Origin of the sequence: Lacisediminihabitans sp. (assembly GCF_043726815.1) — a bacterium.
In the GTDB taxonomy this organism is placed as follows: Bacteria; Actinomycetota; Actinomycetes; order Actinomycetales; family Microbacteriaceae; genus Lacisediminihabitans.
Window position 1 is genome coordinate 1 of the sequence record NZ_JAYSJZ010000105.1, and the last position, 53525, is coordinate 53525.

Here is a 53525-nt window from a genome sequence, read left to right on the forward strand (position 1 = left end):
ACGCGATCGACCAGCCGCGCAACCCGGTTCCGGTATTCATCGCGATGGCGCTATATGCCGGCGCGAGCATTCTCAGCCTGCTGCCGGGGCGACAACCCATGCCGATGTGGATGGCAGCATTGAACTTCGCTGTCGTCGTGTTGATCACTCTGTTGGTTGCTGCCCAACTCACTTTCGACCGGCCGGGCGGAACCGGCTACGCGAGTTGGTACGTCGCGGCGAGTGGAACACTGCTCACCATCACGTCGACGCGCGGTCGTCATATTTTTGCGTGGCTGGGGATCGCATTCCTGGTCGCACACACGATCACGGTCGTGGGTCCGGTAGGGCCGGCGGGGTTGCTGAGCTTGGGCATCGTGGGTAGCGCATCCTGGGTGGCGGTTTCGCATATTCTGAGCATTGCCCTCGCCAAGGCGGGCTGTGATGCGAGACGCTTCGCGCGGGCCGAACGCGAAGCCACCGACTGGCAGGCTGCGCAGGATGCGCACCTTCATGAGCGACAGGCCAGACTCGCGCAGACGAGCACGATGGCGCTGGGGATGCTCCGCCAGATTCTCTCCAGCGGCGGAAACCTCACGGACGAGCAGCGTGAGGAGTGCCTGCATCTCGAGAGCGCGATCCGTGACGAGATCCGCGGACGCCGGCTGCTCAACGAAGCCGTGCGCGATGAGGTGATGCTCGCGCGCCGCCGCGGAGCCACGGTTACCCTTCTCGACGAGGGCAGCCTTGATGACCTGACGGATGCCGAGCTCGAGCGCGTATTGTCTCGCCTTGCGGTCGCGATCCATAAAACCGACGCGGACAAGATAATTGTCCGCACAGTGCCGGAAGGGTCGGATGTCGCGGTGACCGTGGTGGGCCTGCACAGCGTGGCAGACCATGAGTCCGTGGCACTCGGACGCGATTCTCTCATCGAGGACGAGGTGGACCTGTGGCTCGAAATTCCCCGTGCACCGCACGGGGTTGAACCCGGGTCAGGGCGATAACCCGAATATCGCCCTGACCCGCCCCCAAATCATTAGCCCGCTTACCCTAGTTGGCTAATGAATGGTGGTGTAACTCGAATGAGAGACACCTAGCACTGTCAATACTGCAACGCACAGACCGTACGGCAAAGTCGTCACTTAGGGGGACTTGCGGGGGACAATTTTGTACCCTGTCACCCGTTCGAGGGCCGAAAATACCGGGAATTTCGGGGCCACGAGTGCGGATACCGGGGTACGTTTGGCCAAAGAGGGAACTTTTCCTCCGTCACGTGTCTCATTACCGTCGGGATCCGCAGCAGATATCTGCGGAATTCGTCAAATCAACGCTCCCGGGCTCTGGAAACCGCAGAAATGGCACTCGTTCGGGGGTGTTTACGCCGGAAACTAGCCGGCGAAGCCGCGCCAGGCGCCGTATCCGGGCACGAGCGTGCCGCGCAGCTGTCGCTGGCTCCGCTGCCAGGCGCTCTGTCCGCCGCGGGCGACGCGTGAGTCGTCATCGTCCTGGGCCTCGTCCAGCATCGCCGTGATGACGGCGGTGACCGCCGCCAGCTCGAGCGGGGTCGGATCACCGCTGAGCACGGTGATCGCCTCCGCGGCCTCCTGCGGCTCGCTGCCGCTCACAGGGGGATGTTCCCGTGCTTCTTGGGCGGGAGGCTCGCACGCTTGGTCCTGAGGGCCCTCAGCGCCTTCGTCACCACGACCCGGGTCGCGGCCGGCTCGATCACGCCGTCGAGTTCGCCCCGCTCGGCCGCCAGGAACGGGCTCGCGACGTTGTAGGTGTATTCGTTGGCGAGCTTCGTGCGCACGGCAGCGACATCCTCTCCGGCGGTCTCCGCGGCCTTGATCTCGCTGCGGTAGAGGATCTGCACGGCACCCTGCCCGCCCATCACCGCGATCTCCGCGGTGGGCCAGGCGTAGTTGAGGTCGGCTCCGAGCTGCTTCGACCCCATCACGATGTACGCGCCGCCGTAGGCCTTGCGCACGATGACCGTGACGAGCGGCACCGTCGCCTCGGCGTAGGCGTAGAGAAGTTTCGCGCCGCGGCGGATGACGCCGGTCCACTCCTGATCGGTCCCCGGCAGGTACCCGGGGGTGTCGACCAGGGTGAGGATCGGAATCGAGAACGCGTCGCAGAACCGCACGAACCTCGCGGCCTTCTCCCCGGCGTCGATGTTCAGCGTGCCGGCCATGGTCGACGGCTGGTTGGCGATGATGCCGACCGATCTTCCCTCGACGCGGCCGAATCCGATCACGATGTTGGGCGCGAACAGCGGCTGCACCTCGAGGAAGTCTGCATTGTCCACGATGTGCTCGATCACGGTGACGACGTCGTACGGCTGATTGGGGCTGTCCGGGATGAGCACGTTGAGGCGGCGGTCCTCGTCGGTCGTCTCGAGTTCGACGCTGCTCTCGTACACCGGATGCTCGGCCAGATTGTTGTCCGGCAGGAAGCCCAGCAGGCTGCGCGCATAGTCGAGCGCGTCATCCTCGTCGGCGGCGAGCCAGTGGGCGACGCCGGAGACCTTGTTGTGGGTGAGTGCCCCGCCGAGCTCCTCCATGCCCACGTCCTCGCCCGTGACGGTCTTGATCACGTCGGGACCGGTGACGAACATCTGGCTGGTCTTGTCGACCATGATCACGAAGTCGGTGAGGGCGGGGGAGTAGACGGCGCCGCCGGCGGCCGGACCCATGATGATCGAGATCTGCGGGACGACGCCGGACGCGGCAGTGTTTCGGCGGAAGATCTCGCCGTACTTGCCGAGGGCGACGACGCCCTCCTGGATGCGGGCGCCGCCCGAGTCGAGCATTCCGATGATCGGCACGCCCGTCTTGAGGGCGAGATCCATGACCTTGATGATCTTCTCGCCGGCCACCTCGCCGAGCGAGCCGCCGAAGATGGTGAAGTCCTGGCTGTAGACGGCGACCTGACGGCCGTGGATGGTACCGGTGCCGGTGACGACCGCGTCGCCGTACGGACGCTTCTTCTCCATGCCGAAGGCGTGGGTGCGGTGACGGACGAATTCGTCGAGCTCCACGAACGACCCGTGGTCGAGCAGCTGCTCGATGCGCTCGCGGGCCGTCTTCTTGCCCTTGGAGTGCTGCTTCTCGATCGCCGCCTCGCCGCTCGCCGTCACGGCCTCGTGGTAGCGCACCTTGAGGTCGGCGAGCTTGCCCGCCGTCGTATACATGTCGTTGTCTGCAGTCACCCGTTCACTTTAGCGTTCACGATCGGACGCAACCGGTGGTGATGATCTACAAAACACCGGCCGAAGCATGGTCGGTCGTACCCTTGGAGCATGGACTTTCCTCGCAGCGGACGGCTCGCGGCACGGCTCGAGATTCTCGACGAGTGCGGCTCGACGAACACCGAGCTCGTGCGGCGGGCGTCGACCGACGGCGACGAGTGGCCAGACCTCTCCGCGCTGGTGACGCTGAACCAGACCGAGGGCCGCGGCAGGCTCGGCCGCGTCTGGGTCGCGCCGCCCGGACGTGCGATCGCGATCTCGGTGCTGCTGCGACCCCGCCTGCCCGCCGGGGAGCCGCTCGGCCTGGAGAATTTCGGCTGGTTGCCGCTCATCGCCGGCGTCGCGATGACGAGGGCGGTTGCCGCGCTCGTGCCAGACCACTCCGTGACGCTCAAGTGGCCGAACGACGTGCAGGTCGACGGCCGCAAGGTGTCCGGGCTGCTCGCCGAGTTGCTCCCCAGCCAGGACGCCGTGGTGATCGGCGCGGGACTCAACCTCGCCTTCGCGGAGAACGAGCTGCCCACTCCCACCTCGACGTCGCTCTCCCTTCTCGGGGCATCCGCCGCCCTGCCGGAACTCGCGGATGCCGCGCTCGCGGGATTCCTCGGAGAGCTCACGCCCCTCTATGCCGAGTTCCTCCGGCTCGGGGCCGACCCCGGGGCGAGCGGTGTGGCCGACGCGGTCGGCGCGCTCTGCAGCACCCTCGGCCAGCAGGTGAAGGTGCAGCTGCCGGGGGGAGACGTGCTCGTCGGCACGGCCACCGAGATCGATCGCACCGGCAGGCTCGTCGTCACCCGGTCGACGGATGGTCGCGTAGTGGCTGTCGCCGCCGGCGACGTGACACATCTGCGGTATGAATAGGACATGGCAAGCGACGAGCAGGACAGCGAACGGGTAGTCGCCCGGGTGAGGCCCCACGGTCGCGTGCTGTTCTGGCCGAGCCTGGTGCTGATCGCCACCGTCGGTGCGATGGCGTACTTCAACGGCGGCTTCTCCGAACAGTGGCAGAACGTGGCGGTTCTCGCCGGCGGCACCCTCGTGATCGTGCTGCTCTGGCTCCTGCCGCTCCTGGCCTGGCTGGGCAAGCGGTACATCATCACCACCCGCCGCATCATCATCCGCACCGGATTCTTCGTTCGCGTGCGGCAGGAGTTGCTGCACAGCCGCGGCTATGACGTGACCGTGCGGCAGAACTCGCTGCAGAGCATGTTCGGAAGCGGCGACGTGTTCATCAACGCTGGCCTCGAGCATCCTGTGCTGCTGCGCGACGTGCCGGGCGCCGACCTCGTGCAGAGCGCGCTGCACGACCTGATGGAGCGCAGCCTGAACCCGATCGCCGCGCGCCGGCAGGCCGAGGCCTCGAGGGCGTCCGACGAGACGACGGCCTGGGGCAAGCGCTAGGAGACCGGCGCGTCTGCCTTGTCCCGCAGGGCGGAGAGGTTGTCTGAACGCTGGTGACCGTAGACCCAGAACCGGTAGAGCACGAACCGGAACGTCGTGCCGAGCACGAGCCCCACGACGTTGGATGAGATGTTGTCGGCCAGCAGCGAGGTGAAGCCGAGAAGGTAGTGCGACACCCACAGGCAGAGCAGGCCGATGGCGAGGCCGCCCACCGACACGACGGTGAACTCGGCGAGCTCGAGCAGGTAGTTCTTGCGGCGGTGCTCGCGAAATGTCCAGTACCGGTTGCCGAACCAGCTCGCGAGGGTCGCCACGGCGACCGAGACGATCTTCGCCCCGATCGGACCCTGGAAGAAGTGCCCCTCCCCGAAGAGTCCGAGGCGCAGGGCGTTGAAGATGCTCACGTCGATCACGTAGCCGACGAGCCCCACCACGCCGAACTTGAGGACGTAACCGATGAGCTTGGAGTAGAGGACCCTGCCAAGGTCGACGAGCCGTTGGAACACGGGACTCCCGGGGTGTCGTTGGCGGAGGGTGGGCGAGAAGGATCTTAGCGCCCGAGGCGGAACGCACGCTGAAACGGCTCGATAGGCTGGGGGAATGGTACTCAGAGTAGGCGTAATCGGGGGCGGACAGCTCGCCAGGATGATGATCCCGGCCGCGGTGAATCTCGGCATCGAACTGCGCGTTCTCGCCGAAAACGCAGGAGATTCGGCCGCGCTCGCGGCGACAACCATCGGGGATTACCGCGACCGCGAAGACGTCCTGCGTTTTGCGGAGGGGGTCGACGTGGTGACCTTCGATCACGAGCATGTGCCCACCGAGATCCTGCGCGAGCTCGTCGAGCGCGGCGTGCGGGTTCACCCGAGCCCGGATGCCCTGGTCTACGCCCAGGACAAGCTCCTGATGCGGGAGCGGCTTTCCGAGCTCGGCGTGCCGGTGCCCGAGTGGGCACGCATCGAGACCGCGGAGCAGCTCGACCTCTTTCTGGAGGCGAACGGCGGCCGAGCGGTCGTGAAGACGGCGCGAGGCGGCTACGACGGCAAGGGCGTGCGTGTCGTCTCCTCGTCGGCGGACATCGCAGACTGGCTCGCGGTCGGCGACCCGCTGCTCGCCGAGGAACTCGTGGACTTCCGCCGTGAGCTCGCCCAGTTGGTGGCCAGGCGCCCCTCCGGCGAGATCGTGAACTGGCCGGTGGTGGAGAGCATCCAGCGCGACGGCGTATGCGCCGAGGTGATCGCCCCGGCCCCGCGCTCGGCCGGGAAGCTCGCGGATGTGGCCTGCGAGATCGCCACCACCGTCGCCGAGGAGCTCGGCGTGACCGGTGTGCTCGCGGTGGAGCTGTTCGAGACGATGGATGAGCGCCTGCTGGTCAACGAGCTCGCCATGCGCCCGCACAACACCGGCCACTGGAGCATCGATGGCTCGACCACGAGCCAGTTCGAGCAGCACCTGCGCGCCGTGCTCGACCTGCCGCTCGGGGCCACCGGCACCCGCGACCTCTGGTCCGTGATGGTGAACATCCTCGGCGGACCGGCGGAGGGTTCCCTCGCCGACCGCTACCCGGCCGCCCTGGCCGACCAGCCGACGGTGAAGGTGCACAACTACGGCAAGGAGCCACGTCCTGGCCGCAAGGTGGGCCACGTGACGGCCGGCGGCGACGATCTCGACGAGGTGGCCTATCAGGCGCGTGCCGCTGCGGCGTATTTTCAGGACGACAATCTAGGCTGATGCCTATGCCAGAGCCCCGGGTCGCCGTTGTCATGGGTTCAGATTCCGACTGGACCGTCATGCGCGACGCCTCGGAGACTCTCACGGAGTTCGGCGTGGAGCACGAGGTGGAGGTCGTGTCGGCGCACCGCACCCCCGAGAAGATGATCGCCTTCGGCAAGGAAGCGGCCGCTCGCGGCCTCGGGGTCATCATCGCCGGAGCGGGCGGCGCCGCCCACCTGCCCGGCATGCTCGCGTCGGTCACGACGCTGCCGGTGGTGGGCGTGCCGGTGGCCCTCTCCACGCTGGACGGCCTCGACTCGCTCCTTTCGATAGTGCAGATGCCGGCCGGAGTGCCCGTCGCCACCGTCTCGATCGGTGGCGCTCGCAACGCGGCCCTTCTCGCCATCCGCATCCTCGCCGTCTCCGACCCGGCACTGTCGGCGAGACTGTCCGACTACGCGAAGGGTCTCGAGGCACTGGTCGCCCAGAAGAACGCCGCGCTGAAGTCGACGCTGTGACCGCCATCAACCCGGTGCGCGACCCGGACCTCCGCTCCCCGAACGTCATGACCAAGCGGGCCTGGTGGCTCGTGGGGCTCAACATCCTCATCCCCGGTTCGGCGCAGATCCTTGCGGGCAACCGCAGGCTCGGTCGTTTCGGCGTCGGCACGACCTTCCTGCTCTGGGCGGTCGCCCTCCTGAGCCTCGTCGTCTACCTCGTGGCGCATACGGTGTTCTACACGATCGTGACCAATCCGATCGTGCTCACCGTGGCGCAGGTGGCGCTCGCCGGCTACGCGATCCTCTGGATAGTGCTCACGCTGGACACGCTGCGGCTCGTGCGGCTGATCCGGGCCGCCCCGATCACGCGCCCGTTCATCGCGGCCCTCGCGGTGCTCGCGCTCGTGGCCACGGCCGGAGGCGCCAGCTATGCCGCGGCGACGGCGGGGAGCGCCCGCTCGGCACTGGGCCAGATCTTCGCCGGATCGACGATGGCCCCGCCCGTGAACGGGCGGTACAACATCATGCTGCTGGGCGGGGACGCGGGTCCCGACCGCACGGGACTCCGTCCGGACAGCACCTCGGTCGCGAGCATCGACGCGGCGACCGGCGCGACCACCATCATCGGCATCCCCCGCAACCTCGAACAGATCCCGTTCGTCAAGGGCTCGCCACTCTACGGCCCGTTCCCGAACGGCTACAACTGCGGCGACAAGTGCCTCATCGACTACCTGTACACCTACGGTGAAGAGCACCCCTCCCTGTATCCGAAGGCCGTCGCGAACGGCAGCCTGCCGGGCATCGAGGCGATGCGGGATGCCGTCGAGGGCGTGCTCGGAATCAAGATCCAGTACTTCGGCCTCATCGACATGCAGGGGTTCTCCGACCTCGTCGACGCGCTGGGCGGCGTCACGGTGGACGTGCCCACCCGCACCCCCATCGGCGGAGTCACCGGCGCGAAGCCGACCGGCTGGGTGGAGGCGGGCACCCAGAAGATGAACGGCGCCACGGCTCTCTGGTACGCCCGCACGCGCTACGACAGCAACGACTTCGAGCGGATGGCGCGCCAGCGCCTCGTGCAGGAGGCGATCATCAAGCAGTTCCAGCCCGCGATCATCGTGAGCAAGTTCCAGGCGATCGCGCAGGCCGGGGCCCAGGTCGTGAAGACGGATGTGCCGAGCTCGGCGCTCGGCGGTTTTGTGGATCTGGCCGAGAAGTCACGCAAGCTCCCGGTCGCGCACCTCGAACTCGTGCCGCCCCTCGTGCAGCCGGGCAATCCCGACTTCGCCAAGATCCGTCAGCTCGTCGCCCAGGCTCTCGCGCCCAAGACTTCTACTCCCGCGCCGTAACCTTCCTCGGTCTAGAGGTCGGCGTGCAGCTGCCAGACCTTCTCCGCCGAGTCCTTCCAGCTGAACGCGCCCGCGCGGTCCTGGCCGAGGAAGCCGAGTCTGGTCGCGAGCTCGTGGTCGGTGAGAACCGAGGACATGGCCGCGGCCAGCCGGTCGGCATAGCCCTCCGGATCGTCGCGGGCCACGACCAGGCCGGCGCCGGCGGCGACCTCGACCACGGCCGCGTCGTCCGAGTGCACGACGGGCGTCCCGAAATTGAAAGCCTCGATCACCGGCAGGCCGAATCCCTCGGCAAGGCTCGGGAACACGAAGACCGCCGCGCGTCCGAGGGCCACGGCGAGGTCGGCGTCCGCAAGGTAGCCGAGGGAGCGCACGCGGCCCTCCTCGAGCCCGGCCTCGGCGGCGACGCTGGCCAGGTCCTGGCCCTTGAAGCCCTCTGGTCCCGCGATGAGCAGCGGGATCCCGTCCAGTTCCGGGCGGGACAGCGACTGGATGAGCGGGACGAGACCGTTGCGCGGCTCGAGGGTGCCCATGCTCAGGATGTACCGGTCGGGAAGCTCCAGCCGCGCCGCGCGCACCTCTGGGTCGATCGGCGTCGTCAGCTTGGAGCTGACAGCACCGCCGATCACCCGGATCCGGTCGCCGAAGTCGTAGATCTCCGCCAGCTCGGTCGCCACGGCGTGCGTCGGCACCACGACGGCATCCGCGTACTTGTACGCCCGCTTGGTCATCGCCTTGTACCAGGCCAGCCGTCGCGGAGACAGCGACTCGGGGTGAGTCCACGGGATCACATCGTGGATCGTGACCACGGTCTGGTCGCCGGCGTTGTTGAGCCGGTCGTGCTTCGAGAGTGGGGCGAAGAGGCCGGGGGCGTGTAGCATGCCCGTGCCGGGCAGGCGGGTGAGACCGAACTGCCACGCTGTCTCGAGTTCGCGCCGGGCGAGGGCGCTCTTGAACAGGCCGGCAAGACCGGGCAGCAGGGTGGTGATGCGCTCATAGTCCTGCTCCGGCGACGCCGACACGATGCCGGTCACCTCGCAGCCGAGCGGCGCCGTGTGAATCAGCTCTCGGGTGAGTTCCTCCGTGTACCTGCCGATACCGCCGGGAATCGGGGCCACGATCTGGTCCACGATCACGCGAAGGGTCGTCATGTCGCTCCAATGAGGTCTTCCGGACCCGCCGGGCCACCGCTCGACTTTACCAGCCGATCGGCGTGCCCCACGAATGGGGGTCACTGTGCGGACGGAACTCGCCGAGCGTGATCAGCCGCCGGAGAGGACTCCGGCGTCGTTCGCGGCAGAGAGGGCTTCGCGCCAGTCGCGCATCTCGGGGATGCCCGCCCGCTGCCAGGCGGCATGCCCCAGCACCGAGTAGTCGGGCCGCGGGGCCGGGCGCACGAACTGGTCGCTGGTGGTGGGGAGCACGCGCTCCGGGTCGAGGTCGGCCAGGCGGAAGACCTCGCGGGCGAAGTCGAACCAGGTCCCCTCGCCGGAGTTGGTGCCGTGGTAGATGCCCGGGGCCGCCTCGGAGTCGAGCAGCGCCACGATCTGGGCGGCGAGATCGGCGGTCCAGGTGGGTTGGCCGCGCTGGTCGTTCACGACGCTGACGGTGTCGTGGGTCGTCGCGAGTTTCAGCATCGTCCGGGCGAAGTTGCCGCCGTTCGCCCCGTACAGCCACGCCGTGCGCACGATGTACGTTCCGTCGGGGTTGGCCGCCCCGGCGAGACGTTCGCCGTCCGCCTTGGTGCGTCCATAGGCCGAGATCGGGTTCAGGGGCGTGTCCTCGTCATAGGGAGACGTCGCCGAGCCGTCGAAGACGTAGTCGGTGGACACCTGCACCAGCCGCGCGCCGCACTCGGCCGCCGCGATCGCGAGGTTCTGCGCCCCGGTGGAGTTCACGGCCTGCGCCTCGTCCTCGTGGCTCTCCGCATCGTCGACCTTCGTGTAGGCGGACGCGTTGATCACGGCGTCATGGCCGGCCACCGCCGCGCGCACCGCATCGAGGTCGGTCACGTCGAGGTCGGCCCGGGTGAGTGCCGTCACCTCCCGTCCGGCAAGTGCCAGCCGAAGGTCGGTGCCGAGCATTCCACCCGCTCCGGTGATGAGGTATCGCAATTTGGTCACGCCTTAGATCGTGCCATCTTTCACCGCGGCCTGGATCCACGGGATCACCTCGTCGAGCATGTCCTCGAGGGTGGTGGTCGCCTCGAAGCCGAGCACGTCCCTGGCCTTCGTCGTGTCCGGCACGCGCTTCTGCACGTCGTGCTCGTAGCCCTCGTCGTGCACGAGACGAAGCGGAACGCCCTCGCCCTTGATCTTCTGCCAGATCACCTCGGCGAGTTCGGTGACCGTGTGCCCGGATGCCGTGGAGATGTTGAAGTCGGTGTTGAGCGCGCCCGGGTGGTCGAGGGTCAACACGATGCCGCGGGCGAGGTCGCCCCCGTAGGTGTAGTGACGCACCTGGTCGCCCGCACCGAGGATGTGCAGGGGATCCTGCCCCTTGACGATCTTCTGCACGAGGTCCGGCACCACATGGCTCATCGCGAGGGTCACGTTTCCGGAGTCGATCTCGACGTCGCCGAGCGCCCGGCTCTCGCCGATCCCCACGCAGTTGAACGGCCGCACGATCGTGTACGGCAGCTTGTACTGGTCCCAGGCGGCGCGGGCGAAATACTCCACCGCGAGCTTCTGGAAGCCGTACGACGACAGGGGCGGCGGCACGAGACGCTCGTCGCCCTCCTTGCTCGGCCAGCGGTCGGTGGACTCGAAGACCATCGAGCTCGACATGTAGGTGACCTTCTTCAGGCGACCCGCCTTGTGCGCGGCGATCGCGGCATCCACCGAGGAAGCGATGATGCGCTCGTTCTGGGCGAGCAGGTCGTAGGCATAGGTGTGGAAGTAGGAGATGCCGCCGATGAGCGCGGCGCCGGCGATGAAGTGGTCGGCGTCGGAGAGCACGCGGGTCATGAGGTCGACGTCCTGAACGTCGCCCACGATCAGTTCGTAGTCGGGGTGGGAGTCGTAGGACTTCACGACCCGGCCGTACTTGGAGTAGTTGTCCACGCCCACCACCTTGTGGCCCTGGCGCAGGAGCTCCTCGACGATGTACCCGCCGATGAATCCGGCCGATCCGGTGACGACCACCTTCGTGGGTTCGGTCATGATGTGGGGCTCCTCTTCGAAATGGCTTTCAGTTGGTCGAGCGTGAGGCGGGGTCCGAAGGCGAACCGGTACCACCTCAGGTACTTGGGGATCCAGGCGGCCACCCGGAAGTTGGTGGTGCCGGCGGTGCGGTCGAGCCAGATCGTGGGGATTTCGGCCACCGGCAGTCGCAGGCGCCGCGCCTTCGCGGTGAGCTCGATTCCGATCTCGAAGCCGTCCCGGCTGTCGATGCCGACGGAGCGCACGAAGGCCGCGTCGTAGGCCTTGAACGAGTTGGTGGCGTCGCGGGTCCCCGCATTCGCGAACGCGTGCAGGGACTGCCCGGCCGTGCGGGAGAGGAGGCTCTTGAAGCGTGGCGCTCCGACCTGCTGTCCGCCGGCCATGTAGCGGGAGGCCGCGGCGATCACCACTCCGCGTTCCACGAGCAGCACGAGTTCGTCGATCTGCCTCGGGTCGTCGCAGCCGTCCGCCATCGTCACGACGAGCGTGCGCGCGTTCGCGTGGTCGATCCCGTAGCGCAGGGCGTTCGCCGGTCCGCGCCCGTAGTCGTTGACGACCACGCGCACCTGCGGGTGCTCGATCGCGAATAGTTCGGTGGGCGGGACCGTGGTGTCGTCTGCGCTGTCCACCACGACGAGGATCTCCGCGTCGCTCGTGACGGCGGCGACGATGCGCCGCAGGCCGGGCAGGATGTGCTCGCCCTCGTTGTAGGCCGGGATGATGATCGACACCCGGTGCGTCGGGTCGGTCACACCAACACCCCGTTGCCCAGGACGTTCCAGACGTCGACGACCGGCGTGTCGGTGCGCAGGCCCCGGTACTCGGGATGCGGGGTGGCGATCACGAGGATGTCGGCCTTCTCCAGCACGAGGTCGAGCGGCAGGAGGGTGTCATCGGTCTCCTCGGTGACGTACGGGTCGGTCGACAGCACGCCCTTCGCCTTGAACTTGAGCACCCGACGCAGCTTGTACGACAGGCTCGAGCGGATGTCGTCGGACTCGGCCTTGAACGACATGCCGAGGATGCCCACGGTGGCGTTCGCCAGGTCGAATCGCTTCTCGAGCCGGCTGACGAGGTAGAGAGGCAAGCCCTCGTTCACCAGCATGGCCGAGTGTCCGAGGCTGAAGGTGTTGTCGCTGAACGCGGCGAGCTGCATCGTGTCCTTGAAGAGGCAGGGACCGGCGGAGAAGCCCGGGCCCGGCATGTCGCTGGCCCGCGGGTAGTCCTGGGTGAGCCCGGCGCGGATCTTCTCGAAGTCGAGCCCTCGATCGTTGGCCATCATGTAGAACTGGTTCGCCGCGGCGAACTTGATGTACCGCCAGGTGTTGGTGAAGAGCTTTGCGAGCTCGGCCTCCTCCGGTTCGAGGTGCACGATCTGATCGGTGAGCAGCCCGAAGAGCTCGGCGGCGCGCTCCCGCCCCGCCACCGTGCGGGCGGAGACGATCTGCGGCAGGCTGAACAGCTCGGTCATCGCCCGGTGCTCGGCGATGCGCTCCGGGCAGAAGGCCACGGGAACGTCCACCCCGAGGCCCGCGATCATCCTCTCCACGAGCGCGGTGACTCCCGGGTACACGGTGCTGCGCAGCACCAGCAGCTGCCCGTCACGCAGGAACTGGCTGCAGGCGCCGAGCGCCTTGGGGATCGCGTTCGGGTCTGGATTGAGGTGGTCGTCCACCGGGGTGCCGATCACGACCACGATGTTGCGGGCGTCGCCGACAACCGCCGCCTCCGTCGTGGCGCGGAGGCGTCCGGCCGCCAGGGCGCCCCGCAGCATCGGCTCGGCCCCCGGCTCGAGGAACGGAACCGTGCCGCCGTTGATCAGGGCGACGGCGGTCTCGCTGAGGTCGTAGATCACCACGGACGCCCCACGGTCGGCGAGCGCGATCGCGAGCGGCAGGCCGACGTGGCCGGCGCCGCCGACGACGACGACGTCGTTGTCGAATTCTCGTGGCATTGGTGTCCTCGGGTTCGCGGAGGCGCTCGAAACGAGCGGATCTCGGCTGGGCGGGGTTTCCAGCCAATATACCTGTGCGTCGAGAGTTGCAGCGCGAGCGGCCTCCGCCGACGCCCCGAATGCCGCAGCTAGGCTGGACGCCGGATGCCACACGACCCGATTCTCGAAGTCCCCGACTCGTCCGGCCAGCCTGGGCCGCGAGCGACGGTCGGCGTGCGCGACGGGCGCCGAACTCCGTGGACCCCGGCGACGCTGCACTACGGGTCGCTGGTGCTCGGGTTCGTCGCGCTCCTCTGGATCGGACGCGACCAGTGGTTCTTCGGCGACGACTGGGCGATCCTGGTCCCGCGACTGGATGCGAGCATCCTGGTGCCGCACGTCGGCCACTGGAACATGTCGCCGGCGATCGTCTTCCAGCTGCTGCGCAACTGGCTCGGGCTCGGCTCCTACCTGCCGTTCCTCGCGCTCGCCGTGCTCGCCCACGTCGCCGTTGTGCACCTGGTCTGGCGAATCCTGAACCGGGTGGGGGTGCAACCCTGGCTCGCGAGCGTGTTGGGCATCGCCCTCCTGCTTCTCGGCGGCGCGTCGGAGAACATCTTCTGGGCGTTCCAGTTCGGCTTCATGGGCGCGATCGCCCTCGGCCTGTGGGTGCTCGTGCTGTTCGACCGGCCGCGCCTCAACATCCCGCTCATCCTGGTGCTCTCGCTTCTTGCCCCCACCTTCTCGGGCACCGCCATTCCGGTGCTCGCCGCCGCGGCCGTCGTCGGCGTGGTTCGGCACGGCTGGTGGCGCACGGGGCTTCTGCTGGTCCCCACGGCCGTCAGCTACCTGCTCTGGTACCTTCTCGTCGCCCGCGGCTACGCGGTGCCGGCCGCCGGCATCACGACGATCGGCGGGGTGGCCAGGGCCGGGCTCTACGCGGCGGCGATGTACGGGGGAGGGCTCGGGCGGGGCCTGCCGGTGATCTGGCTGGGCGTGATTCCCGCGCTCACGACGACGGTCTGGGTGATCAGGACAGTGCGACGCGGTCTCGGGTCGCGAGCCACGGCGGCCTACGCCCTGGTGGCGGGGTCGCTCGTGTTCGTGGCGCTCACCACCTACTCGCGCATGTCGTTCGGGATCTCGGCCGCCGCCTCCGAGCGCTATGCGTACCTCGTGATCGTGTTCCTGCTGCCGGCTCTGGGCCTTCAGCTCACCTGGCTCGCGGCTCGCGGCAGGAGAGCTTTCGCCGCGGTCGTCGCCGGTCTCGTGCTGATCATCGGGTTCAACACCGTCGACCTGGTGCTCGAGGCTCACGCCCAGGCGGTGCGGGAGACGGGCAGCGAGAAGCGGATCGACGCGGATCTCGCGCGACTGTTGGAGAAGCCCGGGGACCCCGCGCTGCTCGCGGGGGCCGCCGATGCGACCTGGTCGCCCGACCTGCTCGGGTCGGACCTGTTCGCCCTCTATCGCTCGGGCGAGTTCCCGAAACCCTAGAGGGCGGCTCGCGCCTTGAGCGGCTCCCACCAGGCGCGGTTGTCGCGGTACCACTGCACGACATCCGCGAGGCCCTGCTCGAAGGGTACGAGCGGCTCGTAGCCCAGCTCGGCCTGGATCTTGGAAATGTCCACGCTGTAGCGCAGGTCGTGGCCGAGGCGGTCGGCGACCCGGTCGACGTACGACCAGTCCTTGCCGGTCGCGTCGAGCAGCATCTGGGTGAGCTCCTTGTTGGTGAGCTCAGTGCCCCCGCCGATGTTGTAGATCTCGCCGGCCCGGCCGCGGGTGAGTACCATCGCGATGCCGCGGGTGTGGTCGTCGACGTGCAGCCAGTCCCGGATGTTGTTGCCCTCGCCGTAGAGCGGAACGTGCTTGTCGTCGATGAGGTTGGTGACGAAGAGCGGGATCACCTTCTCGGGGAAGTGGTACGGCCCGTAGTTGTTGGAGCAACGGGTGATCGAGACGTTGAGTCCGTGGGTGCGGAAGTAGCTGCGCGCGAGCAGGTCGCTGCCGGCCTTCGACGCGGAGTACGGCGAGTTCGGTTCGAGCGGTCGCTGTTCGTCCCACGAGCCCTCCGCGATCGAGCCGTAGACCTCGTCGGTGGAGACGTGCACGAAGCGCTTGAGTCCGCTGCGCAGGGCCGCATCGAGCAGCTTCTGGGTGCCGAGCACGTTCGTCTCGACGAAGATCGACGCGTCGCGCACCGAGCGGTCGACGTGGGACTCCGCGGCGAAGTGCACGACGGCATCGACGCCGGGGAACAGTTCGTCGAGCAGGGCGGCGTCGCGGATGTCGCCCTTGACGAACGTGTACCGGGGGGAATCGGCCACCGAGACGAGGTTCTCGAGGTTGCCGGAGTAGGTGAGCGCGTCGAGAACGACGACCTCGGCACCCTCGAGCCCCGGGTAGGCGTCTTCGATGGTGCGGCGAACGAAGTTCGAGCCTATGAAACCGGCGCCGCCGGTGACGAGAATTTTCATGGGGAGTGTTGCCTCCTTGGCAGAGTCCTGACGATTCTAGTGGTGGCCGGCCCGGCGCCTGAGGAGTGCGGAGCGCGCGGAGAGGCCGACGGTGAGGGTGGCCCGCACCGGCCAGAGCAGCGCGCCGGAGTACTTCTTGTTGAGGAACCGGCGTGCGCTGTCGTGGTGAGCCGAGATCATGCGCGCCGAGTCCTCGTTGGTGGAGTGGGCGCCCGTGTGGGTCACCACCGCCGCCGGTTCGTAGACGTTGCGGTAGCCGAGCTTGCCCAGCCGGTAGCCGAGATCCACGTCTTCGAAGTACATGAAGAAGCCCTCGTCGAATCCGCCGATCTCGTCGAAGGCGCTCCGGCGCACGAGGACGCAGGCGCCGGAGAGCCAGCCGGCGTCCCGCCGCACGGGGGCGAGGTCAGAGTCCCGGCGATACGCCTTCGTCCACGGGTTGCCGAGCCACAGGTTTGCGAACAGGGCGTGGCCGACGCCCGTGCGCAGGGACGGCACGGACCTGGCCGACGGGTAGACGACACCGTCGGTGAGGATCGCCGGCCCGACCGCGGCGATCCGCGGGTCTTCCGACCCGGCCGCCACGAGGACGTCGACGGCCCCGCGGCCCAACTCGACATCCGGATTGCTGATGAGCACCCACTCAACCTGGGCGGGAAGGGCGCGGATGGCCGCATTCATGCCGCCCCCGTAGCCGCGGTTCTCGGCGAGCGGCAGGTACCGGGCGGACGCCCGGCCGGCGAGGGATGCCACGAGGTCGCCGTCCTCCGGCTTGTTGTCGGCAACCACCACGACGAGCTCGTCTGTGCTGCTGGCCGGCACGGAGGCGAGAAAGCCCTCGAGCACATCGCCGGAGCCGTAGCTCACCGTGACGACAGCCACCTTCGGCGAAATTGGGGGCTGCGAGGAGGATGCCATCGGTAGCCCATCATACTTCTAGGCTAGATTGTTCCGAGATTCACGGTAGATCGTGAGCGCCGTGAATGAAAGCCGAGGATGAATGAACTACCTGCGAGAAGTCTGGGCCTCGCGTGAACTACTGTTCAACCTCACATCACGAGAGGTCCGCGGCCAGTACAAGCGAACGATCTTCGGGCAGCTGTGGTCCCTCGCGAACCCACTGGCGCTCATGCTCATCTATACGTTCGTCTTCGGACTCATTTTTCGGAGCAACCCCCGACCGGGAGACCCCAGCGGGCTGGACGTGTTCGCACTGTGGCTGCTGTGCGGACTACTGCCATGGACCTTCTTTTCCAGCGTGATCAACTCCGGAGCCGGGTCGCTTCTGGCCAACGCGAATCTCATTCAGAAGGTGTCGTTCAGCAGGATTGTTCTGCCGCTCTCCACGGTCGGCGCCAACGCGTACAACTGGGTGTTCGAGATGGCCGTGCTCCTTATCGCGATCACCATCGCCGGCGGATTCGTGCTTCCGTGGATACCGCTCATGCTGGTGATCATGGCGATCCTGGCGATCTTCGCCGCTGGCGTCGGTCTGCTGCTCTCCATCGCGAACGTCTACTTTCGGGACACCCAATACCTTCTGTCGATCGTTCTTCAGCTCTGGTTGTACCTCACGCCCATCATCTATCCCCTTGAGCTGGTCACGGCGAAGTCGAACGAAGTCGGCGGTCTCGCAGGCACGCCCATCACGATTGCCGGAATCTACTCCCTCAATCCGATGGTCCACTTCGTGACAGTCTTCCGTGAGCTGCTCTACGACAACCGATGGCCGGACGGGATCGAGTGGCTGATTTGCCTCTGCTGGGCGTTCGGAGCTCTCGCTCTCGGAGCCTTCGTGTTCAGGCGGAACGAGCGGAAACTGGCGGAGACCCTGTGAACGACGTAGCTGTTCGAGTCGACCACGTCACGAAGACATTTCGCATGTACCACGAGCGCAATCAGAGCCTCAAGTCGGCCATCATGCGTCGCCGGACCTCGGTGCACGAGGACTTCCTGGCTCTCGAGGACGTGACCTTCGACGTGCCGGTCGGATCGACATTCGGGCTGATCGGCAGCAACGGGTCTGGCAAGTCCACACTGCTCAAATGCCTGTCGAACATCTATTACCCGAACTCGGGGTCGATCACGCACTACGGCAAGATCGCCGCGATGCTCGAGGTCGGCTCGGGATTCCATCCGGAGCTGTCGGGTCGCGAGAACATCTTCCTCAACGGATCGATTCTCGGGATGTCGCGCAAGGAAGTGTCGCGCAAGTTCGACGAAATCGTTGATTTCTCGGGGGTCGAACAATTCATCGACCAGCCGGTGAAGAACTACTCATCGGGAATGTACGTGCGACTCGGATTCTCGATCGCGATCAACGTCAACCCGGACATCCTCGTCGTGGACGAGATTCTCGCGGTGGGCGACCAGGAATTCCAGGACAAGTGCTACCAGAAATTCCGTGACCTCAAGAAGGCCGAGAAGACCGTGATTCTGGTGAGCCACTCGATGGGGGCGGTTCAGTCGATGTGCGACAACGTCGCCTGGCTCGACCACGGGCACCTTCGGGCGGTCGGAGCGGCCGAACCGACCATCGAAAGCTACCTGAGTTCGCTCCACACCGAACCAAGCTGACCACGAGTCGCGATCCGCGCCCAGGCGCGGCGGATTCAACCGAAGATAGGATCGACACCGTGCAAATCCGAGAACTCTCGATTCCCGACTCCTACGAGGTGACGCCGGTTCAACGCGCGGACGACCGGGGGGTCTTCCTCGAGTGGTACCGGTTCGATCATCTCGAAAACGCCGTGGGCCATCCCCTGTCCCTTCGGCAGGCGAATACCTCCGTCTCGCAGCGCGGCGTCGTTCGCGGCATTCATTTCGCCGATGTCCCACCCGGCCAGGCGAAGTATGTCACCGTCACGCACGGAGCGGTCCTGGACTACGTCGTGGACATCCGGGTGGGCTCTCCCACCTTCGGCCAGTGGGATTCGGTGCTCCTGGACACGGTGGATCGCCGGGCCATTTACATATCGGAGGGCCTCGGCCACGCATTCGTTGCCTTGACCGATGACGCGACCGTGAGTTATCTCGTCAGCGACGTGTACAACCCCTCCCACGAACACGGCATCAATCCTCTCGATCCGGATATCGCGCTGATCTTTCCGCCAGAGGCCGGCGAAGCGCTGCTGTCCCCGAAGGATCTCGAAGCTCCATCACTCCGCGAGGCGGAGAGGAGTGGGCTGCTGCCGCTCTGGAAGGATGCTCGCGACTTCTACAGCAGCCTCGACCGGACGGCGAAGGCCTAGGCGATGCGCGGGATCATTCTTGCCGGCGGGTCCGGATCAAGGCTTTGGCCGATTACCCGTGGCATCTCGAAGCAGCTCATGCCGATCTATGACAAGCCGATGATCTACTATCCCCTGTCGACTCTGATGATGGCGGGCATCCGAGAGATCCTGATCATCACCACGCCCGAGTACAACGAGCAGTTCCGTGCACTCCTCGGTGATGGATCCGATCTCGGCATTCGTCTCGAGTACGCCGTGCAGCCGTCCCCGGACGGACTCGCCCAGGCGTTCATCATCGGCGAGGAATTCATCGGCGACGAGAGCGTCGCGCTGGTCTTGGGCGACAACATCTTCCATGGCGCCGGTCTGGGGACCGCGCTGAGGGCAAATGGCGAGATCGAGGGCGCCCTGATCTTCGCCTACCACGTGAGCAATCCCACCGCGTACGGGGTGGTCGAGTTCGATGAGAACTTCACGGCGCGCTCCATCGAAGAGAAGCCGGTGCGCCCGAAGAGCAATTACGCGGTGCCCGGGCTGTACTTCTATGACAACGCCGTCGTCGAGATCGCGAAGTCCATCGAGCCGAGTGCCCGCGGCGAGCTGGAGATCAGCACGGTCAACGAGCGCTATCTAGCCCAGGGTGCGCTGCAGGTGAAGGTGCTTGATCGCGGCACGGCGTGGCTCGATACCGGCACGTTTGAATCGATGATGCAGGCCTCGGAATACGTGCGGGTCATCGAGGATCGCCAGGGTTTCAAGATCGGCTGCATCGAGGAGATCGCCTGGCGCGCCGGCTGGATCGACGAGACGAAGCTGCTCGAGCTCGCGGCGCCACTGGCGAAGAGCGGCTATGGGGAGTACCTGCAGCAGATTTCCCGAAACTCGCACTTCGGCGAGTCGATTGCGCCCAAGTCGGCGGTTTGACAGACTCGAACGACTGTTCAGGCCCGAAGGAGCACCGATGACAGGCGACATCACGACGGCCATCACCCCGGGGATCGGGGCGACCTCGTACTGGCAGCCGAATCATCTGGTGCCTTCTGCGTGGCGTGAGCACGCTCCGTTCGCGTTCTGGCTGGTTGCCGCAACGCGGCCGCAAACCATCGTCGAGCTCGGAACCCACAATGGCTATTCGTTCTTCGTCTTTGCGGAGGCAGCGAAACGGCTGGGCCTCGACACTCGCCTCTTCGCGATCGACACCTGGCAGGGGGACGATCAAGCCGGACTCTACGGCGAAGACGTCTATCAGTCCGTGGCACGGATCGCCCAGGAGAACTACCCCCTGTCGACAGAGCTGGTGCGCTCGTACTTCGGCGAGGCCGTTGCCCGTTTCGACGACGGGTCGATAGACCTCCTGCACATCGATGGCCGGCACGGCTACGAGGACGTGCGCGAAGATTTCGAGGCCTATCGTGCCAAGCTGTCCCCCCGCGCGGTCGTCGTGTTCCACGACACGCAGGAGTTTCAGCCGACCTTCGGCGTACACCGCTATTGGAAGGAGCTCTCCGAGCAGGCTCCCTCGTTCGAGTTCCACCACGGCCACGGGCTCGGCGTGCTTGCGTACGGTCCAGACGCACCCGCCGAGGTGCGGGAGCTCATCCAGCATGGTGCCGATGACCCTCAGCCGATTCGAGACTTCTATCAGGCTCGCGGGGCCGAGATCAGTCGGCGAGCCGACGACAGTGATCGCTTGATTGCATTCGAGCTGGAGACGGCGAATCTTCGTCGCGAACTCGCCGCCTACGGTCACGAGCTTGAGGTGTCTCGTGCGCATCTGGAGCACGTGCTGGCAAGCACGAGCTGGAAGTTCACTGCGCCACTTCGGCGAATAACGGGGTTGTTCACCAAGGCGCAGTAGGCGACGTTCCGCCGAGGCGGCCGGCCAGCCGACCAGCCGACCAGCCAGCCAGCCGACCAGCTAGCCGATGATGTTGAGCCCCGCCAGCGCTCCATCCGAGGCCACCCACACATAGCTCGCCACGCCGTAGGTGCGAACGATCCAGTTCAGGGTGTCCACGTTGGGCACCTTCGACAGGCTTCCACCCGACGCCAGGAACACCTGCTGGCTCGAACGTTCGCGCACGAAGTGAGGCGAGAACTGCGACCCGACCACGGAGAGGCCGGTCCAGGCCTGACTCGGGACAGCGGTGAACACCGACTGTGCGCCATAGGTGCCTGCGCTGACCTCCAGCCAGCCACCGTCGATCGAGACGAAGAACCGTCCATCTGCGGTTGCGCGGAGTGGCATGGTCCCCTTGGAGGGGACCAGGGCGAAGGATGCCGGCTGGAGCGACTTCGCCTTGCTCCCCACGGTGCCGGCCACGGCGGCGGGCGCGAGGTCGAAGGCCCCGGCTCCGCCGACCGCGCGATAGTGACTCAGGCCGTCCGTGACCGGTCCCGCACCGAGCACGGGTGGCCCTACCGGACGCCCCGCGAGCAGTTCGTTCGACACCACGGTGGTCGTGGACGGGATGCCGAACGGTGCGAGAACGCTTGCATCGGGTGTCTGACGGCGTTGGCCGCCCTGCATCAACCACACGCTCCCGTCGGCGAGCTGTGAGAGCGCCTGCAGCGTGCCCCCATTGCCGAGCTTCGACAACTGCGCGAGGTCGACGAGGGGCAGCTGGTCGCAGTTCATCCCGAAGTCGGCGACCTGCGCGCATCCCGTGAACCGGTAGCGCTTGCCAGAGTCGATCAGGTAGGAACTGGTGTCGGTGACCTTGACGGCGCGTTGGGCGGCGGGCCGCTGGGAGTACGCGTCGAGTTGGGCCTGGGTGATGTCCTGAACCGGACCGAGCGGTGCGTAGAGGCTCACCAGGCCGGCCGGGATCGGGTAGCGCTGGGCTCCAGCGACAAGGTACTGGTCTTGGGTCCCCGTGACTCGAACCAGGGTGTACGGCTGCGGGAACATCGAGTCGATGCCAGCCAGACCGCCGTTTGCAGCGAGCCAGATCGTCGGATTCACGCCGAAGGTCGACGCCAGCCAGCTGACGCTCGATGTTGCCACCGGTTGGATGTAGCCACCGGAGGCCAGCATGATCTGCGCGTTTGACCGCTCCCTAATGAAATGCGCGCCGAACTGCTGACTTGCCACGGGCAAACCGGTCCACGCAAGGCTCGGCATCGCGGTGAATCGAGAGGTGCCCCCATAGGTCGAAGCCGCTACCTCGAGCCATCCGCCGTCGGAAAGAATGAAGGTGCGACCGTTGCTCGCGACGCGGGTCGGCAGCACTCCCGTGATCGAGGGCAGTCGCACATAGGATTCGGGTTGAATCCGGTACGCGCTCGAGCCGAGGGAGCCCGCTGCCGAGCCGGGGGGCAACGTGTAGGTCAGGCCGTTGCCGCCGACAGTGCTGAAGTTGCCCGCCCCATTGGTGAAGAGGCCGGGGCCGACCATAGGCGGACCCAGTTGCAATGGCCCGATTGAGAAGTTGGTGAGGCCAGAGACCTGCGGCCCGATCCCATAGGGCGCCAGGACCGACGGATCGGGTACTTCATGGCGGACTCCGTTCTGCATCAGCCACTTGCTGCGGTCCGGCAGCATCACGAGGCTTCGTAGGTCGCCCGCGCTCACCAGCTTGCTGTTGAGGATCGACGAGGAGATCACCGGGAGGCCGACGCAGGACATCCCGAAGTCGACGATCTGCTGGCAGCTGACGAAATGGAATCGCCAACCGCCGTCGATGAGCCAGGCCGATCCGTCTGTCGACACCAGTCCGCGCTGCACGGCCCCGCCGTCCGGGTAAGAATTCAGCTGTGTTTGGGTCATCGCGACGGGGCTGCCGAATGAGGCATACTGCGCGAGCATGTCGGCCGACGGGAACAAGTACCGGCGCCCGCTGGCGACCAGATAGACGTTCGAGGTACCGGTCAGCTGGGCGAGCACGATCGGCGGCCCGGTCGGGGAGCCGAACCAGTCGGACCAGAGTCGCCAGAAGTTGCGGTTGCCATAGCTGGAGCAGCCGTCGCCGATGCCGTACATGTTCGCCAGGGCAGCGGCATTCGGCTGATACGGCGTGTAGATGTAGAGCGCGGCTGTGGCGTCGTTGGCGATGTATACGGGGGATGAACCGCAGGCCGAGTTCGGCGAGTAGAGGATGTTGTTGACCGCGCGCGCCTTGTAGTTGAACGAGCCGGGGAACGCACGGTACACCTGCAGCTGCCGGGCTCCGTAGTACACCTGATAGAAGAATCCGGCGTATGCCGGGTTGCACGGCGCGGTGTCCGGGCAGTTGAACCCGGTCGCATGGGCCCAGGCCGACGCCGAAGGAGAGTGGGAGGAGATGAGCCCCTGCTCCTTTTCGAGCAGCACGAGCAGCGTCTTCTGGCTGATGTTGCAGGCCGCGCCGACGCGGGCGATGATGCTGGCTGCTGACTCACCGCTGTTACCCGTCATCGGACTGCAATATGCCGTCCCCGGCATGCTCGGCGTGTCCTGCGTGTAGTTCAGAATGCACACCCAGCCCGTGCTGCAGCCGGAGTTGCGGGTTTGGAGGAAGTTCTGCACCCCGGGCGCGCTGAGGGCGGTTCCGTCATAAAAGTTGGCATCGCTGACGATGTATCCGGGATTCCAGTCGGATGCTGCGGCCGCGCTTGCGGGCTCGGCGACCAGAATCGGCGCGGCGACGACTGTGCCCATCGCCAAAGCAGCTACGACCAATGTTCCGATCGCTCGTCGGAAGACCCCATGCGCGCGCGCACGATTTGCCCCCTGAATACGCATTCCCAATTTGTCCCCTGACTGAGCGTCTCGCTTCGATTATGAAGCATCGACGGCCGAAAGGCGCTCAGGACGACGGGGGGAAATTCAAATGACGTTCCGCGATTTGGAGAATGACGACGTCCGGGTGGTGCTCCTTGGCGAGCCCCGGAATGTCAGGTTGAGCACTTGGCGCCCCGTCGAGGTTGTGCCGCACCTGCCAGGTGCGGGCGAATGATTGCATTACCGGGATGGAGAGCGACGAGCCAAAGGAATCCCGAACGAACAGGGCAGTGTGAGGCGTTTGGGAGCCAGCCGTCGTGGTCTCCGCGGGGAGTTTGAGGAGGTCGGTCGGGGTCGTGCCGGCGACCGTGGCCGTCACGCTGTCGTTCGTCCTGATCGTCACCGGCTTGAGCGCGGAGACGTATATCGGAGTTGTCACGTTCGGCGCCGGATTCGGGATTCCGAACTTCGCGAATTCGTTTGCATCGGCCGAGATCGTGACTCCGTCGATGGCCGGCGCAGACAGACCCGACAGGCGGGGAGACGTCGTGACTATGCACTGGGAGATCGCTTGCCAGCCGACCCATGCGCCGTAGTCGGTCCAATGACTGTTCGTCTTGCTGAAGGTCTGATGGGTTTCACTCGCGGTACGGAGCTGGGCGCGGATGTCGACGATCGGCAAGTCTGGAAAGCTCGCCTCGAGCTGGTCGAGGGGGCCAGAGCCGCGAATCTTCTGCGCCCAGTCGGGCAATTGCTGTGGGTAGACGTCCCACTTTGCCGGGGTGATGACCACATAGAGCGGAATGTTCATGGCCGCAAGACTGTCTCGAAGCTTCGCGAGATGATCATGCCATTGCGTCGCCTCGACCGTCGAGAGGTTTCGACGTCCGAGGGCCTGCGAGAAATTAGCGGCCTGGATGTCACCCCAGTCGACCCAGCCGTCCTTTTCCAGCACATAGGGCTGTGAGAGTTCAGCCTGGTGCGCGTTCCACACGGCCTCTGCCTTCGCCTTGTCCGATGCACTCCCGAGCCAGGGTTGCTGGTGCGGAGCTTGCACGGCGGGGTGGCATACGGAGGGAAGCGCACCGACGGTCTTGCTCGACAGGCTCGACTGAATCGAGGCGGGCGAAGGCGGCTTCGCGGCCGCAGCGGCCTGTCGGTGCGAGGTGACCGCGCCGATGATGGCCGCGACGAGCGCGAGCGTCACCAGAATGATGAGCGGCACGTATCGGAGCCGATTCCACCGCTGGGACAGCGACTGCTTCGGAGGGAGTTCGCGAAGACTCATTGGTCAGCACCCTTGGCGGGCGAGGAGGAGGCCGCAGGCTTGGCCGGCATGATGACGGCCGCGGCGCGGCGCGTCACGCCCACGAGCCACTCGTTGGCCGGCGTCAATTTGTCGAGGGCTTGGCTCAGGGGCCGCGGCGTCCAGTCCTTGAGGCTCATCGCCGGTTTTTCTATCAGGTGCCAACTCAGGAACGCAGCGACATGACAGAGCACCACCACTACAAGGTGATAGACGAGCCAACCCTGGTTCTGCAGTCCGTAGTAGGCGACGAGAGTCATGATGGGCCACGCGAAGATGTAGATCCCGTAGGAGAAGTCGCCGAAACGCTCCCAATTCTTGAGGATCGTGACGCGGGTGGCGAACCACATGAGGAAGTAATAGAAGGCATACTGGCCGAAAACCAGCCAGCCACCCTTGCCGTAGGTGAGCACGGCGAAAGCGAGCAGCCCAATCGCCAACCGACCGTCGAGCGGGATCTTGTCGGCGTACAGGGCGAAGAGGATTCCGAAGGCGAAGGGCGGCAGTAGCAGCAGGATGTAGATGTCGTGAAAGAGCGGCAGAGCGGCGCTTAGGTCGCCGATGCGCAGCCACTGGAGGGTCGACAGCGCGATCAGGGCCACAGCGATTGCAGCGCCTATCTTTCGGTTGACGAGCGCTCCGATCAGGCCGAGCACGCCGACCGCGATGTACGCGCTGAACTCGTAGGAAAGGGTCCATGCCGATCCGTTCCAGTCGCGGCTGCCGAGCAACTGGAAGTACGGAAGCTGTTGCCCGAGGCCCGCGATGTTTCGCTGGCCGAGCAGAAGAAACATGTTGTTCGAGAAGTAGGTGAGCGGCGACTCGGTCGATGACGAGAAATAGCCGGAGAGGGGACCCACCCGATGCATCCATGCGATGGGCGCGAGTACGAAGGCGGTGACGAGTAGCGCGACCCAAAATGCCGGGAAGATGCGCAGGACGCGTCTCCAGAAGAAGCGAAGCAGCGAGGAGCGGCCCATCCTGCTCTTGGTAATGAGGAATCCGGAGAAGAAGAAGAATCCGCCGACGGCGACGCCTCCGAGCGATTGTTCGTCGCTCCACTGCGTCCCCAGGTCGTGCCCTCCATAGAACCCGCCGATCGGGCCGGCGTGGGAGAAGATCACGAGAAAGGCCATCAGCCATCGGATGAATCCGATGCTGTTCCCGCGCGGGTCAAACGTCGCAGCCAGTGTGTTCATTCCGTCCTGCTGTCCCGTCTGATCTTGTTTGCGGCTTTGCGCTGGCGGCGGCGGCGAGCGCGAAGCGGCTTGGTCGCCACGAGGAGCATCTTCGACAGAATCGGATGGAATCTGAGAATGAGATAGGCGATCACCCGGAGCTGGCCCCCATCGACGAGCCGCACAAGCGGTCGCATCGCGTGGACCTGGTCGTAGGCGTACCCGTTGAGGCCAGCACTCATCTGGTCGAGCTTGTATTCGAGAAACGTGTGGCTGATGGCCGCGTACCCGGTGTTCGCGACGGTTCGAGTGTGATAGCCGAGTTCCGCCGCCGCGTAGGTGACGAGTCGTTCCTGTACGTGAGACAGGGTGCCGTCGCCGTATTTTCCTTCGGCCGCGTACTGGCCGAAATCCCACTCGTGGTCGGCCAGGACGGCGAGCGCCTCGGGGCGGGCGATGAACATCCCTCCGTAGGGAGCGAGCGGAGACGACTCGTCGAGCGCAACGCGGATGCCGAGCATCTCCTTCACCTCTTCGGCGAAATCGAAGTTCGTGAACCAGGCATTTCCCATGGTGGGATAGCCGATGTGGATCATCGGCGGGTACACCACGCCAAGACCGGGCTCACGCTGGAACAGTCCGAAGACATTCGCGGTGTAGCCCGCCGACTCGAGCAGATTCTCCAACTGCTGGCGCTTGAAGAAGGTGCCGGCCTGGCCGTCTTGCGCCGACCGCTTGGAATGGATCTTGACGACCAGTTCGTACTCGCCACTCAGCAGCACGTCCCTGCAGGTCACGTAGAACGCGCTCTGGTCGCGCCCCCGGTTCGACTCCACGAGCCTCACCTCGGACCGCCCTATCGGCACGTCGTGACGGCGAGCGATGGTCGCACGGATCGAATCCGCCTTCTCGTCGGTGGTTGTCGTGACGACGAGGTCGAACGTGGCGGGAATGGTGGCTAGCCGATCGAGCAACTCGTCCATCATGTCGTCGTAGTAGGCATGAACGATGGCGACGGTGCGGAGCGGGCGCTCACGGTCGTAACCGACCTCCTGCGATGGCAGGATCTCCATCATGGACGCGTTGGTGTGAAGTACCTTCGCGGTTGCGCTTCGAGTCATGCTCTGCCAGATGAATCGTTCCGGGTAGCCGGTCGAGGTTGCCGATTCCACGAGCCAGCGTCCGATGATCGCCTCGCGATCGAGATACAGCGGATCGTGGAAGAACGGTCGGCGTTTGAGAACGGGGCAGCCGTCGTCGAGGAGCGTCATCGCATTGTCGAAGGCGGGGTGCATGCTGGGGGCGTAGTCCTCGTGGGGATACGCGACGGCGTACGCGTGCCCTTGTTTTTCGAAGTACTCCGTGAACCGAGACTCGTGGTGCAGGATCGACTCGCTGTAGGAGGTGATGGCAGGCATCTCCCTCCAGTAGCGCTTCCATTCTTCGCTGACGAATAGCGAGCGGCGGGCGGCGATCCAGTGCGACTGGATGTGCGAGGGCATCACGCCCTTGAGGCTCAGCGGGTTGGGGTCGGTCGGTCCGTGGTCGGTGATGCCCCAGAAGCCGACCTCGAGAGCGTTCATCCGCTCGAACAGGGGCTCGAAGGGCCGAACCGGACCGAACCAGGTGTAGTTCATGAGGATGAGCTCGTCGAAGGCCGAGAGCCGCTCTTCGCCGAACTGTTCGAGCGCCATGGCATAGCCGCCGACGTCGAATCCGATGTTGTCGCGCAACCACACCTCGTCGGCCACTCGGTCGAGAGTCGCGCGGCCGGCATCGGTCACCGTGCCGTTGACGATCACGACGATGTGCTCGGCGAAGGGCCGGAGACGCTCGAGCTTGTATGGGATGTAGTCATCAACGTTGCCTCGCTCGTCATACAGGAGGTAGAAGATGACGCGGCGTCCGTTGCGCGGAAATGTGTTCTCGGTCGTCATGTATGGCTGCGCAGTGCTTCCGGTAAGGACGGACCCTGAAAGGACGATTCGTCCCCGTGATAACGGGTTTGGACCAGTTGAGTGTACCGGACCCACCCGTGAGCGGGGTGGACGCTCCTCTCTCTTGCGGCGCCCCTTCACGCCACCGACGGCCGCAGTGCGCCTCGCGACCGGCATTGCGGGTGGTTCTAGTAGCGTTGAGCGACGGCGTGCCGAGTCGCCGCCAAGAGCGAGGACGAAGACGATGGCCACAGGCAAGAACATTCTGGTAACCGGTGGAGCGGGCTTCATCGGATGCGCTCTCGCGCGCCGGTGGTCGGAGAACGCCGAAAGGTGGGTAGTGCTCGACAATCTTCATCCCCAGGTGCATCCGGAGCGCCGCCGCCCGGACGATCTGGTCGAGAGTGCCGAGCTCGTCGTAGCGAGCGTCGACGATCCGCGGTCGTGGGACGACCTGTTGGCCGACTTCCGCCCCGACGTCGTGATCCACCTCGCCGCGGAGACGGGCACCGCGCAGTCGCTGAGCGAGGCGACTCGCCACGCCCAGGTGAACGTCGTGGGCACGACCGTGATGCTCGACGCGTTCGGCCGAAACGACCACGTTCCGGCCCACACCGTGCTGAGCAGCAGCCGCTCGGTGTACGGCGAGGGGACCTGGAGGCGTACAGACGGCACCGTGTTCCAGCCCGGCCAACGTTCCCACGCCCAACTCGCTGCCGGGCAGTGGGACTTCCCCGGCGCGACGCCACTTCCGAGCGGTGCTCTGACGACGGTGCCCGCTCCCACCAGCGTCTACGGGGCGACGAAACTTGCGCAGGAACACATCCTGTCCGCCAGGGCAGGCGCGCACGATGCCGCACTCACCGTTCTCCGACTCCAGAACGTGTTCGGTCCCGGCCAATCGCTCACCAACAGCTACACCGGAATCGTTTCGCTCTTCTCGCAGCTGGCGAGGGCCGGCGAGTCGATACCGCTCTACGAGGACGGCGCGATCGTGCGCGACTTCGTCTTCATCGACGACGTCGCAGACGCCTTCGTCGCCGTACTCGACCGCGGACCGCACGGACTGTCTGGGCCGTTCGACATCGGAACCGGGGTCGTCACAACCATCGAGGCGCTCGCGAGGTCGATCGCGGCATTCCATGGAGCCCCGGAGCCGCACGTCACCGGGCAGTTTCGAGATGGGGACGTGCGGTATGCGGCCTGCGACATCGCACCGACGCTGACTTCCCTGGCGTGGCGTCCCCGTTGTGGGCTGGATGAGGGCGTCGCGCAGTTGCAGCAGTGGATCGAGGAACGGCAACACGGGTAACCGGGCGGAGGGGTGCTGGACATCGCAAGTCCGTCGGAGAGTTCCCCGTCTTCAGCGGTCCATGAGCGCCCGAATCGTGGTCGCGTCGCCCCAGACGGCAGGCGAGTCGTACTCCCGGTCGGGGAAGGCCCCGTACTCGAGGGTGAGGCCTAGGTTGCGGGAAGCGATGAACTCCTCGACCTTGTCGCCGAGGGCCACCGGCGTGCCCGAGCTGCAGTTGATGATGCCCCGCACCTCGTCCTGCAGCGAAACGGTCGCAATCTGCCGCGCGAGCTCGTCGATCTCAATGAAGTCGTAGCGGTTCTTGCCGCTCGTGAACGGGAAACGCGACTTTCCCGCGTCCGCGGCCTCGAGCAGCTTGGTGAAGATCGACCGGTTGTTCCTGTCGTCTCCGTAGATGTAGTAGCTGCGAAGCCACTGGAGGGTCACGTCGTCGCCCAGGGACTGGAAGAGGGCGCGTCGGAGGGCGTCCTTGGCGATTCCGTAGAGCGAGGTCGGGTTGGTCGGCGTGTCCGCGTCGATCGCGCCCTCCCAGTAGCCGATTTCGTGCATCGATCCCAGCGCGGCAATCCGTCGGGTGCCTCCGAGAGCGGCCAGGCGCAGAAACCGGAAGTGCGAGGAGAGCAGTTCGATGTGGGACGGCGCATTGTGGCTGAACCCGTCCTGCCAGGCCAGATGAACGAGCGCGTCGGCCGAGCCGGCGAGGGAGACGAGGTCGACTCCCGGTGCCAGGACATCGGCTTCGACCACCGCGGCCCGCGAGTCGACGTCTCGACGGGACAGCGGACGCACGATTGCCGTGACGCGCGCCCCCTGGTCGAGGAGGGCCGACACGACGTGGCGCCCGATGTATCCGGCAGCTCCCGTAACGACGACGTGCTGGCTTGTCATGCTATTTGAGACCTGATTCACTCATCGATTGTAATTCGGTCGGGCGCGCGGTCCGAACCCGGCATCCGCAGAGCTCCGCCAGCCCTCCATCGGCCATCGAGGGCGAACCGCATGAGGAAGACCGCAGCGAGGATCAGGGACACGGTCGCGAGGCCGAGGAGGAGAATGGTTCCGCCTGGTGGGACCCAATTCGGGTCGAGCAGCAGCTTCTTCCACGAGTCACCGTCCAGGCCGACACCGTACCGCTTGAGCGTATACGCAAAACTCGCGAGGTTTCCGCCAGCCCAGAGCGGCAACACCAGGTAGACGAGACGGCGCCCGATGGCCGGGTCTGCTCGGGAGAATCGCGCGGCGAGCACCGTCGCGACCCCCACCATCAGGCAGGTGAAGATCGGCAGTGTGTAACGCCCCTGCCACACCACGCCACCCTTGGTGATGTAGATGCCCTGCAGCAGGGCGGGGGTGAGAATCGTGAGGCCGAGAAGCACGATGGCCAGGGTGAGGGGTCTCCCGCGCAGGGTGACCAGCGCCGCAAGTAGGAGGCCTCCGGCAAGAAGCGACCACAGGAAGTACACCGCCGACGGGGAAGACGTGTCCTCCCAGCCGAAACGCCCCACTATGCCGCGCGCGTAGTCGAACGTGCCGGCAAAGACAAGCGCGAAGCCGCGGAGCGGGGATGCGCCCGTTCCGTTGACGCTTTCGAGATTGGTCGTGGGGGTGAGCCCCGCGCCCAGTGAATTGGAGAACAGGGTCCAGATCACCGCCGCCCCGGTGCCCGCCGCTATCGTGACGACGGCCACTCGCACGGCACGCATGCGGGCGAAGACGAGGATGCGGGTGCGGGGCACAAGGAGGAACGGAGTGAGCACGGCGATGGCCACCCACAGTGGCGAGATGCCCCGCATGTTCGCGGCCACGCAGGCCGAGACGATCACGATCGCGGCGCGGTGCGCCAGGAGCCTTCTGGCGGGGAAGAGCACGATCGACAGCACCCCGGTGAACGCGGCCTGGGTGGCCGTGGTCTCCAGCGAGCTGGGATTCACCACGCCGTTGATGAAGAACACCATCGGAGTCACAGCAGCCGCGAACCCGATCGTGGGCAGCAACCGTCGTCGCCAGCTGGAGATGAGGCTGAGGGTCAAGGCGAGGAATACCGACGACAGGATGCCGCTCACCACCCGCACCCAGATGATCGCCGATGCGTCGTGGACGATCAGCGTTGGCCAGCCGACGAGGAGGTAGTAGGTGGGGTTGTAGCGGCCGGCCGAGGTCTCCGCCAGCACGGTCTTCCAGGGGTCGCCCGCGAGCTGCCCGCTGCAGGTCGGAACCACATTCACCCTGTAGGCGAAACAGGTCTGAACGGAGGTGTAGCCGACGTAGGCCGGAACGTGAACTATCTGTTTGCCGTCGGGCGCGGTGGGGCCGTTGAACTCGCCGCGGACCACCGACGCCGCCTTGATGATGTGGGCGGGCTCATCCGGGCCGCCGCTGATCGGCGTCGCGAGCGACCAGGCGGTGGCGATCAGGGAGAAGAAGAGAAGGCACAGGAAGAACACGGAACGCGGCGATTGCCATTGGCCAGGCGTGCGAGACTTCGCCACGGTCACGGCCTCCCGGCCGCGATTCCGTCGAACTCGGCGGCGACCATGATGCCCACGAGTTCGTGGAACGAGACGCTCGGCTCCCAGCCGATCGAGCGGAGCTTCGACGGATCGCCGACGAGCTGCTGCGGGTCGGCAGGACGGTAGAGGCCGGGGTCGATGATCACTCGGTCCTGCCAGTCGGAGACGCCGGCCACCGAGAAGGCCTCCGCCACGAACTCCCGCACGGAGTGCGAGACCCCCGTCGCCACGATGAAGTCACCGCTCTCCGGCTGGGAGACGATGCGGATCATCGCATCGACATAGTCGGGCGCATAGCCCCAGTCCCGGTGCACGTCGATGTTGCCGAGGGTGATCGTGTCCTGGAGCCCCAGCGAGATCCGCGCGACGGCCTTGGCGATCTTCCGGGCCACGAACGTCTCCGGTCGGCGCGGTGACTCGTGGTTGTAGAGCACGGCCGAGCTGACGAACATCCCGCGCGCGCGATACACGCCGGCCATCTCGTGAGCGAAGTCTTTCGCGGCGCCGTATGGCGTGACCGGCCGTCGCGGGGTGTTCTCGTTTTGGGGAACCTCCGAGGCGTCCCCGAAGATCTCCGCGCTCGACGCCTGCAGCATCCGCACGCCTCGTCCGAGCCTCTGGGAAAGCTTCCACGAGGCCTCGAGCAGGCGAATGGGACCGACACCGAGCACGTCGGCCGTCTCGGCGGGCTCCTCCCACGACCGCGCCACCGAGGTGTTGCCGGCCAGGTTGAACACCCTCGTCGGCTCGGTCTCGTCGATGAGGTCGCGGATGCCCTTGGCGTCCTCGAGGGTGGCGACGTGCGCCGACACGGTGGGGAAGTGCTCGATCAGCCGCCGTGCGCCGTCCGCGGAGTGGCACATGCCATGGACTTCGTCTCCCGCCGCCAGCAGCTTCTCCACCAGGTAGACGCCGTCCTGCCCGTTCGCCCCTGTGACCAGCGAGCGCTCTCTCACGAGACGCTCCGGTAGACATCCACGTGCACGTCGCGACAGCGTTCCCAGGTGAAGCCGCGCACCTGTTCCAGTCCGGCCACGGACAGTTGCTGCCTCCCGGCGATGGCGGCCAGGATGCCGTCGGCGATCGATTCGACGTCGAGGGGATCGAAGAGCACGGCGGCCTCGCCGCAGACCTCGGGGATCGACCCGGCATTCGAGGCGGCGACCGGGCAGCCGGACGCCATGGCTTCGAGCGGCGGCAAGCCGAACCCCTCGTAGAGGCTGGGGAAGGCCAGGGCGGCCGCGCTGCGATACAGGTGCTTCAACTCATCGGCGCTGACCAGGCCGCGGCGCTCGACCCACTCCGGCAGGTCGCCGAGGGTGTCCAGGCCCCCTCCCGTGAGCACGAGCCGCAGGTCAGGAAGCTCGTCGCGCACTCGTCGCATCGCCTCGATGAGCCTGACGTGGTTCTTGTGCTGCCAGCCGCGGGCGGGATACAGCACGAAGTTCTCGCGCCCGCCGAGATTGGCGCGGTACTGCTCCGCGTCCACGGCGAGGTGGGCGACGTGGATCTTCTCCGCCGGAAGGTCGAGCAGCTCCACCATTCGGGTCTTCGCAAAGTCGCTGATGGTGATGACCGCGTCCGCGCGTCGTGCGGCGCCCTCGTAGAAGTGACGACGGTAGGCGAGTTCCGCGCGCGAGAACAGCTGGGGAAGGTCGAGGTGTTGCACGTCGAGCAGCGACTGCACGAAGGCCTGCTTTCGCGCCGGGCGCGGCACCGGCACCGTGAAGGGGAAGTGTACGACGCTGGCCTGTCGCATCCTGGCGCGGATGGCGGGCGCGAAGAGCGAGGCCGTGGCGACGGAGCGCAGGCGTTGGGCGGTCGAGCCCCCGCCTCGCACGACCGCGATCGGCTCCTCGGCGATGCCCTGGCTGAATCCCACGGCGCTCGCCGGCACGTACGCCGTGGCGTTCACGGAATCGACCGTCGCGAGCTGCCGCGTGAGTTCCCTGGCATAGGTCTCACTGCCGCCCATGCCGCCGGGGACGAGCGTGAGCATCGAGAGGGCGACATCGATCACGGGCGCTTGTGCATGCACGGCACGCGGCTAGACGGTCTGGACGCTGTCGACGTAGCGCGTTCCGCCGAGTTCGAGTGCCTGGATGTCGGCATCCACCATGATCTGGGCGAGTCGAGGCGTGAGGATGGCCGGCGTCCAACCGAGCTGCTCCCGAGCCTTCGCCGCGTCGCCGATGAGGGCGTCGACCTCGGTCGGGCGCAGGTAGCGCTCGTCGAACCTGACGTACTTCTCCCAGTCGAGTCCGGCATGGCCGAACGAGAGCTCCAGGAAGTCCTTCACCGTGTACGCGGTGTTGGTCGCGACGACGAAGTCGTCCGGGGTGTCGTGCTGCAGCATGCGCCACATGGCCTCGACGTACTCGGGGGCGTAGCCCCAGTCGCGAACCGAGTCGAGGTTGCCCATGAAGAGTTCGGACTGCTCGCCGGCCGCGATCCTGGCCACGGCGCGAGTGATCTTGCGGGTGACGAAGGTGTCGCCACGGCGGGGCGACTCGTGGTTGAACAGGATTCCGTTGGAGGCGAAGAGCCCGTAGGCCTCGCGGTAGTTCTTCGTGATCCAGTACGAGTAGACCTTCGCGACGCCATAGGGGGAGCGCGGGTAGAACGGGGTGTCCTCGTTCTGCGGGGGCGGAGTCGCGCCGAACATCTCGGAGCTCGACGCCTGGTAGAAGCGGGTATTCAGGCCGATCGCCCGGATCGCCTCGAGCAGGCGGATGGTGCCGAGTCCGGTCACATCGCCGGTGTACTCCGGCTCGTCGAAGCTCACCCGCACGTGGGACTGCGCCGCCAGGTTGTAGACCTCGTCGGGCTGGATCTCGTTCAGGAGCGTCACGAGGCGCGAGCCGTCGGTGAGGTCCGAGTAGTGCAGAAAGAGATTCGGGTGCGGGGTGTGCGGGTCCTGGTAGATGTGGTCGATGCGGTCCGTGTTGAAGGTTGACGAACGACGGATCAGGCCGTGCACCTCGTAGCCCTTGCCGAGGAGAAGCTCCGCAAGGTAACTTCCATCCTGTCCGGTGATCCCGGTGATGATGGCCTTCTTTGCCGTGGACTCAGACATTCAATTTACTCCGATGGATACAGTGGGCTGCGATTCCCGCCGGCCCTGCAGATGTGCCGTGAAACGCAGCCAGCCTAGTTTAGGGGGTAGACGAGCTTGACTCAGAGAGAGCGGGCCTTGGCATTCAGCCGACCCGCTGCAAAGGCCGAGGCCCAGCGTATCGGGCGATGCCACATTCCGCTGATGGGACGCAGGGCGCCGGGCAGGTGTCGCCGCTTGACCGACTCGGCCTCCTGGCTGGAGGCCAGACGATTGGCCACCGTGAGGGAGTCGGGATGCCAGCGGAACGCCGACACCGCGTCGCGGGTGAAGGCGAACCGTCCGTGAGCCCGGAGCTTGAGGAACGCATCCAGGTCCATCGCATATTTGAGCGTCGGGTCGAAGCCCCCGATCTGCTCCAGCGCGTCGAGCCGAACCATGGTGCCGGGGTGCGGGATGAGGTCGGGTCCCCACGGCAGCAGGAAGGTCGCAAGACGGCCGGCATTGCTCAGCGTGATGGTGCGCCCCTCCGGATCGATGTATTCGCAGCCTCCGAATGCGAGCACCGCATCCGGGGTCGCTTCCAGCAGCGAGCGCAGCGCGAGGAGCCCCCGCGGCCGGAAGAGGTCGTCGTCACCGACCCAGGCGTAATACTGTTCGGTCGTGCGAGCGGCGAGTCCGCAGTTGATCGCCTCGGAGATGCCCCTCTTGGGGTCGTCGACCACGACGGCGCCATGGGCGAGGGCGAGGGCCCTGGCCGCCTCGGCCGACGGGGGAGCGACGACCACCAGGGTCACGCCGACTTCTGACCGCTGGGCGTCCACCGAGTCGAGCGTCAGTTGAAGAGTGTCGAGTCGATCGCCGAGCGTTGGCAAGACCACGAGAACCTCAGGGCCGGACATGTTTCTCACTTTCTGGATTGCTAACATTCGGTGAGACGAACGGCGGGACTCTCAGGAATTGTCGGGGCGCCGCCGGCGTTGCAGCACAGCGCGACACGCACACCGAGTATAACGAAACTGCATATCGGAGAACCGTTGGAACCGCTAGACAAGAAATCACGCATCTATGTTGCTGGCCACAGGGGGCTCGCCGGATCGGCCATCTGGCGTCATCTCTCGGCCGAAGGGTTCACCGATCTGATCGGGGCGACGTCGGCCGAGGTCGACCTCCGCGACCGAGGCGCCGTGTTCGACTTCATGCGTACCAATCGCCCGGACGTCGTCATCGATGCCGCGGCGCGGGTCGGCGGAATCTTCGCGAACGACACCTTCCCGGCCGATTTTCTCAGCGACAATCTGCAGATCCAGGTCAACCTGATGGATGCGGCGAACGACATCGACGTCGACCGCCTCCTCTTTCTGGGCTCCTCCTGCATCTATCCCAAGTTCGCCGAGCAGCCGATCAAGGAGTCGTCGCTGCTCACGGGCACCCTCGAGCCGACGAACGACGCCTACGCGATTGCGAAGATTGCCGGCATCATGCAGGTGCAGGCCTCCCGCAAGCAGTACGGGCGGCACTGGATCTCGGCAATGCCCACCAACCTCTACGGACCGGGCGACAATTTCCACCCGCAGAACTCCCATGTTCTGCCGGCCCTGATCCGCCGCATCCACGAGGCCAAGAGCAACGCGGCCGACGAGGTCGTGATCTGGGGGTCGGGCCGTCCCCGCCGCGAGTTCCTCTATGTGGACGACCTGGCGCACGCCTGCCTCTTCCTCCTCAACCACTACGACGACCCGCAGACCATCAACGTCGGTGTCGGCGAAGACCTGTCGATCCATGAACTCGCCCAGCTCATTGCGGCCTCCGTGGGCTACGAGGGCAGGCTCGTGCAGGACCCGTCGAAGCCCGACGGCACCCCGCAGAAGCTGTTGGATGTCTCCCGGCTGAAGGAACTCGGCTGGACGGCGAGCACCGAGCTTCACCAGGGTGTGGCGAGCACGTACCAGTGGTACCTCGAGCACCTCGACTCGCTGCGCACCAGGTAGCCCCCACACCCGTTGGTACTATCTCCCTATGGCCAGCTCCTTCGAAAAAACGCTCGTGGTGATGCCAGCGTTCAACGAGGAGGAGTCCGTTCGCGCTGTGGTGCTCGAGGTGTTCGAGAAGCTCCCGGGGATCAGTTGCCTCGTCGTGGATGACGGATCGTCGGATGGCACGGCCGGCGAGGCTCTCGCCGCGGGCGCCCTCGTCGCGCGATTGCCATTCAATCTCGGGGTGGGCGGAGCGATGCGAGTCGGCTTTCGCTACGCGATCGCCCACGGGTTCGAGAACGTGGTGCAGATCGATGCGGACGGCCAGCACGACCCGGCCGGCGTTGTGGCGCTTCTCGCCAAACTGGATTCGGCCGACCTCGTGCTTGGTGCACGCTTCGCCGGCGAGGGCGACTACTCGGTTCGGGGGCCCCGGCGCTGGGCGATGGTTCTGCTCTCCACCTTTCTGAGCCGGGCGGCGCACACCAGGCTCACGGATACCACCTCGGGTTTCCGCCTCAGCGGCCCACGCGCGGTGCGACTCTTCGCCGAGCACTACCCGGCGGAGTACCTGGGCGACACGATCGAGTCGCTCGTGATCGCGGCGAGAGCGAAGTGCACGATCGTGCAGGTTCCCGTGGCGATGCGCGTTCGCGCGGGGGGCCGCCCATCGCATCATCCGGTCAAGGCGGCCGCCTACCTCGCCAGGGCGGTCCTCGCGCTGTTCTTCGCTCTGATGCGTCCACCCGTGAAACTGGCTGACAGGGCGACGGCATGACCATTGCGACCTATATCCTCGGCGTCGTCTCCGCCCTGATCACCCTGGCGGTGGTGATCGAGATGTTGCGCCGCCGTCGACTGCGGGAACGGCATGCGGTGTGGTGGCTCGTGGCCGGCACGCTCGCACTCGTGATCGGAGTGTTTCCGAGCACCCTCATCTGGGCCGCCGGGCTGATCGGCGTCGCGGTGCCGCTCAACCTCGTCTTCTTCGTGAGCGTCGCGGTCTTGTTTCTGGTCTGCATCCAGCACAGCGCAGAACTGACCGCACTCGAGGAGAAGACGCGGGTTCTGGCCGAGACGGTCGCGCTGCTCGAGATGCGCATCGGCGAGGTGGAGACCACTCACTCCACGGAGGCCGTGACGCCGCCGAGCGGCTCCTCCCACGTCGAGCCGAACCCCGAGAGCCGGCGTTCTACGACGTAGTCGCTCGAGCGTGCCGCAGTCTGGCCCCGACCAGGTACGACCCGTGCACGAGGAGCCCGAGGACGGGGCCACCGACGAGGGCGGCGACGGTGCGCGAGGCGAAGTCCATGGGCAGCATCAGGGCCGCGACCGTGACGATGGCAGCGGCGACCCAGCCGCAGGTGTAGACGAAGTGCTGCGAGCGCGCCAGCACCGCGGGAGCGGTGATGCACAGCGCCGCGACGAGCGCGGAGGATCCCACCAGGATCGCGAAGAACGGCGCATCCGGCTGGAGCTTGTTCGGGAAGAGGAAGTGGTAGACCGGCGGTCCGAGAAACCAGCCGGCCACGGCGAGAACGGCGCCTCCCGCGGCGACCGCGCCCAGCAGGCCCAGCAGTTGTCGCCAGAAGTGCTGCGCGTTGTCCCGGAAGTGCACGACGAGATAGCTCTGCAGGGAGAGGGCCACCACGATCAGGGGCGCCCTGGTGAGGGTGATCGTCACGATGAACATGCCCAGGGTGGCCTTGGACTCCGAGTGGGAGGTGAGACCGAGCAGCAGCGGGAAGCCGCTCACCATCACGGCGGTGGCGGCGGCCGCGACGATCGTGCGCGCGACATTCCAGGTGAGCGCGCGGTACCCGACATCGAGCTCGGAAAGGCCGACGATTGAGCGCCGGATGAACGGCCACAGCAGCAGGAGCGCGAGGGGGAACGGGATCGCCACCGACCAGGCGAGCGCGACGACATCGGTCGTGAACGACAGGGTGATGGCCAACGCGGCGAGCCGCAGGATCGCGTCGACGGAGATCATCAGGGCGAGAGGCACCCACGCGGCCACGCCGTAGAGCGAGCCGGCCAGAACGGCGACCATGACGTAGGACGACGCGCCCACCGCCAACGGCCAGACGAGGGCCCAGCCGTCTTCCGGAAACGTGGTGCTCACCCACACCGGAGCCGTGCCGACGATCGTCACGAAGACGATCGCTCCGGCGACGATACCGAAGGTGCGGGCGCGGGAGGCGTGGGCGGTCGCTCTTCCTGCCCGGCGCATTGTCGCCCGGGTGACCTCCTGCTGGATTCCGCCGAGGGCGCCGACGATGAGGTAGATGAACGACCAGAACACGGCAAACACGGCGTAGCCGGCGAGGCCGATCCGGTTGGGAACGAGGATCGTCACGGCGTAGGACGCGACGCCCGCGATGGCGGTGGCGATGAGAATGATGGCGAATCCGGAGAGGCGGCGGGTTCCTCGACCCGTGGGCCTCACGTCTGTCACGTCGTCATCCTATCCAGCGCTAGGGAGCGGCCGGCGCGGGCACGATCTTGTAGATCTGAACGCTCAGCGTTCCCTGCTCGGTGCTCGACAGTTGCCGGAGGCACTGGCTGGTCACCGGGCCCGAGTCTGACAGCACGTAGTCGAGGTGGCGTTGGGCAAACGCGGAACACGGATCGAGGGTGATCTCGATCAGGTCCTCCTGCACCAGCGCGACCTTCGGTGCGCCGGGGCGGAAGGCCCAGTGCAGGTGCGCCAGCCGATTCCAGACCTTCTCGTAGCGCGAGGTCGGGTCGATCTGCGCCCACATCGACTTGGAGGGGTAGTTCTGCACGCCGCTGTAGGTGCGCACCCCCGACTGCACCAGGATCGCCGCTGCCTCGCCCGAACCGACTGCCACCCAGCTGCCCGGCTGCGCCTTCTGCGTCTGGGCGACCAGCCGCCCGGTCGTGGTCTCTGACAGGTCGAAGACCCCGCGGTAAATCGGGTTGACGTTCCAGCCGATGAGGAGGGAGGCGATGAGGAGCATCACCGCGGCGATCGGTATGGTGCGTTTGGCGAACAACAGCACGGTGGCGAGCACAATCGCGACCACCACGATCTTCCAGGTCGACGCGTTCACCAGGGTGGCCGGGTCGAGGCGTCTGATGACCAGCAGCACGCCGCCCATCACCGCGATCGCGACGACGCCGCAGACCGCACCGACCTTCCACGACCTGGCGAAGCTCGTCTTGTCCACCTGGTCGATGGTGAGGGCGGCGAAGAGCGGCAGCAGCACGGCGAAGACGACCTTGAACCGTCTGGCAGGCACCCTGTCGAGCTGCAGAAGGTGGGCGACGGCATCCCAGCCGGGCACCAGCAGGTAGGCGACGACGACGAGGAAGACCGCGATCGAGAAGAGCAGCACCCAATCGATGGTGCGCGACTTGCGCCATTGGGCGATCAGAAACCAGATCAGCGCCGGCAGCAGGAAGAGGCTCAGCAGGATCACCGTCGAGGCCTCTGACGCGTTCGGGCCGAGCACCGACCCGTCGGTGTTCACCGTGAGGGCGCCGTTCCAGGCCGCCCCCGCCACGCTCGCGAGATGCGGATCGGCAGAGAGAAGATTGCCGGTGGGCTCCGCCCGCTGTCCCGGGTAGACAGTGGAGAAGAGCGCGGTGAAGGTCGAGATGTGCGCGAACGCCCAGGTGGCCGTGACGGCGATGGCGGCAACGCCCGCCACCACGTACGGCAGCAGGGCGGACACCGTGGCGCGGACTCCGCCGTGCGCCCAGGGCTTCTCCCGAATCAGGTACCCCACGGCGAAGAAGACGAACACGATGAGGCCGGGGATCATGAATGGCACGTAGAGTCCCATGGCCATGGACACCGCGAAATAGCCGACGATGCCGGCGAACAGCCAGCGCACCCAGCGACGCGGTTCGCGCAGTTGCCAGACGAATCCGGCCATGGCGAACAGGGACCACCCGATGGGCCACAGCGTGCTCGGACCGAACCACCACTGCACGAACGGCGTGAAGAACAGCGCGATCGAGATGAGCGCGGCGGTGATCGGTCGGCGCGGGAGAATCGTGACCAGGAACACGTAGCAACCGCTGATCATGCCGATCGTGGGGAGCCACCACTCCCAGGCGACGCCGAAGTCGACGCCGAACAGCAGATGGCCCCAGATATCCGGCCGGAACAGGCTCGAGAGATCCCACGACGGAAGCTCGTTGAGCACGGTCATGTCGACCCCGCCGGGGAAGATCGGGTTGACGGTGGGAAAGTTGTGGCGCGCCTGGGCGAAGAGCCAGCTCTGCTGGGTGAGGAATTCATCCGACCGGATGGTGCGGGGCGTTCCATAGATCAGGTGCGGATCGGTCCCGTGCTCGAGCAGCATCCAGTGAACGCCGGAGGAGGTTCCGGAGATCTGCAGCGCCACCAGCACGATGAAGACGATCGCCAGCAGCACGGGAAACCACGCGATCACTCGCCAGTTCGGCAGTCCCGTCGCCCGGGGCAGCACAAACGCGTCGAAGGCGCCGCGGAGCCGAGCAATGCGGCTTCTCTCGGCTATCGAGAACGTTCTCGTGGTGTCTTGTTTCCCCGATTGCACGGGGTTCAGCCTAACCGCCGCGTCGGCGCCCCATCCCGGCGGGTGCCTCCGGGCCGCCTGTCAGTGGGACTGAAGCAGGTCTCTCACCATGTCGAGCCGGCCCTGGCTGGCGAACCGGGAGTACCAGCCGCGGCGGTGTGCGGCGAGGATCGGCGCGACCCTGCGCACCCTCGATGCCGGGAGTGCCTCACGCTCGGCCTCGAAGGCGGCCTTCGCCCGGGCCAGCCGTCGCATCCGTTCCGGCACTGTCGCGCCGAGCGAATCCAGGCGCTCCGCGAACTGCGCGAACTGCAGGGAGAGCCGGGCATTTCTGTCCCCGCGCGGTTCGAGCACGCGGCGCAGCTTGCGGCGCAGGGTGGGGTAGGCGACGCCGATCTGGTTCGAGGCGTGCTGGCGGTAGTCGATGAGCTGCTCGTCCACCAGGTCCACGCGGCCGACGACGGTGGCGATGGCGGCCAGCCACTCGTCGTGAACCCAGCCGGAGGCAAAGGGCAGGGCGGCATCCAGCAGCCGGCGGCGCAGCATCATGGTCGCCCCGGTGGCCACGTTCCTCCTGATGAACACGGCGAATCCCTCGCCCGCGTGCACGGCCCCGCGGTCGGCGGCCGAGAGCTCGAGCACGTCGAAGAGCGTGCGGTCGAGGCTCGTGCCGTGGGAGTCCACCAGCCGGGCGTCGGTGAAGACCAGGTCGAGGTCGGCGCGGGAATCGAACTCGCGCAGGACCGTGGCCAGGCGATCGGGATGCCAGACGTCATCCTGGTCGCAGAGGGCGATGAACTCGCCGGTGCAGGCACGGATGGCCCTCTCGAAGTTGGCAGTCACCCCGAGCGCGACGGGGTTCTGCAGCACCGTGAGGGCCACGTTCGGATGCGCGAGCAGCACTTTGCGCGCGATCGCCACTGTGTCGTCGACCGAGGCGTCATCGGAGAGCACGATCTCGGCGGGAGCCACCGTCTGGTTGACGATGCTCAGCAGCTGCGCCTCGATGAACGGAGCGCCATTGTGGCTGCAGAGAGCCACCGAGACGCGATCGGTCATTGCGGAACCCCCAGCGTGAGTGTCGGCGACGCGCGCGCGTCGCCCGTGTGGCAATTCATTCTCTCGTGTGCGGCGGGGGAAACCGGCCAGCATCGCAGAGCCAGCGGGTTCGCCGCCGCTTACTCGGGTACATTGAGGCGGTGGCTCGAGAACAAAAGCGCATCGCTATGAAGCATTCCAAAGTCGTTGGACGATATGGTCTGTTTCGCGACCGTCGCGTGGCGCTCACGGTGACGCTCATCGTGGCCGTTGTCCTGGTGATCGGGGTGGGAGTCGGGGCGTGGGTGGGCTTTAGAGCGCTCGCAGCGAAGCACTCACTCGAGTCGGCGCAGAGTCTCATCTCCGACCTGCAGAAGAAGGTGACCGCTCGTGACTTCGCCGGCGCTGAGCGCGACGCGCAGAAGATCAAGGAAAACACGTCGAACGCCGTCTCCCTCACCAGCGATCCGATCTGGCGAACCACGGAGTATGTTCCCGTTCTTGGGCAGAATCTCTCTGTAGTTCGCCAACTTGCGGTCGTAGTGAACGACGTCGCCGACGGCGCCATCGATCCCTCGGTGAAGTTCGCATCGACCTTCAACCTCGATTCGCTCAAGCCCGTCGATAGCCACATCAACCTCGCTCCCCTCAAGTCGGCCGGAGCGATCATCACGAAGGCCGACAAGGTCATCAAGACGGCCTCGACGACCGTGAGGTCGATCGACGACAGGGCGAGCGTCTCCGCGGTCAAGAGTGCCGTGACCAAGCTGCAGTCGCTGCTGGCAAAGGCGCAGGGAATCACGACGCCGGTTCGAAACGCACTCGAGCTGCTGCCGCCAATGATGGGAGCCGACGGTGCTCGCAACTACATCCTTCTCTTTCTGAACAACGCCGAATCCGCGAGCCTGGGCGGCGCGGCAAGCGCGTGGGTCGTCATGCATGTTGAGAACGGCGCGATAACAATCACCGCGCAGCCCAGCACCCGCGGCTTCACGCTCAATCTCCCCACGCCGATGAAACTAGACCCGAGTCTTGAGGCGCTCTACGCCGAGAATGGCTTCTCCCACTCGAACAACGTGACCATCCGGCCGGACTTCCCCACAGCGGGCAAGCTTGCTCAGGCTTACTGGTTGCGGCAGTCCGGGGTGAAAGTCGACGGTGTTCTTTCTTTCGATCCGATTGCGTTGGCGCACCTTCTCAACGCAACGGGACCGATCAAGCTCGTTACGGGCGACACGCTCACCCCGGCCAACGCCGTCTCGACCCTGCTGTCCGGTGTCTACGCGAGATATACGAACGACCGGGTACTGGATGCGTACTTCTCCGGTGCCGCCGCGGCGGTGTTCGGTGCTCTGACCTCGACGTCACCAGACACGAACAAGCTGATCGCGGCTCTCACCAGGTCGGTTTCGGAGAACCGGATGATGGTGTGGAGCGACCACCCCGCCGAGCAGGCGATCCTGTCGAAGATCCAACTCGGCGGCATCCTCGACACGACGAATAAGGTGAACACGCAGATCGGAGTGTTCTTCAACGAGAACTCCGCGTCGAAGATGTCGTACTACCTCAAGACGACTGCGGCTCTCACGTCTACGGCCTGCAAGACGCCAGACAAACCCACGTTCTCCGTCGACGTGTCGCTGAATTCCGACCTCACCGCGGCTCAAGCCAAAGTGCTTCCCGCGTACGTGAAGTCCCAGGTCTACCTGAAGCCGCAGAAGACGCGAACGCAGGTGTACATCTACGGTCCTCCCGGCAGCACGTACGCGACCTACAGCAGTGGCGGGGGAGCCATGGCGATGTCCCTCGTCGGATCCGCGACCGACCTGGGAAGACCTGTCGCTCACATTCAGATGGATCTCCTGGCCGCGCAAACCGGCAAGTTCAACGTCACCTTCACCGGTGGGCCTGGTACCTACGGTCCGCTCGCTGCACGGGTGACGCCGATGGTCAATCCCACCGCGGTCACGCTCGCCTCGCCGGGCTGTACTGCTCCTGTCAAGTAGGGTGCGCGGCGCTACGAGATCCGCCGACAGAGGCGACCCCGGAAGGCGCGGCCGTTGACTGGCAAACCCGTTTAGACTGCGCCGTCCGAAAACGCGACTGCGCGAATGGTGCGCCACAAGATGATGAAGTCGCCCGTCATCGACCAGTTCTCCACGTAATACAGGTCGAGGCGGATGGCGTCATCCCAGCTGAGATTCGTTCGGCCGCTGACCTGCCATAGACCGCTCATGCCCGGCTTCATCATGAGGCGCCGGTGGGCGGCGTCGTCGTACAGCGCGACTTCGGCCTGGCGTTGGGGGCGGGGGCCGACAAGACTCATTTGGCCGAGAAGCACGTTGCACAGTTGCGGGAATTCGTCCAAGGATGAGCGGCGGAGAAAACGCCCGACGCGGGTGATTCGTGGATCGTTCGTCACCTTGAACAGCGGCTTGGAACTCTTTCCCTGTGCGTCGAGCAGGCTCTCGAGCTGGTCGTCCGCGTCCTTGACCATCGAGCGGAACTTGAACATCCCGAAGGGGGCGCCTTGCAGCCCGATGCGTTCCTGGCGGTAGAACACGCTCCCGGGACTGGTGCTCTTGATGGCGATGGCGACGGCGACGAGAATCGGCGAAGAGACCAGGATGATGAGGGAGGCCCCGACGATGTCAAAGAGTCGTTTGGAGAGTCGCTTCACCCCGGAGAACACCGGGTACTCCACGTAGATGAGGGGCAGCCCCGCCACCGGTCTCGCGTGGATTCTCGGGCCGGCCACGCCGGTGAGGCCCGGGGCGACGATGAGCGTCACCTCGCGCGCCTCGAGGTCCCAGCCGAGCTTGCGCATGTCGAGCGGGCTGATTTCATCGGAGCCGGTCACGACCACCGTGTCGGCTTGAGCCGACTCGAGGGCCTCGAGGATGTCCGAGTACTTGCCCAGCACCGGCACGCCGCCTGCGAAGGGCACGGTGGTCGACCCGTCTCTCGTGAGGGCGCCGACCACGTGGAGGCCGGAACCCTTGGCGCGACGGATCGTCTCAGTGACGTGCTCGGACTTGCTCTTTTCGCCGACCATGATCGCCCGTGAGACATGCAGACCGCGAGATTGCTCCTTGCGCAGCCACTGTCGCCAGCCCCAGCGGGTCCACAGAAGCAACAGGGCACCCGTAGGGAGAGCGATCAGGAAGTAGCCTCGCGCCAGATCGATCTGGAAGAGGAACGCGATGATTGCGAAGATGCCGAAGAGTCGAATCGTCGAGTCGATGACGCGCTTGTATTCGAGGCTGCCGCTTCCGATCACTCGCAGGTCGCGGGTCGAATACGCGCCCATCACGAACATCCACGAGACGGTGATGGCGAACGACACCGAGTTGTAGCCGATTCCGAGCTGCAATCGCTCGGCAAGCGCCACGGGTCGGAGTCCGAACCACAGCAACTGTGCGCCATAGACCGCCACCACGATCACGATCAGGTCGGTGACAATCAGGCGGCGAGCGTAAATCTTCTGCCAGGTTCGCACTCGACGGACGCTGGGAGATGCAACGTCAGTGATGGCCACGCAATGCTTCCCTTCGACGGCACTCTCTACAGTGAGAGAAATTCGGGTGCCGTGTCCAATATAGCCTCACGGGCTTTCACGCACTGCATGCTCAACCTAGCCCAATTGCAGAAATCAGCGCGTGACGGCGCTACTTCGCTGGTGCCACCACCGAGATCGACGCTGTCAGGTAGCTGTTCGCCTTGCCATCACTGCCCACCGTGGCACTGATGGTTCGTGGCCCGGGTGCCGACGACGGCGGCAGCGAGACTGTCTTCTTCGTCGCCTTGCCGTCCACTGATTTCACCTCGTACTTCTTTCCGTCGATGGTGAAGACCGTCGACTGGCTTCCCGAGGCTTTGGACGCGGCCACGGAGAGGGTGACCCGGGGGGCAGCCCCCTGGGAGACGGTCGGGGTGGAGGCCGAGATCGACGCGGTCGACGCTGCAGCCGTGGACCCGGTGATGGCGCCCTCGACGTAGACCGGCTCGCCGCTGAGCTGCACGGTGACATGACCGTTGCTCGGCGTCAGAGTCGTCTTGTTGCCGTACTCCGTGACGAGGGTCACGGGGCTCTTCGTCGCGTAGCTCACCGTGGTGGGCGCCGCAGACCAGGCCACACGGGTCGCTGTGTTCCCTGCCCCGAAGGCGTACGAATAGCTCGCCTCTCCGAGGGAATCCCGACTGGCGAATTTCTTGCCAGAGAGCTCACGGATGAGCACCGCCTGCGCCATCGCGCCCGGCTTGGGCAGGAATGCCGAGACGGACGCCGTCGGCGCGCGGAAGAGCCCGAAGTTGCCTTCGTGGTCCGTGACGTCGAGGCCTTCATTGACGAGGTCGTAGTTGTAGTAGCGCTCGGCGCCGCTCGCCAACGAGAGGGCCTGGGCCCGCACGGAATAGTCGCCCTGCACCCTCTCGCTGACTCCGTTCCCCGTCGTGTTTGTCGTGAACCCGAGTTCGGTGATCCAGAGCGGCTTGCTCTTTCCTCCGTTGTGGTCCTTGATGGCCGCGATCCCCCGCGGGATATTGATGGCGAGGTACTCGGGCGCGATCTGGCCACCGTACGGATGGAAGCTCACCGCATCGAGGTAGTTGAGGCCGCCCGCAGCGTAGAAGGTGCCGAGCCAGGCGTCATCCTGATACGCGATGGCCGGTCCGACCACGACGGTCTTGGGGTTGTCCGCCTTCAGCTGCTCGTAGGCTCCCTTCAGCAGCGGCAGATAGCATTCCGGCGTCTTGCCGCACTTGCCGTTCGCGAATCCATTCGGCTCGTTGTAGATCTCGATCGCGGGGCTGGAGAAGTGGGCGGCGAAGGCGCTGGCATACTTCGCATACGCGGCGATGCCCGCCGGGGAACTCGGCGTTCGACCGATGTCGTAGAACTTGTTCCAATAGGCCGCAATGGGAAGAACCTCCACGCCGTCCTTCGCATATTCCGCGTAGCCCTTGGTGAAGGCGTCCGGGTAGGTGTACACCCCGGGTGCCGTTTCGACGGTTCCCCAATTCGCATCGTCCCGCACAGAGCCGAACCCCAACTTTGCCACGAGCGGTGCGGAGCCGGCGTCGTTCGCGCTGCGCATGTGCACGCCGATTCCGAATCGAACATCGGTGGCCTTTCGCCCCTTCGCGGGCTTGTCGAGCAGCATCAACGGCGCGCTCACTGCGCTCGCGCCCGTGACGTCGGGATGCGCGTTGACGGTGTAATAACCCTGGGGAATGCCCTTCATCGAAATCGTGCTCACGCCGGCCTTCGTCGGCTGCGATCCCTTGGCCGCCTGCACTCCGTTCTGGTCGGTCAGCGTCCACTCCACCGATCGACCGAACGCCGCCACCGTCAGCGACGACGACCCCGTCGCCAGAACGAGGGATGTGCTCGTGATGCGGGTCGGCGACGAATACTTCTCAAACGAGCCGACGGGCAGCACGCTAGTGCCTCCCGCGGCTGGCGTGATGTCGAGGCCGTCGATGAGAACTCCGCGAGTGGGAGCCGACGTGGAAATCGTCACCGGCGCGCTGGTGGTCGCGCCGGGGGAGAACGGGAAGGAGATCTTCTTCCAGGCGTTCCCGGTCGCAGGCACAGTGAACGCGGCCGACGTGCCGACGGTGATCTTGGCCGACGTGTTCGCGGTGGTACCCGACTTCACCCAGGCGCTGACGGTGTAGGCGGCGTTCGGCGCCACCGTGGCCGAGGTCACCAGCGACTGGCGGTCGGCGACCGATGCCGGCGTCGAACTGTCGATTCGTAGACTCACGGTGCCGACCTTCGCGCCGGTGGACTGCACGCTGAAGGTGGTCGCCGCATCGGTTGGCGTCTTCTTCGTCCACCCAGAGAAGTCCGCGGCCGCATAGGTCTCGACCGCGAGCGCACCGGTCGCCGCCGGTTTCGGCGTGGTCGTGCCACGCTGATTCGAGCTGACCGCCCACACCCCGCCGATTCCCGCGAGAACGACCACGGCAACGGCCCCGATTGAGACTGGGAGAACCCATTTCGCGCGGGTTTTGGCAGTGGGCGGAGGGGCGCTGACGGTCATGAATCTCCAGGGATCATCGAACTCGAGGAGTGGGCAAAGACGTAAGTGGCCACCCTAACTCACTTGATGAGTGACTCTCGGTGCCGCCGCCGAGGGACAGGTGCTGAGCGACACTCGGCGTATGCTCGGATGTTGCCGGGGTAAACAAGTGGTTCTGCGTGAAAGCCAGTGCTCCGATAGCTGAGGAGCTGCGCAAATAGTGTCTGGCCTGATCGCTCACGAATGGATCGAGGCTCGGGGCGGTTCCGAGAATGTGCTCGAGGCGATCGCTGCCCTCTATCCGGACGCAGACGTGGTCACGCCCTGGACCAACGCGCCTCACCGTTTCGTGGACCGCAACGTGACGGAACTCTGGCTCGCCCGGTCTCCGCTTCGGGGACGCAAGGCGGCGTCCGTACTCGCGCTGGCGTCGGCCTGGCGCTCCGCTATCCCCCGTGACGCTCCCGCCTACGACTGGGTGCTGGCGAGCTCGCACCTGTTCTCCCATCACATCCGCCCCCGCGGCCTGAGCAGGGACGCGCCGAAACTCGTCTACGCATACACTCCCGCCCGATACATCTGGACTCCGGAGATGGATGCCCGCGGAGAGGGCATCCTCGCGCGCGCCGGTTCCGCGGTCTTGCGTCCCCTCGACCGTCGTCGCGCCGGAGAGGCAACGGCGGTGGCGGGAATCAGCGAATTCGTGAGGAAGCGCATCGAAGAGGCCTGGCAGGTGGACGCGACCATCATCTATCCGCCGGTGGAGACATCCGTTCTGCAGAGCATTCCGGACTGGCGCACCGAACTCTCCGGTGAGGAACTCCGTACCCTGGAGTCGTTGCCCGTGGACTTCATCCTGGGAGCCTCCCGATTCATCCCATACAAGCGGCTGGACCTCGTGATCGAGGCGGGCGAATACGCCGACCTGCCCGTGGTGCTCGCCGGCGGGGGACCGGAGTACGCGCGCCTGGCTGCCCAAGCGGCGCAGGCCAAGGTGCCCGTGACGATCATCGACGATCCCTCGAGTGCGCTGTTGCATGCCCTGTACCAGGCTGCTTCGGTCTTCGTGTTTCCGCCGGTCGAGGACTTCGGCATCATGCCCGTCGAGGCGATGGCGCTGGGCACCCCCGCGGTCGGAAGCGGGATCGGCGGCTCAGCCGAGACGATCGTCGACGGGGTCTCCGGGATGCATTTCGACGACGACTCTGGAAGCGAGGTCGGTGCGGCGGTGCTCCGGGCGATCGAACTTTCCGCGGAGGACTGTCGTCGTGAGAGTCTCAGATTCTCGCGTGAGGCGTTCGATGCAAACTTCCGCGACTGGATGGATCGCAGTATCTGATCGATTGTCAGGAATTGGCGTGAGTTGGATTCGGAATCTCAATCTGGCGCCGACTCTCGGGCTACTGTAATTCTGTGGTGGGCGGACCGTCCATTTACATCGACTCAAGTCACTTGACTGATCCGTTCGGACGTTCTTTCACGAGCCACTTTGCCTCTCTCGAGGCTTGGCGCCGCTGAGTCATCAAGACTCGGCGAGAACTCCGTTCAAATGGGAAGCGGCGACGCGACCCGTGACGCGAGACTTCTCGCGCCGTTCTCCATGTGCTGGAACTCCGTCCGATTCGCATATGCAGAGTACTTGTACACACCGTAATGAAGCCGGGGACCGATATTTCGGTTGTATCCGACGCCGACCGCTTGATCGAAAAGCTTCACTCCGTTGCACCAGAAGGCCACGTACCCTCCTCCAGTGTTCGAAAAGCGCACTCGGACCACAATCGCATTCCACTGCCCAGGGCGGTAAGCAACCGGAGGAACCTCCACAGAATAGATTCCGGCCGGAGTCGAACTACCTGAAAGCACGGGTAATCCACGATCCGTCCGAATGCGAAGCGCGAAACGGTCGCCAGTCAGCTGGGCAAGGGACAACTCAGGGGCGAGGGCCGAGGAGTCGCCCGACACGTTGTTCACATAGCGATATTGGAAGATAGTCACCTCGCCGTTGCCCGGTGCGTCTAATATCGGGGTGGCCGTGCGCGTCCAGAATGAAATCCACTCATCTCGATCAAACGCAACGGAATTGGCCGGCCACAATTCGGAATGAATTCCAATCGATGTCGGAGAGTCAGCGACGTAATGGGTGGTGTCGGCTTCGAATGCCTGATGCGACAAGCGCAGCGCATTGAACGCGACCGCGTTCGCAACATCAGGCGCGCCCAACGTCGGAAGGTTCCGGTTCAGGTCGGATGCCAACGCTGATAAGCCGGCAGGCATGCCGGACATTCTTGAGAGTGCAGCTGGCGAAAGTGGGCGTGATGACCCGACCGAGCCGTCGATATTCATGTAGCGAACGTTCGTCCAGTCTGGAGTGGGGGACAAGATGTCCATCCACCCTGGTTGCCAGGCGGACTGAGCGATGACGTAGACCTCGCGAATGGTCATATTCACCGCGACACCGAACACCGATTTGATGTCAATCGTGCTCTGCGCATCGGACAGCGATACGGTTTCCGCTCCCCATCCGAATTCTGCCGTCCTTACGATCAAGAAATAGATTCCTGCGGCGGCACGCGGCGCGAGAAGTAAGTTGGATGCCGCCGAAGTCTTGGCAAAGTAACTAGGAGTCGCGTAGCGCGAACCTATTGTGGGGGCAGCAGCTGGCTCGTTCAGCACGAGCAATTGCGCGAGACCGATACTCGCGCTCTGACCAGGGCCAGGCTTCCCCGCTTGCGTCGAGAGCACGAGCTGGAATCCTTCCGTTCCGGTGTTCGGTGCTTTCATTCGAATGATCGAGACACCATTAACTGGTTCCTGGACATTGTGAACTCGAACGGCCATCGTCGAAGTCTGGTCGCTCTCGCGAAAAAGGAAAGCAACGATAGAAGCGTTCGGGTCGCCAGTGAGCCCCCCAATGTTTGATCGAAGGCTCAGCAGTACAGTCTGCCCAGGCTGTGCAACATCAATCGAAGTTCTTATTCCGCCGAAAGAACTCGGCGAGGCGGTAGTTGTCGAACCCGTGAAGACCAATCCCTCCGCCGATACCGACTTCAACACCTTCGGAGAGGACGTGCCTTGCCAGGTCAGCCCAGTCGGTAGCTTGTTTTCCGTGACATTGGCTCCGGCGAATGGGAGCACGCTGCCTAAGAGATTGGTGCCAGCCGAACGAATCATCCCAGTCCCGTAGGTGGCACCAGTAAGGCTCGCTGCTACTCCGTTACGCAAGGTCAACCCGTTGCCGAAATTCACATACAACGCCGATGCTCGCGCTATGGTCGCAGTGTCTGCGGCCCGAGCTGGTGCCTGGTCAATCGCCACCAGCCCACCCACTGCAAGAGCCGCAGACCCGAACAGGAATGCTCGGCGCGAGGGGCTACTAAAGGATCGCTCGGAATGCCCGAGTGGCTGGTCTAAACGGGTCACGATGTCCTCGAATGGCCGGCTCCCCTCGGGCGGGTAGCTAATTGATCCTTCGAGAATATGCGAATTTCATTGAAACGAACAGCGCACATTCGAGTGCCTGCACCCCCAAAGCAAGGGGGTCGACCACAGTGACATAGGCCAGCGGATCGGTCGCGCGTAAGTTTTCGAATTGATAAAGCGCGACCTTGGCGTCCTCGCACCGGAGCGATCAAATTCGTTCGTCGTGATCGCTGAAACGGCGGATTTGAACCGCGCTACACTGCGGAGATGGGGGGGCGACTGTGAACGAGATGTCAGCGGCGAGCCATTCTCTTGCTGACACCTTCGATCCTCGCCGAAACAGCCTGAACGCACTTCGACTCGCTCTGGCGACCCTAGTTGTTGTTTCGCATTCATGGCCCATAGGCGGATACGGCGCAGGCATAGGGATTGGGGATCAGGATCTCGGCGGTTGGGCCGTTGCGGGCTTCTTCGCGATCTCTGGATTCCTTATCACCGGTAGTCGAATACATTCACGATCACTGCTCGACTACTTTTGGCGACGATTTCTGCGCATCTATCCCGGATTCATAGTGGCTCTCCTCGTGGTGGCCTTTGGGTTCGCGCCCATTTCCGTTTTCCTTCTAGGAAACGGCACATGGACGTTCGGCGCGGGTTCCTCCTACGTCTTGAGCAATGTCGCGCTAATGATGCGTCAGTTCGGGATAGCGGGCACCCTTCAAGGAGTGCCATTCCCAGGCTCTTGGGATGGCACTTTGTGGACGCTTTTCTACGAATTTCTCTGCTACATCGGCATTGGATTTCTCGTCAGTCTTGTCCCCCGTCGATTCCTGGGTGTAGCGATCGTGGGTATCCTCGTCGTGGGAACTGCCATAACCTGTCTGCACCTCTTTGATTTGTTTGCGGTTCCTGACAAGGTCTTAAGGATGGCGAGGCTTTCAACTTTCTTCGCTGCAGGCGCGCTCGCTTTCCAATCCCGTAAATGGCTACCGATGACGTGGCCCTGGGCGTTGGCCTTCCTGGCCTTGCTGCTGGTTACGATCTTCACCCGCACATTTCAAGCGTTTGCTGGAATCCCAGTGGCATATCTCATGCTCTATTTGGGAATCCGGCTGCCTCTGCACCGGGTTGGCGCGCGCAATGACATTTCTTACGGAATCTACATTTACGCATTTCCCGTCCAGCAAATACTGGCGATAGTCTTCCCCGACCAGTCGCTTCCGGTCGCGGTGTTCATCCTGCTATCAGTTGTTCTGGCTATACCGTTCGGATGGGCGAGTTGGATGCTGGTGGAAAAGCAAGCTATGAAATTCAAGGTGATCAAGCGTCGCGCTGAACCGAGCATTCGCCGTCCTCCAACGTGGCTGGCAAATCGCGCCCCGAGCGCCAGACGGAATATCGGGACTCCAGGCCGATCTAGGGCCGAGCGCTAAGCCTGAATCCACCGGTCGGGCTCTGAGGGTAGCGGCGCGTTAAACAGAGAATGCCTGTCTAATCAGGGAAAATTGCTCTTACCACAGACCAATCGAAC

Annotated in this window: 45 protein-coding genes; 19 read left to right on the forward strand and 26 right to left on the reverse strand. The window is 65.3% G+C overall.

The genetic code is table 11. The features are described 5' to 3' along the window. Positions 1 to 986 (forward strand): hypothetical protein (locus ACHZD8_RS16000; protein WP_394771423.1); only part of this gene is annotated, 986 nt, incomplete at its 5' end. Positions 987 to 1370: 384 nt separating this feature from the next. On the opposite strand, the gene ACHZD8_RS16005 is transcribed toward ACHZD8_RS16000, so the two are convergent. Together ACHZD8_RS16005 and ACHZD8_RS16010 are read right to left on the reverse strand one after the other, a co-directional pair. Then, a complete protein-coding gene (locus ACHZD8_RS16005) occupies positions 1371 to 1607 on the reverse strand; it encodes an acyl-CoA carboxylase subunit epsilon (protein ID WP_394771424.1) in 237 nt (78 codons plus the stop codon). Further along, the gene (locus ACHZD8_RS16010; protein ID WP_394771465.1) at positions 1604 to 3175 is read right to left on the reverse strand and encodes an acyl-CoA carboxylase subunit beta; all 1572 of its coding nucleotides are present in this window, start codon (positions 3173 to 3175) and stop codon (positions 1604 to 1606) included. Before ACHZD8_RS16010 ends, ACHZD8_RS16005 begins: the two co-directional genes overlap by 4 nt. A gap of 108 nt (positions 3176 to 3283) precedes the next feature. Here ACHZD8_RS16010 and ACHZD8_RS16015 point away from each other — a divergent pair, with 108 nt between their 5' ends. Further along, on the forward strand, positions 3284 to 4093 hold the full coding sequence (locus tag ACHZD8_RS16015) for a biotin--[acetyl-CoA-carboxylase] ligase (RefSeq protein WP_394771425.1): 810 nt from the start codon (positions 3284 to 3286) through the stop codon (positions 4091 to 4093). A gap of 3 nt (positions 4094 to 4096) precedes the next feature. Next, the gene (locus tag ACHZD8_RS16020; RefSeq protein WP_394771426.1) at positions 4097 to 4633 is read left to right on the forward strand and encodes a PH domain-containing protein; all 537 of its coding nucleotides are present in this window, start codon (positions 4097 to 4099) and stop codon (positions 4631 to 4633) included. Here the strand turns inward: ACHZD8_RS16020 and ACHZD8_RS16025 are convergent. Then, the gene (locus tag ACHZD8_RS16025) at positions 4630 to 5139 is read right to left on the reverse strand and encodes a GtrA family protein (protein WP_394771427.1); all 510 of its coding nucleotides are present in this window, start codon (positions 5137 to 5139) and stop codon (positions 4630 to 4632) included. The genes ACHZD8_RS16020 and ACHZD8_RS16025 overlap by 4 nt on opposite strands. A gap of 94 nt (positions 5140 to 5233) precedes the next feature. Here ACHZD8_RS16025 and ACHZD8_RS16030 point away from each other — a divergent pair, with 94 nt between their 5' ends. Genes ACHZD8_RS16030 through ACHZD8_RS16040 form a run of 3 tightly spaced genes read left to right on the forward strand, consistent with a single transcriptional unit; the run spans position 5234 to position 8195 of the window. Then, the gene (locus ACHZD8_RS16030) at positions 5234 to 6364 is read left to right on the forward strand and encodes a 5-(carboxyamino)imidazole ribonucleotide synthase (protein WP_394771428.1); all 1131 of its coding nucleotides are present in this window, start codon (positions 5234 to 5236) and stop codon (positions 6362 to 6364) included. A gap of 5 nt (positions 6365 to 6369) precedes the next feature. After that, positions 6370 to 6864 carry a 5-(carboxyamino)imidazole ribonucleotide mutase gene (gene purE / locus ACHZD8_RS16035; RefSeq protein WP_394771429.1) on the forward strand — a complete coding sequence of 165 codons (495 nt, stop codon included), beginning with the start codon at positions 6370 to 6372 and terminating at the stop codon, positions 6862 to 6864. Continuing rightward, on the forward strand, positions 6861 to 8195 hold the full coding sequence (locus ACHZD8_RS16040) for an LCP family protein (RefSeq protein ID WP_394771430.1): 1335 nt from the start codon (positions 6861 to 6863) through the stop codon (positions 8193 to 8195). The genes purE and ACHZD8_RS16040 overlap by 4 nt, the downstream gene beginning before the upstream one ends. A gap of 11 nt (positions 8196 to 8206) precedes the next feature. Here ACHZD8_RS16040 and ACHZD8_RS16045 read toward each other — a convergent pair whose 3' ends face one another. The 5 genes from ACHZD8_RS16045 to ACHZD8_RS16065 form a co-directional block, all read right to left on the reverse strand. Then, the gene (locus ACHZD8_RS16045; RefSeq protein ID WP_394771431.1) at positions 8207 to 9346 is read right to left on the reverse strand and encodes a glycosyltransferase family 4 protein; all 1140 of its coding nucleotides are present in this window, start codon (positions 9344 to 9346) and stop codon (positions 8207 to 8209) included. A gap of 111 nt (positions 9347 to 9457) precedes the next feature. After that, complete coding sequence (gene rfbD, locus ACHZD8_RS16050; protein ID WP_394771466.1) at positions 9458 to 10309, reverse strand: dTDP-4-dehydrorhamnose reductase; 852 nt, start codon at positions 10307 to 10309, stop codon at positions 9458 to 9460. A gap of 12 nt (positions 10310 to 10321) precedes the next feature. Then, positions 10322 to 11356: an NAD-dependent epimerase/dehydratase family protein gene (locus ACHZD8_RS16055; protein WP_394771432.1), complete on the reverse strand. Its 1035-nt coding sequence runs from the start codon at positions 11354 to 11356 to the stop codon at positions 10322 to 10324. Continuing rightward, the gene (locus ACHZD8_RS16060; RefSeq protein ID WP_394771433.1) at positions 11353 to 12108 is read right to left on the reverse strand and encodes a glycosyltransferase family 2 protein; all 756 of its coding nucleotides are present in this window, start codon (positions 12106 to 12108) and stop codon (positions 11353 to 11355) included. Before ACHZD8_RS16060 ends, ACHZD8_RS16055 begins: the two co-directional genes overlap by 4 nt. Beyond that, entirely contained in the window at positions 12105 to 13310 is a 1206-nt protein-coding gene (locus tag ACHZD8_RS16065) for a nucleotide sugar dehydrogenase (protein ID WP_394771434.1), read from the reverse strand. Before ACHZD8_RS16065 ends, ACHZD8_RS16060 begins: the two co-directional genes overlap by 4 nt. 144 nt (positions 13311 to 13454) lie before the next feature. Between ACHZD8_RS16065 and ACHZD8_RS16070 the strand changes: the two genes are divergently transcribed. Next, positions 13455 to 14786 (forward strand): hypothetical protein, encoded by a 1332-nt coding sequence (locus ACHZD8_RS16070; RefSeq protein ID WP_394771435.1) that lies wholly within the window; start codon positions 13455 to 13457, stop codon positions 14784 to 14786. On the opposite strand, the gene rfbB is transcribed toward ACHZD8_RS16070, so the two are convergent. Together rfbB and ACHZD8_RS16080 are read right to left on the reverse strand one after the other, a co-directional pair. Beyond that, complete coding sequence (rfbB, locus tag ACHZD8_RS16075; protein ID WP_394771436.1) at positions 14783 to 15766, reverse strand: dTDP-glucose 4,6-dehydratase; 984 nt, start codon at positions 15764 to 15766, stop codon at positions 14783 to 14785. The genes ACHZD8_RS16070 and rfbB overlap by 4 nt on opposite strands. Positions 15767 to 15802: 36 nt before the next feature. Next, positions 15803 to 16684: a glycosyltransferase family 2 protein gene (locus ACHZD8_RS16080; RefSeq protein ID WP_394771437.1), complete on the reverse strand. Its 882-nt coding sequence runs from the start codon at positions 16682 to 16684 to the stop codon at positions 15803 to 15805. 82 nt (positions 16685 to 16766) lie between these two features. Between ACHZD8_RS16080 and ACHZD8_RS16085 the strand changes: the two genes are divergently transcribed. The 5 genes from ACHZD8_RS16085 to ACHZD8_RS16105 are packed head-to-tail and all read left to right on the forward strand — an operon-like array spanning position 16767 to position 20857. Continuing rightward, positions 16767 to 17603 carry an ABC transporter permease gene (locus ACHZD8_RS16085; RefSeq protein WP_394771438.1) on the forward strand — a complete coding sequence of 279 codons (837 nt, stop codon included), beginning with the start codon at positions 16767 to 16769 and terminating at the stop codon, positions 17601 to 17603. Beyond that, a complete protein-coding gene (locus ACHZD8_RS16090) occupies positions 17600 to 18343 on the forward strand; it encodes an ABC transporter ATP-binding protein (protein ID WP_394771439.1) in 744 nt (247 codons plus the stop codon). The genes ACHZD8_RS16085 and ACHZD8_RS16090 overlap by 4 nt, the downstream gene beginning before the upstream one ends. A gap of 59 nt (positions 18344 to 18402) precedes the next feature. Next, complete coding sequence (locus ACHZD8_RS16095; RefSeq protein ID WP_394771440.1) at positions 18403 to 19017, forward strand: dTDP-4-dehydrorhamnose 3,5-epimerase family protein; 615 nt, start codon at positions 18403 to 18405, stop codon at positions 19015 to 19017. 3 nt (positions 19018 to 19020) lie between these two features. Next, positions 19021 to 19923: a glucose-1-phosphate thymidylyltransferase RfbA gene (gene rfbA, locus ACHZD8_RS16100; protein WP_394771441.1), complete on the forward strand. Its 903-nt coding sequence runs from the start codon at positions 19021 to 19023 to the stop codon at positions 19921 to 19923. A 37-nt stretch (positions 19924 to 19960) separates the two neighbouring features. Then, positions 19961 to 20857, forward strand: a complete 897-nt coding sequence (locus ACHZD8_RS16105; protein WP_394771442.1) for a class I SAM-dependent methyltransferase — start codon at positions 19961 to 19963, stop codon at positions 20855 to 20857. Between the two features lie 60 nt (positions 20858 to 20917). Here ACHZD8_RS16105 and ACHZD8_RS16110 read toward each other — a convergent pair whose 3' ends face one another. The 4 genes from ACHZD8_RS16110 to ACHZD8_RS16125 form a co-directional block, all read right to left on the reverse strand. Next, entirely contained in the window at positions 20918 to 23638 is a 2721-nt protein-coding gene (locus ACHZD8_RS16110) for a hypothetical protein (protein WP_394771443.1), read from the reverse strand. A 148-nt stretch (positions 23639 to 23786) separates the two neighbouring features. Continuing rightward, positions 23787 to 24926, reverse strand: a complete 1140-nt coding sequence (locus tag ACHZD8_RS16115; protein WP_394771444.1) for a hypothetical protein — start codon at positions 24924 to 24926, stop codon at positions 23787 to 23789. 59 nt (positions 24927 to 24985) lie between these two features. Then, positions 24986 to 26206: an acyltransferase family protein gene (locus tag ACHZD8_RS16120; RefSeq protein WP_394771445.1), complete on the reverse strand. Its 1221-nt coding sequence runs from the start codon at positions 26204 to 26206 to the stop codon at positions 24986 to 24988. Next, complete coding sequence (locus tag ACHZD8_RS16125) at positions 26203 to 28122, reverse strand: rhamnan synthesis F family protein (protein ID WP_394771446.1); 1920 nt, start codon at positions 28120 to 28122, stop codon at positions 26203 to 26205. Before ACHZD8_RS16125 ends, ACHZD8_RS16120 begins: the two co-directional genes overlap by 4 nt. 244 nt (positions 28123 to 28366) lie before the next feature. Between ACHZD8_RS16125 and ACHZD8_RS16130 the strand changes: the two genes are divergently transcribed. Beyond that, positions 28367 to 29434, forward strand: a complete 1068-nt coding sequence (locus tag ACHZD8_RS16130) for an NAD-dependent epimerase/dehydratase family protein (protein WP_394771447.1) — start codon at positions 28367 to 28369, stop codon at positions 29432 to 29434. A 51-nt stretch (positions 29435 to 29485) separates the two neighbouring features. On the opposite strand, the gene ACHZD8_RS16135 is transcribed toward ACHZD8_RS16130, so the two are convergent. From ACHZD8_RS16135 to ACHZD8_RS16160, 6 genes are all read right to left on the reverse strand, one after another. Beyond that, positions 29486 to 30325, reverse strand: a complete 840-nt coding sequence (locus ACHZD8_RS16135; RefSeq protein ID WP_394771448.1) for an NAD-dependent epimerase/dehydratase family protein — start codon at positions 30323 to 30325, stop codon at positions 29486 to 29488. 17 nt (positions 30326 to 30342) lie between these two features. Then, complete coding sequence (locus tag ACHZD8_RS16140; RefSeq protein ID WP_394771449.1) at positions 30343 to 31926, reverse strand: DUF2142 domain-containing protein; 1584 nt, start codon at positions 31924 to 31926, stop codon at positions 30343 to 30345. 2 nt (positions 31927 to 31928) lie between these two features. Continuing rightward, entirely contained in the window at positions 31929 to 32903 is a 975-nt protein-coding gene (locus tag ACHZD8_RS16145) for a GDP-mannose 4,6-dehydratase (RefSeq protein ID WP_394771450.1), read from the reverse strand. Then, positions 32900 to 33985: a glycosyltransferase family 4 protein gene (locus ACHZD8_RS16150; protein WP_394771451.1), complete on the reverse strand. Its 1086-nt coding sequence runs from the start codon at positions 33983 to 33985 to the stop codon at positions 32900 to 32902. The genes ACHZD8_RS16145 and ACHZD8_RS16150 overlap by 4 nt, the downstream gene beginning before the upstream one ends. Before the next feature lie 9 nt (positions 33986 to 33994). Next, entirely contained in the window at positions 33995 to 35023 is a 1029-nt protein-coding gene (gmd, locus tag ACHZD8_RS16155) for a GDP-mannose 4,6-dehydratase (RefSeq protein WP_394771452.1), read from the reverse strand. 101 nt (positions 35024 to 35124) lie between these two features. Continuing rightward, the gene (locus tag ACHZD8_RS16160) at positions 35125 to 35904 is read right to left on the reverse strand and encodes a glycosyltransferase (RefSeq protein WP_394771453.1); all 780 of its coding nucleotides are present in this window, start codon (positions 35902 to 35904) and stop codon (positions 35125 to 35127) included. A gap of 135 nt (positions 35905 to 36039) precedes the next feature. On the opposite strand from ACHZD8_RS16160, the gene ACHZD8_RS16165 reads away from it, so the two are divergent. The 3 genes from ACHZD8_RS16165 to ACHZD8_RS16175 are packed head-to-tail and all read left to right on the forward strand — an operon-like array spanning position 36040 to position 38181. Continuing rightward, entirely contained in the window at positions 36040 to 36993 is a 954-nt protein-coding gene (locus ACHZD8_RS16165; protein WP_394771454.1) for a GDP-L-fucose synthase family protein, read from the forward strand. 28 nt (positions 36994 to 37021) lie between these two features. Then, a complete protein-coding gene (locus ACHZD8_RS16170) occupies positions 37022 to 37756 on the forward strand; it encodes a glycosyltransferase family 2 protein (RefSeq protein ID WP_394771455.1) in 735 nt (244 codons plus the stop codon). Next, a complete protein-coding gene (locus ACHZD8_RS16175; RefSeq protein ID WP_394771456.1) occupies positions 37753 to 38181 on the forward strand; it encodes a DUF2304 domain-containing protein in 429 nt (142 codons plus the stop codon). The genes ACHZD8_RS16170 and ACHZD8_RS16175 overlap by 4 nt, the downstream gene beginning before the upstream one ends. On the opposite strand, the gene ACHZD8_RS16180 is transcribed toward ACHZD8_RS16175, so the two are convergent. The 3 genes from ACHZD8_RS16180 to ACHZD8_RS16190 are packed head-to-tail and all read right to left on the reverse strand — an operon-like array spanning position 38171 to position 42569. Beyond that, complete coding sequence (locus ACHZD8_RS16180; RefSeq protein ID WP_394771457.1) at positions 38171 to 39436, reverse strand: hypothetical protein; 1266 nt, start codon at positions 39434 to 39436, stop codon at positions 38171 to 38173. The two genes, ACHZD8_RS16175 and ACHZD8_RS16180, sit on opposite strands and share 11 nt — an antisense overlap. 19 nt (positions 39437 to 39455) lie before the next feature. Beyond that, positions 39456 to 41531 (reverse strand): hypothetical protein, encoded by a 2076-nt coding sequence (locus ACHZD8_RS16185; RefSeq protein ID WP_394771458.1) that lies wholly within the window; start codon positions 41529 to 41531, stop codon positions 39456 to 39458. Between the two features lie 60 nt (positions 41532 to 41591). Then, on the reverse strand, positions 41592 to 42569 hold the full coding sequence (locus ACHZD8_RS16190) for a glycosyltransferase family 2 protein (protein ID WP_394771459.1): 978 nt from the start codon (positions 42567 to 42569) through the stop codon (positions 41592 to 41594). A 218-nt stretch (positions 42570 to 42787) separates the two neighbouring features. On the opposite strand from ACHZD8_RS16190, the gene ACHZD8_RS16195 reads away from it, so the two are divergent. Next, positions 42788 to 44554 carry a DUF4012 domain-containing protein gene (locus ACHZD8_RS16195; protein WP_394771460.1) on the forward strand — a complete coding sequence of 589 codons (1767 nt, stop codon included), beginning with the start codon at positions 42788 to 42790 and terminating at the stop codon, positions 44552 to 44554. A 71-nt stretch (positions 44555 to 44625) separates the two neighbouring features. Here ACHZD8_RS16195 and ACHZD8_RS16200 read toward each other — a convergent pair whose 3' ends face one another. Both ACHZD8_RS16200 and ACHZD8_RS16205 read right to left on the reverse strand, forming a co-directional pair. Further along, on the reverse strand, positions 44626 to 46047 hold the full coding sequence (locus ACHZD8_RS16200; protein ID WP_394771461.1) for a sugar transferase: 1422 nt from the start codon (positions 46045 to 46047) through the stop codon (positions 44626 to 44628). Between the two features lie 169 nt (positions 46048 to 46216). After that, positions 46217 to 48517: a glycosyl hydrolase gene (locus ACHZD8_RS16205; protein WP_394771462.1), complete on the reverse strand. Its 2301-nt coding sequence runs from the start codon at positions 48515 to 48517 to the stop codon at positions 46217 to 46219. 277 nt (positions 48518 to 48794) lie between these two features. Between ACHZD8_RS16205 and ACHZD8_RS16210 the strand changes: the two genes are divergently transcribed. Continuing rightward, a complete protein-coding gene (locus tag ACHZD8_RS16210) occupies positions 48795 to 49913 on the forward strand; it encodes a glycosyltransferase (protein WP_394771463.1) in 1119 nt (372 codons plus the stop codon). A gap of 206 nt (positions 49914 to 50119) precedes the next feature. On the opposite strand, the gene ACHZD8_RS16215 is transcribed toward ACHZD8_RS16210, so the two are convergent. After that, on the reverse strand, positions 50120 to 51889 hold the full coding sequence (locus ACHZD8_RS16215; protein ID WP_394771464.1) for a heparin lyase I family protein: 1770 nt from the start codon (positions 51887 to 51889) through the stop codon (positions 50120 to 50122). 395 nt (positions 51890 to 52284) lie between these two features. On the opposite strand from ACHZD8_RS16215, the gene ACHZD8_RS16220 reads away from it, so the two are divergent. Continuing rightward, the gene (locus tag ACHZD8_RS16220) at positions 52285 to 53427 is read left to right on the forward strand and encodes an acyltransferase family protein (RefSeq protein WP_394771467.1); all 1143 of its coding nucleotides are present in this window, start codon (positions 52285 to 52287) and stop codon (positions 53425 to 53427) included. Positions 53428 to 53525: the final 98 nt, after the last annotated feature.

Coding starts and splice junctions, on each gene's coding strand:
- ACHZD8_RS16080 (WP_394771437.1), bottom strand. CDS start 16,684: ATGGCATCCTCCTCGCAGCCCCCAATTTCGCCGAAGGTGGCTGTCGTC.
- ACHZD8_RS16045 (WP_394771431.1), bottom strand. CDS start 9,346: ATGACGACCCTTCGCGTGATCGTGGACCAGATCGTGGCCCCGATTCCC.
- ACHZD8_RS16135 (WP_394771448.1), bottom strand. CDS start 30,325: ATGACAAGCCAGCACGTCGTCGTTACGGGAGCTGCCGGATACATCGGG.
- purE (WP_394771429.1), top strand. CDS start 6,370: ATGCCAGAGCCCCGGGTCGCCGTTGTCATGGGTTCAGATTCCGACTGG.
- ACHZD8_RS16130 (WP_394771447.1), top strand. CDS start 28,367: ATGGCCACAGGCAAGAACATTCTGGTAACCGGTGGAGCGGGCTTCATC.
- rfbA (WP_394771441.1), top strand. CDS start 19,021: ATGCGCGGGATCATTCTTGCCGGCGGGTCCGGATCAAGGCTTTGGCCG.
- ACHZD8_RS16120 (WP_394771445.1), bottom strand. CDS start 26,206: ATGAACACACTGGCTGCGACGTTTGACCCGCGCGGGAACAGCATCGGA.
- rfbB (WP_394771436.1), bottom strand. CDS start 15,766: ATGAAAATTCTCGTCACCGGCGGCGCCGGTTTCATAGGCTCGAACTTC.
- ACHZD8_RS16125 (WP_394771446.1), bottom strand. CDS start 28,122: ATGACGACCGAGAACACATTTCCGCGCAACGGACGCCGCGTCATCTTC.
- ACHZD8_RS16015 (WP_394771425.1), top strand. CDS start 3,284: ATGGACTTTCCTCGCAGCGGACGGCTCGCGGCACGGCTCGAGATTCTC.
- ACHZD8_RS16105 (WP_394771442.1), top strand. CDS start 19,961: ATGACAGGCGACATCACGACGGCCATCACCCCGGGGATCGGGGCGACC.
- ACHZD8_RS16175 (WP_394771456.1), top strand. CDS start 37,753: ATGACCATTGCGACCTATATCCTCGGCGTCGTCTCCGCCCTGATCACC.
- ACHZD8_RS16160 (WP_394771453.1), bottom strand. CDS start 35,904: ATGTCCGGCCCTGAGGTTCTCGTGGTCTTGCCAACGCTCGGCGATCGA.
- ACHZD8_RS16020 (WP_394771426.1), top strand. CDS start 4,097: ATGGCAAGCGACGAGCAGGACAGCGAACGGGTAGTCGCCCGGGTGAGG.
- ACHZD8_RS16010 (WP_394771465.1), bottom strand. CDS start 3,175: ATGTATACGACGGCGGGCAAGCTCGCCGACCTCAAGGTGCGCTACCAC.
- ACHZD8_RS16220 (WP_394771467.1), top strand. CDS start 52,285: ATGTCAGCGGCGAGCCATTCTCTTGCTGACACCTTCGATCCTCGCCGA.
- ACHZD8_RS16030 (WP_394771428.1), top strand. CDS start 5,234: ATGGTACTCAGAGTAGGCGTAATCGGGGGCGGACAGCTCGCCAGGATG.
- ACHZD8_RS16110 (WP_394771443.1), bottom strand. CDS start 23,638: ATGGGCACAGTCGTCGCCGCGCCGATTCTGGTCGCCGAGCCCGCAAGC.
- ACHZD8_RS16170 (WP_394771455.1), top strand. CDS start 37,022: ATGGCCAGCTCCTTCGAAAAAACGCTCGTGGTGATGCCAGCGTTCAAC.
- ACHZD8_RS16085 (WP_394771438.1), top strand. CDS start 16,767: ATGAACTACCTGCGAGAAGTCTGGGCCTCGCGTGAACTACTGTTCAAC.
- ACHZD8_RS16055 (WP_394771432.1), bottom strand. CDS start 11,356: ATGACCGAACCCACGAAGGTGGTCGTCACCGGATCGGCCGGATTCATC.
- ACHZD8_RS16190 (WP_394771459.1), bottom strand. CDS start 42,569: ATGACCGATCGCGTCTCGGTGGCTCTCTGCAGCCACAATGGCGCTCCG.
- gmd (WP_394771452.1), bottom strand. CDS start 35,023: ATGTCTGAGTCCACGGCAAAGAAGGCCATCATCACCGGGATCACCGGA.
- ACHZD8_RS16070 (WP_394771435.1), top strand. CDS start 13,455: ATGCCACACGACCCGATTCTCGAAGTCCCCGACTCGTCCGGCCAGCCT.
- ACHZD8_RS16065 (WP_394771434.1), bottom strand. CDS start 13,310: ATGCCACGAGAATTCGACAACGACGTCGTCGTCGTCGGCGGCGCCGGC.